Genomic DNA, 56,437 nt, shown 5'->3' with positions numbered 1-56,437 from the left:
CACACGTACCCCCACCAAACCTCCGTTTACCGCCTCCCCGACATCCCCGAACCCGCCGGTGACCTCCGCCGCCTCACCGCGATCGTCATCGACAGCGTGCTGCTCACCGGCCTGCTCGGTGTGCTGTCCCTGGGCGTCCGGGTGGGCGGCGACCGCCCGTTCGGCGCGTTCTGGGCGGTGGCGATCGGGTGCGGGCTCGGGGTGTCGTTCCTCAACCATGTGGTGCTGACGAGGATGCTCGGTGCGAGCGTGGGCAAGTTCCTGGTCAGGACGCGGGTGATCCTGGAGAAGACCGGCACCCGGCCCCGTCTCCCCCGGCTGGTCAAGCGCTGGCTGGCCGGTTACGGATTCCTCGTGCTGTGGCTGATCACGGCGGTCTTCGACGGTGCGGACGACCCGGAGGACCTGTGCGGCGTACGCATGGTGCGCCGCCGCGACCTGCTGTTCGTGTAACCACCCATGGCCGTGCGGCCGGTCACTCCAACCCCGAAACCTCGAAGACCTTCCGGGCCCCGTCCCGGTCGACGCGCTCGCCCAGCACCCGCAGCACCTCGCTCCCCGACCGCAGCAGCCCGCGCTCCCGGGACAGCCGGGCGCCGGTGTCGAGGAGGTGCCAGAGGGCCGGGTCGGCGGTGAGGATCTTGGGATCCAGTTCGACACGGTCACCCACCGCGTCGCGCAGCACGAGCCGGGGCGCCATCCCGTCGCTGCGGTGGACGAGGACCAGCAGGTCGGTACGGACCCGGCGCTCGCGCAGCAGCCCGCGTACGGCGATCCATCCCGCGCCGGCCGTCACCCGTGCCGGGAAGAGCGCCGCGAAGAGCACCACCGTGAGGGCCGTCCAGCAGGCGGCGCGCAACGGGTCGAGGGTGCGGCAGGCGAGGTCGACGCCGAGCATGAGGCACAGGACGCCGGCCGTGCCGCAGGCCGTCGTGCGCAGTTCGGCCGTCCACCGGCGGTCGCGGTACGCCGCCGGGCCGTGCACCGGGGGTGGAAGGGCGTACCTCCTTCGCGTATGCCGTCCATCGCGCGTCACACCGCCTCTCCGTTCCATGGCCGTGACGGTAGGCCCGTGGCGCGTACGCCGCCGGGACATTGACGCGACACTGACGGCGCGTCGCGGCTGCTTGACGCACCGCTGACAACGCGACCCCCGCCGTACACCGCCCGCCTGCCGGTGCCCGCGCCACCCGGTGTCCCGGCCAACCGGTGCCCCGGCCACCCATCCGCATCGGGACACGCCCGCCGGGCATCAAGAAGGCGTGAAGAAGGCCGGATCACCCGCCAAAGCCACGCCAAGAACCGGCGCGCCCGTACGAACCGGCACTCACGCTGGGCTGGCCCCGTCACCGGGGTTCTCTTCCCGCAGCGCACGGAGGTACGGCGAACGATGTCGATGGTGTGGAAATCCACGGGCCGGACCACGGACCGGGTGACCGGCCCGTCCCCTTCCGGTTCCGCCCCCACCCCCGCTCCCGGCCCCGCTGTTCCCGCGCCCGACCCGGACGCCCGGCACCGTCTCACCTCCGTCCAGGGCCTCGCCGCTCTCTCCCTCGACGCGATGGCCTCCGTCGCGTACGGGCCCGAGTCCGTCGTCCTGATCCTGGCCGCCGCCGGGGCGTACGGCCTCGGCTTCACCCTCCCGGTGACCCTCTGCATCGCCGCCCTGCTCGCCGTCCTGGTCGCCTCGTACCGGCAGGTGATCGCGGCCTTCCCGAACGGCGGCGGTTCGTACGCCGTCGCCAAGGCGCACCTCGGCCGCCGTACGGCCCTGGCCGCCGCGGCCTCCCTCCTCCTCGACTACGTGCTGAACGTCGCCGTGTCGGTGACGGCCGGCGTCGCCGCGCTCACCTCCGCCTTCCCCGCCCTCTACGGCCAGCGGCTCTGGCTGTGCCTGGGCGTGCTCCTGCTGGTGACCGCGGTGAACCTGCGCGGCATCGTCGACTCGGCGAAAGCTTTCATCCTGCCCACCGCCGTCTTCGTGGGGTCGATCCTCACCGTCGTCGCGGCCGGCCTGTTCCGGGATGCGCCCGCCTCCACGGCGTCCGCAGCCGGTCACGCCTCCGTCCTGGCGGACAACGCGACCTCGGTCGGCGCGCTGCTCCTGCTCAAGGCGTTCGCCGCCGGGTGTTCGGCCCTGACGGGAGTCGAGGCGGTCGCCAACGCCGTACCGTCCTTCCGCGCGCCCGCCGCCAAGCGCGCGCAGCGCACCGAGGTCGCCCTGGGAGCCCTGCTCGGCGTGATGCTGATCGGCCTCTCGGTGCTCATCGGGCGCTTCCACCTCCAGCCGGTCGAAGGCGTCACCGTCCTCGCGCAGCTCGCGGACGCGTCACTCGGCCACAACTGGGCTTTCTACGTTGTGCAGTTCGCGACGATGGTGCTGCTCGCCCTCGCCGCCAACACCAGCTTCGGCGGGCTGCCGGTCCTGATGGGCCTGCTGGCCCGCGACAACTACCTGCCGCACGTCTTCGGCCTCAAGGCCGACCGGCAGGTGCACCGGCACGGCGTCCTCGCGCTGGCCGCCGTCGCCGCCGTGCTCCTCGGCTTCTCCGGCGGCGACGTGAACACCCTCGTACCGCTCTTCGCCATCGGCGTCTTCGTCGGCTTCACCATCTGCCAGGTCGGCATGGTCCGCCACTGGCGGCAGGAACGTTCTCCCGGCTGGCACGGCAAGGCCGCGCTCAACGGCTTCGGCGCGCTGCTGACCGGTGTCTCGGCCGTCGTCGTCACCGCGACGAAGTTCACCGAGGGCGCCTGGCTCATCGTCGTCGCGCTGCCGCTGCTCGTCCTCGCCTTCGAGGCGGTCCACCGGGCGTACGGCAGGATCGCGGACCGCCTGCACCTGGGCCGTATCCCCGAACCGCCGCACCGCGACCGCTCCCTCGTCGTCGTCCCCGTCTCCCATCTCTCCAAGCTCACCTGCGAGGCCCTGAACGCCGCCGTCTCGCTCGGCGACGAGGTGGTGGCCGTCACCGTCACGTACGCCGCGCCCGAGGACCGGCGTACGGCGGAGTCCCTGCGCCGCGACTGGGAACTGTGGAACCCCGGCGTCGACCTCCTCGAACTTCCCTCCGCCACCCGCACCGTCGGCCGCCCGATCGCCGCGTACGTACGCGAACTCGCCGACCGGCACCCCCGTACCCGGGTCACCGTCCTGATCCCCGAGGTCGAACCGGCCCACCTGTGGCAACGCCTCCTCCAGAACCAGCGCGGCGCGGTCGTCGCCCACGCGGTGCGCCGCACGACGGACGCGACGATTTGCCGACTGCGGTTCCGGGTGACGGCGTAGCCGGCGGGGGCCGGCGGGCGGGGCGAGGCACGGGTGGCGGGCCGGGGTCGCTGTTAGGGTCGCGGGGTCGCAAACCGGTGGGCGTGGGAGCGCAAACCGGTGGGGCACCGCCGAACCCTGCTGTCAGGACCCGTTGTTCATGCTTCTCGGACGCATCCTCGCCATCCTCTCGCTGCTCTGCGCGCTCGCCGTGACGGCCATCGGCCTCTGGCGCGGTGACGGATGGAACATCGGGCTCGGCGCCTTCTCGACGTGCAGCGCGATCGTCACCGTGACCGTGGTGTGGCGGGCCCGGCGCCGGTAGCGCTCCGTCGTCCCCGCCAGGCACCGCGCCTCACTTCCCGGAACCGGGCGGCTGGAGCTCCTGCTCCGTCGGGTCCTCCCGCTCGGGCTGGTCCGGCGCCCGGACGAAGTCGTGCCCGCCGTTGTCCGAGGACTGCCCGCCCCAGTGGGGCAGCGGCCGGTCGCAGCCGGGGCCGGGCCGGTTGCCCATCGGCATCAGCGCCAGGTCCGAGCCGAGGAACGGCACGATGGAATACCCGCCGTTGCACATCGGCAGCACGTAGAACCGCTGCGCCTCCAGCTCCTTGTTGTTCGGGGCCTTGGGGTCCTGGGGGTCCGTGAAGCGCATGCCGTCCCGGAGGTTGCCCGGGTTGACCGCCAGCCGCTTGCCCTCCCGCTTGTTCTCGAAGCTGTAGATCGTGTTGTTCTTGTAGTAGCCCACCAGGTGGACCACCCACAGGTGCCGCTTGTTGTCGATGTTTTCGACGGGGTCGGTCTCGATCTGGAGGTCACCGTTGTGGGTGAGGTATCCGCCGGTGACCCGGTGGATGATCATCAGCTCCCGCTGGTGCTTCACGGAGGCGACGAAGGTGTCCAGGGTGTTGGGGTACATGCTGCGCCTTTCTCCTGGTGGGACGGTCTCTACGGGCATGCCCGCGCCCGAGGCAACGGACGCCCGCATATGCCGACGACCGGAAGTACTCATCGTGTACGCGCGTAGACACAGCTGATATGAACAACGCCCGCCGCACGCCGACGTGTCACGGGGCGCACGCCGGAGCCCCGGACCGCACACCGCGCGCCCGCCTGCTCCCGGGGCCCGTTCCCGCCCTTGCCCACCCCGCCGCCACGTGCGACAACGACCCCATGCCGACCTCACCCACCCCCTACCGGGGTTTCCCCCTACGCCGGCCCACCCGGCCGCCGTTCCTCCTCCCCGCCGACCCGGAGAGCGCCGAGTCGTACGGGCCGGTCTTCGGCCACCGGGACGTGGCGCCCCTGGACAGCGACCTCACCCGCCACCACCTGGGCGCCCCCATCGGCGAACGCATCACCGTCACCGGCCGCCTCCTGGACAACCAGGGTCACCCGATCCCCCACCAACTCCTCGAACTCTGGCAGGCCAACGCCGCCGGCCGCTACGCGCACCAGGGCGACCGGCACGACGCCCCGCTGGACCCCCACTTCACCGGCGCGGGCCGCGCCCTGACCGACACCGAGGGCCGCTACACCTTCACCACGATCAAGCCGGGCCCGTACCCGCTCGGCACCCCCGACCACGCCTGGCGCGCCGCCCACCTGCACTTCTCCCTCTTCGGCCGCGCGTTCACCCAACGCCTGGTCACCCAGATGTACTTCGAGGGCGACCCGCTCCTGGCCCACGACTCGGTACTCCACGCGGCCCCGGACGCGACCGCCCGCCGACGCCTGACCGCCACCTACACCCCAACACCCCTGCTACCGGACCGCCCGGCCTCCCTCACCTACCACTGGAACATCGTCCTCGGCGGCCCCGCACCGATGGTCGCTCCCGCCTGACGTCCAGCTCGCACCACACCGTCTTGCCGACCTGCCGCTCCCGCACCCCCCACCGCACGGCCACCTCCTGCACGAGCACCAGCCCGAGCCCGCCGGGGCTGTCGTCCCCCGGCTCCCGCACGTGCGGCCACGCTTCCCCACGCGCATCACTGACCGCCAGCCGTAGCACTTCCTTCCCCACCGTCAGATGCACGCGCACGAGCCGCCCGGGCACCCGGCCATGCGTGATCGCGTTCGTCAGCAGCTCGGACACCAGCAACTCGGCCTCGTCCACGAGATGCCCGTACCCCCACTCCCACAGCAGCCGGGCCAGCCGGTACCGCGCGAGCCGCACGCTCTTGGGGAACGGCGAGTAGTCGAGCAGGTCCTCGTAGAGGACGGTTCCTGTGGGGTCATGCGGAGAGATCATCGACGGCCACCTCCGGGTTACGAGCAGCGCGCACCCTTGCGCCAACTGATGCGGCCGCGCGAGCAGTTCGTTCGTTACGGAAGGTAGGGGCAGCGAGGCGGGCCGTACAAGTTCCTCTCGGAGGAAATCCTCCGAACGAGTTGCGGGCTCGCCTCAGGCGCCACCAGACTGACCCGGCACCCCTCAGGAGGAGCAATACGTGGCAACCAGCCAGCCGACGCAGGGAAACAGCACGTCAACCGTCTTGGGCCGCAGACTCGGCGGCGAACTGATGCGCCTGCGCACCGCAGCCGGCCTCCGCCAGCCCCACGCCGCCAAGGCCCTCACGGCTTCCACGACCAAAATTGCCAAGATGGAGGGCGGCTGGGTCCCGATGCGCGACCCGGACATCCGTGCGCTGTGCGAGCTGTACGGGGTGCACGACCCCGCCGTGGTGGGCGGCCTGCTGGAACTGGCGAGGTTGGACCGCGAACGGCGAAAGGCCAGGGGGTGGTGGAGTGAGTTTCCGGGCATCGGCGCCATACAGGAGTACGTGGCGCTGGAGTGCGCCGCGACGACCATCAGAACTTGGCAACTGGCCTTCGTACCCGGCTTGCTACAGGCGCCTGAGTACGTACGCGCGCTGAACCCGAACGAAAGCTTCGTGAACGCCAGGATGGCGCGCCAGCAACGCCTCGTGGACGACTCCCCTCTCACACTCCGCGCCGTGGTGTTCGAGGCGGCGCTCAGAACGGTCGTCGGAGGGGCCGAGGTGATGCGCAGACAACTGATGCACCTGACAGTCATGGTTGAGCAGCCCAACATCGACGTGCGAGTTCTCCCGTTCAGCGCTGGTGCTCAGCCCGGCATGGGATGCGCCTTCAACGTCCTCTCATTCGCCGAGCCAGGCGCCATGGACGTGGTCTACATGGAGATCCCTCGTAACGAGCTGTGGCACGAAGGGGGCGAAGAGGCTGGCGTGTACGGCGCCATGTTCGAGACCATCGAACAGAATGCCCTCACCGCCGAAGAGTCCCTGGCTCTCATCACGAGCCTCAGCAAAGAACTGTGAGCTATGCCCGCCTACGACTTCCTCAAGTCCAGCTACAGCAACGAAGAGCGCGAGTGCGTCGAAGTAGCCACCAACCACCCCCACCACATCGCCATACGCGACTCCAAACGCACCGACGGCCCAACCCTCCACGTCACCCCCACCGCCTGGACCGCCTTCCTCGCCACGCTCCACGTCCCCCACTGAGGCACATCCCGTAACCGCCCGACCTCCCCGTTGTTAGGATTTGCCGGACCTTGGGGGGCTCGCACATTTCGTCGGTCGGGAGGCGTGTGACCTCCCCCTGCCCTCCGCCGCATGCGGCGCTCCGTGCCGCACATTGCCAGGAGGGCACTTGAAACGTTCCACCGCGCCAGGGCCGAGACGGTCCCGACTGCCCCGGCGGATACTGGGCGGAGCCGTCGCGCTCGGGCTCACGGTGACCGGCGGGGCGCTCGCGTCTCCCGCTGTGGCCGCGCCCCTGGAGCCGAAGGCTCCCACGTGGGACTACGTGCAGGACGTGGCACTGAAGATCGCGCCGGGGTCCGAGATCGTCAGTGCGGGCCGTACCGGGTTCCTGTCCGTGGACCCGCAGAACAACGTGGCGTGGACGGACTATCAGGGCCGTACGACCAAGCTGGCCCAGGACCACAGCCAGTTCACGCACACGACGGCGCACGGCTCCGTGTCCGACATCGTGGCGCTCGGGAACAGCAGATTCATCGGCACCTCGACCAAGATCAAACTCCGGAACATGGTCACCGGGGCCACCACCCTCGTCGACCTGAAGAAGTACGGATACCGCTACCTCGGCACCGTCGAGGGCCGGGTGCTCGCCGCCGAGAAGACGGCCGGCGGCGGCGAAGCGGTGCACATCCTGGAGTACCAGGGCGAGGAGCTGACCGACCGGACCGTTCCGCTCCTGGGTAGCACGTTCAGTGATTACCGTCTGGCGGCAGGGGCCCCCGGGAAGGCCCTGCTGCGGTACAACGTGGATGTCCCCAGCGCGCCGACCGCCTACACGACAGTCGACCTGGCCACCGCCAAGGTCTTCGGGGGCCGCAACATGCTGGGCCCCAGCACCGAGGCCGCAGCCCTGTCGTCCACCCACATGGCTTCCATCGGAACAGAGACTCACGGAGGCCAGGAGAACTACCTGAAGATCGCCGAGCTGGACGGCGCGCCCTGGAAGCAATGGTCGTCCACGCGCCTGGACGGCGTCCGCCGCCCGACCCTGGGCCTGACCGGCGACTGGGTGCTGTACGGGAACCGGCAGAAGCTCACGGAGGGGGACGAGCCGGACGGCCCGGCCCTCAAGGCGGTCCCGGTCGGCGGTGGCGCCGCCCGCAAGGTGATGGACCACGTCACGTCCACCACTCCCGCCCCGGACGGCACCCTGCTGGCGATGGGCGGCACCGTCGCCCAGGGCGAGGGGCTGTACCGGATCTCCGCGAAGGCCGGCGCCGAGGCACCGACCGCGGAGCTGGTCGCGGGCACCGGGCAGCCCACCAAGGTCACCCTGCTCGGCGCCGACGCACCGGCCACGGCCCAGCTCGACCAGCGGCGCTGGCATCCGCGCTGGCACCTGTCCCGGCGCAACGTCAGCATGACCGTCACCCTGCGCCACGTCGCCTCCGGCAAGCAGAGCGTGTCCTACCTGAACCCGGACCTGCCGGACAACAACGGGGACGGCTGGGTCGACCTGGACTGGGACGGTCTGGTCAACGTCCGGGGCCGGGGCGAGGCAGCGCCCAACGGCGCCTACACCTGGGAACTGACCGCCCAGCCCCGTAACGGCATCGGCCCGGCCCTGCACCAGAACGGCTCCTTCACGGTCGAGCGCAAGCCCGCCCCGCACGACTACACCGACAACGGTTCGCCGGACGTGATCGTGCGCGACCGGGCGGGCAGGCTGTCGCTCGAAGACACCGCCCACGATCCGCTGAAGCCTCAGTTCAACGGCGCCCGACGCATCGTGGTCGGCGGGGGCTGGAACAGCTACGACCAGGTCGTCGCCGTCGGCAACGTGGCCGGTGCCTCCGCCGGTGACGTGGTGGCCCGCGACCGTTCCGGCGTGCTGTGGCTGTACCTCGGCAAGGGCGACGGCACCTTCGACAAGCCGCTGAAGGTCGGCGCCGGCTGGAACGCGTACGACGCGATCACCGGCGGCAGCGACCTCGACGGCGACGGCCGCGGCGACCTGCTGGCCCGCGACCGTTCCGGCGTGCTCTGGCTCTACGAGGGCACCGGCAACTGGCGGGCCCCGTTCGCCCCGCGCAAGAAGATCGGCGCCGGCTGGGGCAGCTACGACCACATCACCGCCGTCGGCGACGTGGCCGGTGGCTCCGCCGGAGACGTGGTGGCCCGCGACCGCTCCGGCGTCCTGTGGCTCTACCTCGGCAAGGGCGACGGCACCTTCGACAAGCCGCTGAAGATCGGCGCCGGCTGGGGCGGCTACCGCCAACTGATCGGCGTCGGCGACTCCAACGCCGACGGCCGCGCCGACCTCCTCGTCACCACGCCGGACGGCAGCTCGTACGTCTACCACGGCACGGGCAACTGGCGGGCACCGTTCGCACCGAGTGAGCTGACCGGCATTTCCGCACTGCCGGACGAGACCCTCGCCTGACGGCCGGACGACGGCGGTCACCCCATTTGCCCCCAGGGCCAGGGGTCAGGGCCGGGACCAGGGCGCTCACTTCGTGAGCACCCGATCCCGGCCCCTTCACGTTCACTTTTCCCGAGCGCCCCCGTACAAGTCCTCGCGAAGCTTCGCGATCACGTCGGGGGCCAGGGCGGGCGCGTAACCGTGAACCCACTGCTCGGCGAGGGCGAGGAAGCCCTTGAGGTCGTCGTGCACGATTTGGAGGAGGGCCGGCAGTTCGGCCATAGGAAGCTCGATGGGGCGGCTCGCCGAAGCCTCCGTGTCGGGCCAGACCCTGACGAGCGGCCCGTCATGCTCGACGTGTGCGACGGTGCCGTGGCCGAGCCAGGGTTCGTCGCCGTTCGAGAGGTCGTACCAGTCACGCCAGTTCTCCAGGCCGAAGCAGCAGCCCGGGGCGATCACGGTGCCGGTCGTGGTGTCCTTCAGACGGATGCCGCCCGGCGCTGTCGCGAGGTCGAGGCTCAGCAGGTGCTCCAAGTGCCGGGCCACGGTCTCCGCGCACGCGCACGTCCCCAGGGCCTCGCGGTCGCCCTCGTAGCCGCTGGTCAAGACCGCCATCGCCGTACCGACTTGCCGAAGTGACATCTCACCGGAGAGCACCAGGAGCCGGTCCTCGCTCGGCGCGGCGACGGGCCACCGGACGAAGCCCACGGCGTCGTAGGTCTCCATGACGGCATCAATGATCAGCACGGATTCATTCTGGGCGACCGTCGGCGTGGGCGCTTCCCCTTTTGCCGGTGCCCGGCGGCGCGGTGCCCTTGCCGATCCTCGCTCCCCACGTCCTGTAAGCCTCTGACCTCCCGGTTGTTAGGATTTGCCGGAACTTGGGGGGCTCGTACATATAGTCGGTCGGAAGCGGAATGACCTCTTCCTGCCCTCCGTCGGATATCGCGGCAAGCGCACGGCCGCACCTTTGCCTGGAGGGCACATGAAACGTTCACCCGCACCGGGGCCGAGACGGTCCCGGCCGTTCCGGCAGGTACTGGGCGGAGCCGTCGCGCTCAGCCTCGCGGTGGGTGGCGGGGCGCTCGCGTCCCCCGCTGCCGCCGCTCCCGCGAAGCCGGTTCTGAAGATCACGCCGGGGTCGGAGATCGTGAGCGCCGGCGCCACCGGCTTCCTCTCCGTCGACCCGGAGAGTCACCTGGAGTGGACGCGTTACGAGGACGGGCGCACGACCGATGTCGGCCGGAGCTGGGGCCAGGACACGTCGCCCGTCGAGCACGGTTCCGTGTCCGACGTGGTGGTGCTGGGTGACGAGCCCATCATCGAAGCAGCCCGCACGCTCATTCTGCGCGACATGTCCACCGGTTCGTCCACCTTCGTGGACCTCGAAAAATTGCACTACATGTACGAGGGCGCGGTCGGGCCCTGGGTGATCGCCAGCGCACACAACGGGAAACGCGCGGAAGTTCACGTCCTCGGCACCGCTGACGGCCAGCTGACCGACCGTAAGGTCACCGGGCTGCCCGACAATGTGTTTCATTTCTATGCGGTCGCTGGGACACCGGGGTCGGCGGTGCTGCGGTTCCCCACGCAGCCGGAGGACCCCGAGCACAAGGCTTACGACTACGCGGTGGTCGACCTGGCCGCCGCGAAGGTCAGCGACAGCCACGTGCTGCAGACCGGTGAGTGGGCCGGAGCAGCCGTGTCGCCCGACTACGTGGCTTCCCTCGGGTCCGCCCTGGGCGGAGGCACGAACGTCAGCACGGCGAGGCGCGGGCCGTTGCGGCAGCCGTGGAAGATGCATCTGCCCGGCATCAGCAGCAAGATGGTCGGTCTGGTCGGCGACTGGGTGGTGTACGGGAACGATCAGACGGCGTCCAGCGGTCATGACGCCTGGCAATCGGCTCTCCGCGCCACTTCCATCGGCAGCTCCATCGCACCCGATCGCAAGGTACTGGACCACGCGACGTCCATGGCGCCAACGCCCGAGGGTGACCTGCTGGTCATGGGCGGCTCCGTCGACCAGGGCGAGGGCCTCTACCGCGTGTCCACCGGGGCCGACCACAGGCCCGTCGTCAAGCTCGTCGCGAGCACCGGGGAGCCCACCAAGCTCACTCTCGTCGGCTCGGACATGCCCGCCGTGGCTCAGCTGGACCAGGGCCGCTGGCGGGCCCGCTGGCAGCTTTCGCGAGGCAGCGACGCAGTGAGCGTCACGCTGCGCCACACCGCTTCCGGCAAGCAGCGGACGTTCGGTCTGCGCGCCTACACCGAAGACGACATGTTGATATGGGCCGAGGTGGCATGGGACGGCCTGCTCGGCTCCGGCAACAACACCGTGGCCGCGCCCAACGGCGCCTACACCTGGAAGCTCGACGCCAAACCCAACAACGGCATCGGCCCTGACCTGCACGCAAACGGCAAGTTCACCGTCCGCCACAAGTCCGCCCCGCACGACTACACCGACAACGGTTCCCCGGACGTGCTCCTCCGTGACTCGGCGGGCAACCTGTCGCTCCAGGACACCTACCACGACTCGCGGAAGACGCCGCACCTCAAGGGCACGGCATCGAAGTCGGCCGGCTGGGGCTGGAACATCTACGACAAGGTCACCGCCGTCGGTAACGTGGCCGGCGCCTCCGCCGGTGACGTGGTGGCGCGGGACTCGGCGGGCGTGTTGTGGCTGTACCTCGGCAAGGGTGACGGGACTTTCGACGGGCGGCTGAAGATCGGCGCCGGCTGGGACGCCTACGACCAGCTCACCGGTGGCAGCGACCTGAACGGCGACGGCCGCGGCGACCTGCTGGCCCGCGACCGTTCCGGCGTGCTCTGGCTCTACGAGGGCACCGGCAACTGGCGGGCCCCGTTCGCCCCGCGCAAGAAGATCGGCGCCGGCTGGGGCAGCTACGACCACATCACCGCCGTCGGCGACGTGGCCGGTGCCTCCGCCGGTGACGTGGTGGCCCGCGACCGTTCCGGCGTCCTGTGGCTGTTCCTGGGCAAGGGGGACGGAACCCTCGACGGGCGCGTGAAGATCGGCGCCGGCTGGAGTGGTTACCGTCAGATGATCGGCATTGGTGACGCGAACGCCGACGGCCGCGCCGACCTCCTCGTCACCACGCCGGACGGCAGCTCGTACGCCTACCACGGCACGGGCAACTGGCGGACACCGTTCGCCCCGCGCGAGCTGACCGGCGTCAGGACGCCGTCGTCCGGGACCATCGCCTGACGAGGAACGGCAGCAACGCCGGGCACACCCGCCCACCGGGGCCGGGACCAGGAGCGCTCACGTTATGAGTGCCTGGTCCCGGCCCTGCTGTCGTTCAGGGGCCCTCGGCGCCGGACACCCGGTACGTGTGCACCTCCGCGTAGAGAATCGCGCCCGCCTCCACCGGACACGGGAACACCCGAGCCCGCCCCGGTGCTCGCTCATACGGCGCGCTCACCGGCCGTTTTCGCGCACGTGCAATGCGTTCTTCACGCCGGTGCGGCAGAGTAGGCGCCCGTGGCGGACGGTGATCGACGATCACCGGAAGCCGCACGACAGCCGTACGACGATCACGTCCGGCGCGCGACGCGCGACGGGCTACGTAGGGGGCGATCGGGCATGACTCGCGACATCGGCAGACGGCGGCTGCTCGGGATGGCCGGCGGGGTGGCCGGAGGGGGCGCCCTCGCGGCGGGCCTGGCGGCCTGTGGGTCCAACACCGGCCGTAACGGCAAGGGTTCGGGGCCTGCCCTCAGCCAGTGGTACCACCAGTACGGGGAGCCGGGCACCGAGCAGGCCGTCAAGCGGTACGCGGCCGCGTACGGCAAGGCGCGGGTCACCGTGCAGTGGCGGCCCGGCGACTACGACCGGCAGACCGCCGCCGCGCTGCTGACGGACTCCGGGCCGGACGTCTTCGAGGTCAACGGGCCGAAGCTGGACCAGATCAAAGGCGGGCAGGTCGTGGACCTGACGGCGGAGATCGCGTCCGTCAGGGACGACTTCAACCAGGCGGTGCTCGCGCCGAAGATCTGGCAGGACAAGGTCTGGGCGGTGCCGCAGACCATAGACACCCAGCTGCTGTTCTACCGGAAGAGCCTGCTGAAGGCGGCGGGCGTCGAGCCGCCGCGCAGCGTCGACGAGCTGGTGGAGGCCGCGAAGATGCTGACCGCCCGGCACCGGAAGGACAAGGTCAAGGGGCTGTTCCTGGGGAACGACGGCGGGGCCGCGGTGCTGGGCGGTACGCCGCTGTTCGCCGCGGGGCTGAGCCTGATCACGGAGGACGGGAAGGTCGGCTTCGACGATCCGGCCGCCGCGCGCGTCCTCGGGAAGGTCCGACAGCTGTACGCCGACGAATCGTTGCTGCTGGGGGCGCCGACGGACTGGTCCGACCCGGCGGCGTTCGTCCAGGGGCTGACCGCCATGCAGTGGTCGGGCCTGTGGGCGCTGCCGCAGGTCAAGAAGGCGCTGGGGGACGACTTCGGGGTGCTGCCGTTCCCGAAGGACGGTGCCGGGAAGCCGGCCGTGCCGGTGGGCGCGTACGGCTCGGCGGTCAGCGCGCGCGGCAAGCACCAGAAGGAGGCCAAGGCGTTCGTGAAGTGGCTGTGGGTCGACGGGACCGACAAGCAGGAAGACTTCGCCCTTTCGTACGGCTTCCACATCCCCGCCCGCACCTCGCTCGCCAAGAAGGCGAAGCAGCTCCAGGAGGGCGCGGCGGCCGACGCGGTCTCGTACGCCACCGAGTACGGCCACGCCGAGCCGCTGCTCTGGACGACGCCGAGCAGCACCGCCTACCAGGACGCGCTCAACCGCATCATCAAGGGCGGCGCCAATCCGGAGAGCGAGCTGAAGGGTGTGGTGCGCAAGGTGGAGGCCGAGTTGCAGCGGGCGAAGAAGTGAGCGGAGCGGGGACCGCCGGTACGAAGGCGGGGAGCGGGAACGGGCGCGGCGCACGCCCCGGAGGCGGGCCCCTCGCCCGCCTCCGGGGGCAGCAGAACCGGAACCTGTGGTTCTGGGCGTTCGTGGGCCCGTTCGCGATCGGCCTGGGGCTGTTCACGTACGTACCGCTGGCCTGGAGCGTCTACCTCAGCTTCTTCGACGCCCACAACACGGTCACGCCGACGGACTTCGTCGGACTCGACAACTACACGGCGATGCTCGGCGACGACGCCTTCGTCAGCAGCCTGGGCACATTCCTGCTGTTCACGGCGTTCATCGTGCCGGCGACGTACGTGCTCTCGCTCGGCCTCGCGCTCATGGTCAACCGGCTGCGCTTCGCCCAGGCGTTCTTCCGCTCGGTCTTCTTCCTGCCGACCGCGTGCTCGTACGTGGTCGCGGCGCTGATCTGGAAGCTGTCGATCTTCAACGGGGTGCGGTTCGGGCTGGCCAACACCGTGCTCGGGTGGTTCGGCGCGGACCAGACCGCGTGGCTGTCCACGACCGACCCGCCCTGGTACTGGCTGGTCATCGTGACCGTACGGCTCTGGTTGCAGGCCGGTTTCTTCATGATCCTGTTCCTGGCGGGGCTGCAACGGATCTCGCCCCGCCTGTACGAGGCCGCCGCGGTGGACGGCGCGCGGCCCGGCTGGCAGACGCTCCGGTACATCACCCTGCCGCAACTGCGCGCGACCTCGGTCGCCGTCGTCCTGCTGCTGGTGATCAACGCTTTCCAGGCGTTCGACGAGTTCTACAACCTGATGTCCGACGCCCGCGGCTACCCGCCGTACGCCCGCCCGCCGCTGGTCTACCTCTACTACACCGCCCTCGGGCAGGAGCAGAACCTCGGGCTGGGCAGCGCGGGCGCGGTGATCCTGGCGCTGATCATCGCCGTGGCGACCGTCGTCCAGGCGCGCTGGTTCGGCCTCGGGCGGAAGGAGGACTGAGCGATGGCCATCAGACGCACAAAGATGACGGCCAGGGTCACGGAAAGGGCGCGCGACCCCCGCGTGCGGGCCGGGCGCGCGCTGCGCGCGGTGATCGTCACCGTCCTCGCCGTCCTCTTCCTCCTCCCGTTCTACCTGCTCGTACGCAACGGCCTGGCCACCGAGCAGGACATCACCGCACCCGACTGGACGTTCTTCCCGCGCGACATCCAGTGGTCCAACCTGACCGAGGTCTTCGCCGACCCGAACCTGCCGATGGCACGGGCGCTCCTGAACTCCACCCTCATCGCGGTCTCCACGACGGTGGGCACGGTCCTGCTGGCCTCGCTGGCCGGATACGGGCTGGCCCGCATCCCGTACCGGCACGCCAACCTCGTCTTCTACGCGATCCTCGGCACGCTGATGGTCCCGGCGGCCGTCACCTTCGTCCCCAGCTTCGTCCTCGTCTCGTCGCTCGGCTGGATCTCGACCCTGCGCGGACTGATCGTCCCCACCCTGTTCAGCGCCTTCGCCTGCTTCATGTTCCGCCAGTACTTCCTCGGCTTCCCCCGGGAACTGGAGGACGCGGCACGGGTGGACGGGCTCGGGTACTGGCGTACGTACTGGCGGATCGTGGTGCCCAACTCGCGGCCCGTCTTCGCGGCCGTCGGCACGATCGTCTTCATCGGCGCCTGGAACGCGTTCCTGTGGCCGCTGGTCATCGGACAGGACCGGGAATCCTGGACGGTGCAGGTCGCGCTCTCCACGTTCACCACGGCGCAGAACCTCAACCTGCACGAACTGTTCATCGCCGCGGCCATCTCGATCGCGCCGCTGGTGGTCGTGTTCGTGCTGCTGCAGCGGTACATCGTGGCCGGGGTGGAGCGGTCGGGGATCGACGACTGAGACGCCTGGGACGACTGGGATGGCTCTCCGGCTGCTCGCGGGGGGGGGACAACCGTGACGACCGCGAACAAGGAAGACGCCCCGTACGGCCCGTCCGCCAAGAGCGGCGGCACGGAAAATCGGTGGCGATGCACGGGGAACGTGTGGGAGAACGCAGGCATGAGCGATGCCACCACCACCCCGGCCCAGGAGACGGCTCTCACGATCGGCGCCCACGACGCCGCCCTGGACAAGCGCCTGGAGGACGAGCTCGATGCCTTCAACGACGCGGCCACGGCCACGGCCGGCGCCGAGCGGGCCGAATTCTCGGTGCGGGTGACGGACACGGAGGGCGAGTTGATCGGTGGGCTGAGTGCCTGGGTGTGGGGCGGGCTGTGCGGTATCCACCTCCTGTGGGTACGGGAGGAGAGCCGGGCGGCCGGCTGGGGCGCGAAGCTGCTGCGCGCCGCGGAGGAGGAGGCGGTACGGCGCGGTTGCGACCGCGCGACGGTGTCCTCGTACACGTTCCAGGCGCCGGGATTCTACGAGCGCCAGGGGTACACCGAGGTCGGGCGGGTGCCGGGGATGCCGGGCGGACACGCGGATGTGTATCTGTACAAGGAGCTGAAGGACTGAGGGGCGAGGGGTGAGGGGCGGGCGGGTTCGTACGGTGTCCCTTCCCCTGGCCATGAGGTACGGTGCGTGCCATGACCACGTACTCGACCTTCCGTGAGGCGGAGCCGCTGCGCTGCGGCCCCCACGGCGAGTGCGCGCCCCGCGGCATGACGTTTCTGCGCCGCCGCGGCCGGGTGGGTTCGCCCCCGGCCGCCGCTTTCTGCTGTCGGTGACCTGCCGGGCGTAACGGCCCTTGCGACGGCACCTTCCGCGCACCGCCGCGGCAGCTCCGCGCCCGTACGGCAGCGGCGCCTGTTCCCGTGATCCCGGCGTTCCCCGGATGCCGGCTGCCGGTGCAGGCTCCGCGCCTTTCTCCGCACCTTTCGCGCCTCTCCCTCCAGGAGGATCTCTTGACGGCCATCGCCGACCACACCGCCCCGACTCCGGCCCCCGCCTCGCCCGCCCCCTCACCCGCCCTCCGCGACCACCGCATCCCCGCCGACGGCCTCTACGAGGGCACCCGCGTCCTGCGGCGCACGCCCGAGGGCTGGGAGGACCGGCCCTACGAGCGTTTCGAGGTCGTCCCGCAGGCCGCGACCATCGGCGCGGAGATCCGCGGCCTCGACCTGTCCCGACCCCTCGACCCGGCGCTGCGCGCGGAGTTGAACCGCGCGCTGCTGGAGTGGAAGGTGCTGTTCTTCCGGGGGCAGCACCTCACCTCGGCCGCGCAGCGCGCGTTCGCCCGCAACTGGGGTGAGCTGGAGACCAATCCGCTGCTGGCCACGGGGGACGCCGAGGACGTCGTACGGTTCGACCGCAGCGCGGTGTCCACCTTCGAGAACGTCTGGCACACGGATGTGACATTCCGCGAACGTCCGGCGCTGGGCGCGGTGTTGCAGCTGCACGAGGTACCGCCGTACGGCGGCGACACCATGTGGGCGGACATGGCGGCCGCGTACGACAATCTGCCGCAGGACGTACGGGACCGTATCGACGGCGCGACCGCTGTGCACGACTTCCTGCCGGGCTTCGCGCGCTTCTACTCCGCCGAGCGGCTGGCGCCGTTCCAGGAGCAGTTCCCGCCGGTCGAGCACCCGGTCGTACGGCGGCACCCGGAGACCGGCCGCCGGATGCTGTTCGTCAACACCTCCTTCACCACCCGCATCGTGGGGTGGGAGCGGGCGGAGAGCGACCGGATGCTGCGGCTGCTGTTCCAGCAGGCGCATGTACCGGAGTTCCAGGTGCGGTTCCGCTGGCAGGCGGGGGACGTCGCCTTCTGGGACAACCGCGCCACGCAGCACTACGCGGTCAACGACTACGGGGCGGGGCGCCGGGTCGCCGAGCGGGTGGCGATCACGGGCAATCGTCCGTACTGACGCGGAAGGGACGGCTCGGGGCTCCCTCGGGGGCGCCGGACGCGAAGCACCCGCGCCCCCGAGACTGCCGGAACGTTACTGCACAGCCCCCGCCCCCGGCACCCGGACGTCCGCCTCCCGCGCCTCCAGCGCCGATATCTCCAGCCCTCGGGTGTCCACCCCCCGGACGTCCACCTCCGGGCCGCCCCGCAGCAGCGCCGCCCCCAGCGGCGTCAGGGTGTGCAGTACGGCGTTGCCGTGGCGCAGTGTCAGCAGCAGCCCCGCGTCGCGCAGCACCGTCGCGTGCTGGCTGGCCGAGGCCAGCGAGACATCGACGCGCCGCGCCAGTTCGCTCGTCGTGCAGCCGCCGCCCACGCCGTGCAGGATCGCCGAGCGGGTCCGTCCGACGAGCTTGCCCAGCGAGTGGCCGGGCGTGACGGTGGGCATGACGCGGGGCGCGGGGTGCTCCAGGGGGTAGACGAGGACGGGGGTGAGCTCGGGGTCGGCGAAGGTGACGGGCGTGTGACGGCAGAAGAACGACGGGAGCAGGAGCAGCCCCCGGCCGTTCAGGAACAGGTCGCGGTCGACCGGGTAGTCCACTTCCAGGACGGGCGGCCGCCAGCGCATCGTGGGCGGGAGCGAGGCGAGCAGATGGTCCGCGCCGCCGTCCAGCAGCGCCCGGCCGCGGGCGGCCCGGTCCGCCTCGATACGGGCCTGGAGCAGCGGCCAGTACGGCGCGACGGCGTTCTCGTAATAGCTCCGCAGCGCACCGGCGAGCCGGCCGAGGGCCGCGGAATCGCCCTCGCTCAGCTCCCGCAGCCATGTCGGGAGCGGCCGGGTGGCGGGCAGCCGCGAAAGTTCGGCGTGCAGTCGCGCGGGCGGGGTCGCGCGGAGCGCCGCCAGCCCTTCGTCGATGCCGAGCAGCCCCTCCGGCGGCGTCAGGAAATCCGGAAAATAGCCGCGCGTGGGAACGAGCGGCGCCAGCAGTCGTGTTTCACCATTCAACCTGCACCGGGCGTCGGAGCGCCATTTGCCGAAGGCCGCGCCGGGCCGCCGGTCGCGCAGTCGGTGAAAACTTAAAACGGTCTCCCACAGCACGTCAGGGCGCGCGGCAATGCGCACCCGGGCCAGATCCGGTCCACTGAAATGGACGCGTAGCACCGAACCCCCACCAATGCTCCCTAGTCGACCCCCGGCCATCTGAGTATGCACGCAGACACAGCCTGTCACCACGCCCTTTTGGCCAGAGTTGAAAGGGGTCGCGCCAACACGCCGCGCAGGGAAAGCTGTAACTCAATTCGACGGCAGTGCGAATGGAACGGATTGCTCGATCCCGTGGGGGGTGACGAGGCAATGACCGACCGCTCAGCATTTGCCGTGGAAGGCCGTCAACCAGGCCGACATGGCTGACGGCAGCTCCCGAGGGGGGAGTCCGGAGAAAAGCGAGGGCGGCACCTCCGCACAGGTGCCGCCCTCGTCGGGTTCCGGAGCCGGTGTCAGGGTGAGGGTCGGTACGGTCTGACACCAACTCCGGTTGGCCTAGCGGGTGTTACGGGTTCAGCGGCTGTCGCTGCCCAGGGACTCCGCCGCCGCGCGGCCCGCTTCGAGGCGGGCGACCGGGATGCGGAACGGGGAGCAGGAGACGTAGTCCAGGCCCACCTCGTGGAAGAAGTGCACCGACTCCGGGTCGCCGCCGTGCTCGCCGCAGACGCCGAGCTTGAGGTCGGGGCGGGTGGCGCGGCCGGCCTCGGCGGCGCTGCGGACCAGGGAGCCGACGCCGTCCTTGTCGATGGTCTCGAACGGGCTGACCCCGAAGATGCCCTTCTCCAGGTAGGCGGTGAAGAAGCTGGCCTCGACGTCGTCGCGGCTGAAGCCCCAGACCGTCTGGGTCAGGTCGTTGGTGCCGAAGGAGAAGAAGTCGGCGGACTCGGCGATCTGGCCGGCGGTCAGCGCCGCGCGGGGCAGTTCGATCATTGTGCCGAGGGTGAGCTTGAGGTCCACGCCGCGGACCTGCTCCACCTCGGCGATGACCTGCTCGGCCTCCTCGCGGACGATCTCCAGCTCCTGGACGGTGCCGACCAGCGGGATCATGATCTCGGCGCGCGGGTCGCCCTTGGCGGCGTTCTTGCGCTCGGCCGCGGCCTCGGCGATGGCCCGTACCTGCATGGCGAACAGGCCGGGGATGACCAGGCCGAGGCGGACACCGCGCAGGCCCAGCATCGGGTTCTGCTCGTGCAGCTTGTGCACGGCCTGGAGCAGGCGCAGATCGTTCTCGTTGGCGTCCTTGCGGGACTCGGCGAGGGCGACCCGTACGGAGAGTTCGGTGATGTCGGGCAGGAACTCGTGCAGCGGCGGGTCCAGGAGGCGCACCGTCACCGGCAGGCCGTCCATCGCCTCGAACAGCTCGACGAAGTCGGCCTTCTGGAGGGGCAGCAGGTCGCCGAGAGCGGCCTCGCGGTCGGCGTCGGTGTCCGCGAGGATCAGGCGCTCGACCATCTCGCGGCGCTCGCCGAGGAACATGTGCTCGGTGCGGCACAGGCCGATGCCCTGGGCGCCGAAGCGGCGGGCGCGGGCGGCGTCCTCGGCGTTGTCGGCGTTGGCCCGTACGCGCAGCCGGCGCACCCGGTCCGCGTACGCCATGATCCGGTGGACGGCCTTGACCAGCTCGTCGGCGTCGTCGGCGCCCGCGTGCATCCGGCCCTCGAAGTACTCGACGACCGGGGACGGCACGACCGGCACCTCGCCGAGGTAGACCTTGCCGGAGGAGCCGTCGATGGAGACGACGTCACCCTCCTCGACCACGATGCCGCCGGGCGCGGTCAGGCACCGGCGCTTGGTGTCGACCTCCAGCTCCTCGGCGCCGCAGACACAGGTCTTGCCCATGCCGCGGGCGACGACGGCGGCGTGCGAGGTCTTGCCGCCGCGCGAGGTGAGGATGCCCTCGGCGGCGATCATGCCGTTGAGGTCGTCGGGGTTGGTCTCGCGGCGGATCAGGATGACCTTCTCGCCGGAGCGGGACCACTTGACCGCGGTGTACGAGTCGAAGACGGCCTTGCCGACGGCGGCGCCCGGCGAGGCGGCGATGGCCCGGCCGATCTGCTGCGTCTTCGCGTTCTCGTCGAAGCGCGGGAACATCAGCTGCGCGAGCTGCGCGCCGTTGACCCGCTGGAGCGCCTCGGCCTCGTCGATCAGGCCCTGGTCGACGAGCTGGGTGGCGATACGGAACGCGGCGCCCGCGGTGCGCTTGCCGACGCGGGTCTGGAGCATCCACAGCTTGCCGCGCTCGATGGTGAACTCGATGTCGCACAGGTCCTTGTAGTGCGTTTCGAGCGTTTCCATGATCTGCATCAGCTCGTCGTAGGACGGCTTGTCGATGCCTTCGAGGTCGGCGAGCGGCACGGTGTTGCGGATGCCCGCGACGACGTCCTCGCCCTGCGCGTTCTGGAGGTAGTCGCCGTAGACGCCCTGCTGGCCGCTGGCGGGGTCGCGGGTGAAGGCGACGCCGGTGCCGGAGTCCGGGCCGAGGTTGCCGAAGACCATGGAGCAGATGTTGACGGCGGTGCCGAGGTCGCCGGGGATGCGCTCCTGGCGGCGGTAGAGCTTGGCGCGGTCGGTGTTCCACGAGTCGAAGACCGCGCGGACGGCGAGGTCCATCTGCTCGCGGGGCTCCTGCGGGAAGTCCCGGCCGGTCTCCTTGGAGACGATGTCCTTGAACTGGCCGACGAGGTTCTTCAGGTCGGCCGCGTCCAGGTCGACGTCGACGCGGACGCCCTTGGCCTGCTTGGCCTCTTCCAGCGCCTCCTCGAAGAGGTCGCCGTCCACGCCGAGCACGGTCTTGCCGAACATCTGGATGAGGCGGCGGTAGGAGTCCCACGCGAAGCGCTCGTCGCCGGCCTGCTGGGCGAGGCCGGAAACCGACGCGTCGGACAGGCCGATGTTCAGCACGGTGTCCATCATGCCGGGCATCGAGAACTTCGCCCCGGAACGCACCGATACGAGAAGGGGGTTGTCGGCCTGGCCGAGCTTCTTGCCCATGGTCGCTTCGAGCGCTTCCAGGTGCTCACTGACCTCGGCACGCAGTGCCGCGGGCTCCTGGCCGCTGTCGAGGTAGACCTTGCACGCCTCGGTGGTGATGGTGAACCCCGGCGGAACGGGAAGCCCCAGGTTGGTCATCTCGGCGAGGTTGGCGCCCTTGCCGCCGAGCAGGTCCTTGAGGTCCTTGTTGCCCTCGGTGAAGTCGTAGACGAACTTCGAAGGCTCGGACGGGGTTACGTGGGGATCTTGTGTTTCCGGCACGGGACTCTCTCCTCGCCGCGGGCTGCCCTGACGGCGAGGAACATACCCAGATCGAAGGCGTCTGGGTACGTCCACTCGGTCGACATACGCCCGTAACCCGTCGTCCGCCAGCAGATCGAAAGTCGCGGCGGACGGAGGGAAGACTTCAAATCCTGAAGGCATGGTGGCGCGGAGCGAGCGCCAGACCGCCCCGCAGCTACGGATTGCGACATTTGCTTGAAGAGACGAACGCATGACGGGTGGCACCCAGTGCCAGCGATTGGAGAGGTGCACTCCTCCGCGAAACGCTCATCTGAGCGCGACCCCTATCAGGGGTGGCGAGAATCACGCCGTCGCACCGGCCCCGGTCCCGGGATGCGGACCCGGAATCGGACCTGCCGAAAGCAGAGAGGCCGGGCTCCCGCCCGGCCTCTCGCGTCGCGTTTGCTCCTCAGCCGCCCGAAGTGTCCAGTTCCGCGTCGGCCGTGACGCCCGTGCGGTCGTACGGGTCGTCCAGCCAGCCGTCCGGCAGGACCACCCGGTTCCGGCCAGATGTGCGGCCACGGGGTCCGTCGGCGCCCACGGGCCAGGGCTGGTCGAGGTCCAGCTCGCTCATCAGAGCGTCCAGTTCGTCCAGCGACGAGGCGATTGCCAGCTTCTTACGGGACTCCGAGCCGATCGAGAAGCCCTTGGTGTACCAGGCGACGTGCTTGCGGAAGTCGATGACACCGCGCGCCTCGTCCCCGATCCACTCCCCCAGCAGCGTGGCGTGCCGCAGCATCACGGCCGCGACCTCCTTGAGCGTCGGCTTGGCGTACGTGCCCGTGCCCTCGAAGGCCGCCACCAGGTCGCCGAAGAGCCACGGCCGCCCCAGGCAGCCGCGCCCCACGACCACCCCGTCACAGCCGGTCTCGCGCACCATCCGCAGCGCGTCGTCCGCCGACCAGATGTCCCCGTTGCCCAGCACCGGGATCTCCGGCACGGCCTCCTTCAGGCGGGCGATGGCGTCCCAGTCGGCCGTGCCGCCGTAGTGCTGGGCCGCGGTCCGGCCGTGCAGCGCGATGGCCGTGACGCCCTCCTGGACCGCGATCCGGCCCGCGTCGAGGAAGGTGATGTGGTCGTCGTCGATGCCCTTGCGCATCTTCATGGTGACCGGCAGGTCGCCCGCGTTGGTCACCGCCTCACGCAGGATGGAGCGCAGCAGGTGCCGCTTGTACGGGAGGGCCGAGCCGCCGCCCTTGCGGGTCACCTTCGGCACCGGGCAGCCGAAGTTCAGGTCGATGTGGTCGGCCAGGTCCTCCTCGGCGATCATGCGGACGGCCTTGCCGACGGTGTCCGGGTCGACGCCGTAGAGCTGGATGGAGCGCGGCTTCTCCGTCTCGTCGAAGTGGATCAGCTGCATGGTCTTCTCGTTGCGCTCGACCAGCGCCCGCGTCGTGATCATTTCGCTGACGAACAGGCCCTTGCCGCCCGAGAACTCCCGGCACAGCGTCCGGAAGGGGGCGTTGGTGATCCCGGCCATCGGCGCGAGGACCACGGGCGGCTGCACCGCGTGCGGGCCGATCTGCAGCTGAGTCATGAGGAGCGGGTTTCCTTCGGCGGTCGACGGGCGGACTGAGCGACCTCCCATTGTCGCGCACTCGCGGGGGTGCCTCGCCAGAGCCGTAGGTCCCCTGGTCGCGGACGCCCGCGACGGCTCGTCGCACCCTTCAGCGGCGGCCGGCCCGCGGACGCTCACGACGGCTCGTCCCATCCCTCGACGGCGGCCGGCCACGGACTCCCGTAGCGGCCCGTCCGGCCCTCCCCCGTCGCTGTCCCAAGAGCCGCCGCCCCCCGTTCGTTGTACCGTTCACCTATGCCCGAGCCGAGCCACCGGCGGCGCCTGCTCGTCCTGGCGATCTGCTGCATGAGCCTGCTGATCGTCAGCCTCGACAACACCGTCCTGAACGTCGCCCTGCCGTCCATGCAGAAGGATCTGGACACCTCGGTCTCCGGCATGCAGTGGACGATCGACGCCTACACCCTGGTCCTCGCCTCGCTGCTGATGCTGGCCGGCTCCACCGCCGACCGGCTCGGCCGCCGCCGGGTCTTCCAGGCGGGCCTGGTGGTCTTCTCGCTCGGCTCGCTGCTGTGCAGCCTGGCGCCGAACCTGGAGTGCCTGGTCGCGTTCCGCATGGTGCAGGCCGTCGGCGGCTCGATGCTCAACCCCGTCGCCATGTCGATCATCACCAACACCTTCACCGAGCCGAGGGAACGGGCCCGCGCGATCGGTGTGTGGGGCGGCGTGGTCGGCATCAGCATGGCGGCCGGGCCGATCGTCGGCGGGCTGCTGGTGCAGACCGTCGACTGGCGCGCGATCTTCTGGATAAACGTCCCCATCGGGGCGCTCGCCCTCTTCCTGACCATGCGGTACGTGCCGGAGTCGCGCGCCCCCAGGCCGCGCCGCGTCGACCCCGTCGGCCAGCTGCTGGTGATCGTGCTGCTCGGCGCGCTCACGTACGCGATCATCGAGGCACCGGCGGCCGGCTGGACCTCGCCGCTGATCCTGGGCTTCGCCGCGACGGCCGTCGCCGCGCTCGCCGGACTGCTGATGTACGAGCGGCGGCGCACCGAGCCACTGATCGACCTGCGGTTCTTCCGCAGCGCGCCGTTCAGCGGCGCCACGGTCGTGGCGGTCTGCGCGTTCGCCGCGCTCAGCGGGTTCCTCTTCGTCAACACGCTCTACCTTCAGGACGTGCGGGGTCTGTCCGCCCTGGACGCGGGGCTCTACATGCTGCCGATGGCGGGCATGACGCTGGTCTTCGCGCCCCTGTCCGGGCGGCTGGTCGGCTCGCTGGGGCCGCGGCTGCCGCTGCTGCTGGCCGGGCTGGCGATGGCGGCCAGCGGGGTGCTGTTCGCGGGCTTCGAGGCGGAGGCGAGCACCCCGCTGCTCTTCACCGGGTACGTGCTCTTCGGCGTCGGCTTCGGGCTGGTCAACGCGCCCATCACCAACACCGCGGTGTCCGGGATGCCCCGTACGCAGGCGGGCGTGGCCGCGGCCATCGCCTCCACCAGCCGGCAGGTGGGGGGCTCGCTGGGGGTCGCGGTGATCGGCGCCGTACTGGCCAGCGGCACCCGCGTCGCGGCCACCGGCAGCCGGTTCGTCGAGGCGAGCCGTCCCGCCTGGTGGATCATCGCCGGGTGCGGTGCGGCCGTGCTGCTGCTGGGCGCGCTGACCACCGGTCGCTGGGCCCAGGGCACTGCGCGCCGCGCTGCGGAGCGTCTGGAGGCCACACGCGACCAGGCTCCGCCGCAGGGGCCCGGCGGTCAGCCCGCCGCGCGCGTCAAAGCCTGAAGCTGTTCCAGCTTCTCGCGCGTCGCCTCGTCGTCGGGCGTGTAGGTGATCATTTTGGGCCCCTGGCTGGGGCCGGTGTACAGGTTGGTGGAGGACAGCCGCAGCAGGCCGACGTCCCGCTGACGGAAAAGCTTGGACTGGCTCACCGGCCGTACGACCTCCTGGCGCGCCCAGATCTCGCGGAACTCCGGCGAGGCCGCCTCCAGCCGCGCCACCATCGCCTTCCAGGGCGGCTCGGCGACATGGCCAGCCATGGAGGCGCGGAACTTGGCGGCCATCACGCGCAGCGTCTTGTCCAGGTCCACCAGGCTCGCCCGCCATTCCTCGTTGGTGAACGCCAGCCACAGGCAGTTGCGGTCCTCCTCGGGCAGCGCGTCCAGGTCGCACAGCAGCCGCCCGTAGGTGCTGTTGTAGGCGAGGAGGTCGAACCGGCTGTTCTGGACGGCGGCGGGGAACGGCGTGAGCCGGTCGAGCATCTGCCGCATCGCCGGTGACACGCCCGTGCACTCGCTGCCCCGCACCGGGTCGGTCACGCCGGCCAGTGCGAAGAGGTGGCCGCGCTCGGCCCGGTCCATCTGGAGCGCGCGGGCCACGGCGTCCAGCACCTGGGGCGAGACCTTGATGTCGCGCGCCTGCTCAAGCCACGTGTACCAGGTGACACCGACCGCCGAGAGGTGGGCGACCTCCTCACGGCGCAGGCCCGGCGTACGGCGGCGGGCGCCGCGCGGCAGACCGACCTGTTCCGGAGTGATCCGCTCGCGGCGGCTGCGCAGGAAGGCGGCCAGCTCGCCGCGCCGGACGTCGCCGTCGGTCCGCGCGGGCCCTGTTCTCTCCGGCGCTCTCTCCGGCATGGTGGCGGTCATGGACCCAGGATGCCGGAGTGCTCAGCGGGTTGCCAGGTAGCGCCGGTACCAGGATAAGGAGACTCTGGTACCCCTCTGGGCGGCGGACGATCGTCTTCCTCGTGAGCGATACCGACGTACGCGACGTACACACCGTCCCGACGCGGGCCCCCGAGTCCGCACCCACCCGTCCCATCCGTCCCACCCACCCCGCGCTGACCCCGCTCGGCCTGGTCACCGTGCTCCTCGGCGCCGCCCTGCCGATGATCGACTTCTTTATCGTCAACGTCGCGCTGCCGACCATCGACCGTGACCTGCGCGCGGGCCCGGCCCTGCTGGAGATGGTCGTCGCGGGCTACGGCGTCGCGTACGCGGTGCTGCTCGTCGTCGGCGGACGGCTCGGTGACATGGTCGGCCGGCGCCGGCTCTACCTGTGGGGGCTGGCGGCCTTCGGGCTCACCTCGCTCGCCTGCGGCCTGGCGCCGGACGCCTGGACGCTGGTGGCGGCGCGCGTCGCCCAGGGCGCGGCGGCCGCGCTGCTGCTGCCGCAGGTACTGGCCACCATCCAGGCCACGACGAGCGGGGCACGCCGTGCCAAGGCGCTCAGCCTGTACGGCGGTACGGCCGGAGTCTCCAGCGCGCTCGGGCAGGTGCTCGGCGGGCTGCTGGTCGCCGTCGACCTGGCCGGGACCGGCTGGCGCGCGGTGTTCCTGGTCAACGTGCCGATCGCCGCGGTGGCGCTGCTGCTCGCACTGCGCACCGTGCCCGAGACCCGCTCGCCGCACCCCAGCCGGGTCGACGTGCCCGGCACCGTGCTGCTGGCCGTCGCGCTGGTCAGCCTCCTGCTGCCGCTGACCGAAGGCCGCGCGGCCGGCTGGCCGGTGTGGTCCTGGCTGCTGCCGGCCGTCTTCCCGTTCGCCGCCGCGGCGTTCGTCGTCGTCGAGCGGCGCGCCGAACGGGCCGGGCGCACCCCGCTCGTGCCGCCGTCCCTGCTGCGCCTGCGCTCCGTACGCAGCGGCCTGAGCGTGATCCTGCCGTTCTCGATCGGCTTCGGCGGGTTCATGTTCGTGGTGGCGGTCGCCCTCCAGGACGGCCTGCGGTATGGGCCGCTGGCGGCCGGGCTCGCCCTCGTCCCGCTGTGCGCGGCGTACTTCGTCGCGTCGCTGGCCGGGCCGCGGCTGGTGGCCCGCTTCGGGCGGCGCGTGGTAGTGGCCGGGTCGCTGATCCAGGGCGCCGGACTGCTCGCGCTGGCGCTCGTCTTCCGTACGCAGTGGGCCGACGTGTCCGCCCCCGCGCTGGCGGCGGCGATGGCGGTGCTCGGCGTGGGCCAGGGCCTGGTCCTGCCGACCTTGCTGCGGATCGTCCTCAGCGAACTGCCGGCGACGCAGGCAGGGGTGGGTGGCGGAGCGATGGTCACCACCCAGCAGGCCGGTCTGGCCCTGGGTGTCGCGACGCTCGGCACGCTCTTCCTCACGCTGCTGCCGTCACTCGGCGTGCAGAACGCCCTCATCGTCGCGCTCCTCGCGCAGCTGGCGACGGTCGGGCTCAATGTGGCGCTCACGTTCCGGTTGCCGCGGGTGGTGCGGTAGGGGGCCGGGGCGGCGGGCGGTGCGGTAGCGGTCCGGGGCGGCGGCAGGGGGCGGGGGCGCCGTGGGGGCGCGGCGCGCCGGCCGGGGCCGGCCACGGAATGCACGAATGACAGATATTGAAATCTGTCACCGGGTATGCCAAGGTTGAGGAGTGCCGCCGTCACGCGTCGTGTTCCCCCGCGACGCGTGGCGGCCGGCCCTCCACCCACCCCTCCCCCGCCCCTGAGGAGCACCCCGTGCAGACCCGCACCCTCGGCACCACAGGCCCGCAGTCCTCGGCCCTCGGCCTCGGCTGCATGGGCATGTCCGCCGCGTACGGCGACCCGGGCGACCGCGCCGAGTCCGTCGCCACCATCCACGCGGCGCTCGAAGCCGGCGTCACCCTGCTGGACACCGGCGACTTCTACGGCATGGGCCACAACGAGCTGCTGATCAACGAGGCGCTGCGCGGCGCGCCCGCCGCCCGCCGCGAACAGGCGCTGACCAGCGTCAAGTTCGGCGCCCAGCGCACCGTCGAGGGTGAGTTCATCGGCTTCGACGGCCGGCCCGCCGCGGTGAAGAGCTTCGCCGCGTACTCGCTCCAGCGCCTGGGCACCGACCACATCGACATCTACCGGCTGGCCCGCGTCGACCCCGACGTGCCGGTCGAGGAGACGGTCGGCGCCATCGCCGAGCTGGTCGAGGCCGGTCACGTACGGCACATCGGCCTGTCCGAAGCCGGCGCGGACACCCTGCGCCGGGCCGCCGCCGTCGCCCCGATCTCCGACCTCCAGATCGAGTACGCGATCATCTCCCGCGGCATCGAGGAGAAGATCCTGCCCACCGCGCGCGAACTGGGCATCGGCATCACCGCGTACGGCGTGCTCTCCCGCGGCCTGCTCAGCGACCACTTCGCGCGCGACCGCAAGCTGGCCGCCGGCGACTTCCGCGCGGCGAGCCCGCGCTTCCAGGGCGAGAACCTGCACCGCAACCTCGATCTGACCGACGCGCTGCGCGCGATCGCCGAGCAGAAGGGCGTCACGGTCGCGCAGATCGCCATCGCCTGGGTCCTCGCTCAGGGCGAGGACATCGTGCCGCTGGTCGGCGCGCGCCGCCGGGACCGGCTGACGGAGGCGCTGGGCGCGCTGGACGTCACACTGGACGCCGGCGACCTCGCGGCCATCGAGCGCGCCGTCCCGGCGGGCTCCGCGTCCGGCGACCGCTACCCGGAAGAGCACATGGCCCTTCTGGACAGCGAGCGCTGACCTCAGGGGCACAGTCGGGGAGCGTACGGGTACGGTCCGTGGAAGGACGCCTCCGCGTCCGTACCAGGACGCCGCGCCCGGTGCCCCCGACCTGAAAGGCCCGTACGCCCGCCATGCCACCAGCCGAGACCTTGACTCCCGAACGCATCCTCGAAGTGACCGAGGACGTGCTGCGCCGCTACGGCCCGGCCAAGGCCACCGTCGTCGACGTGGCGCGCGCGCTCGGCGTCAGCCACGGCAGCGTGTACCGGCACTTCCGCACGAAGACGGCGCTGCGCGAGGCGGTCACGCAGCGCTGGCTGGACCGCACGAGTACGCGACTTCAGGCCGTCGTCACCGAGGACGGCCCGGCGCCGGAGCGGCTGAGCCGCTGGGTGCGCGAGCTGTTCACCGCGAAGCAGCACAAGGCGGGCGACGACCCCGAACTGTTCGCGACCTACATGACGCTGGTCGGCGAGAGCGGCGGCGTCGTGGAACAGCACGTCGCCGACCTGACCGGCCAGCTGGCGGCGATCATCCTCGACGGCATCGAACAGGGCGCTTTCGCACCGGGCGACTCGGCGACCCTGGCCCGCGCGGTCTTCGACGCGACCGGCCGCTTCCACGACCCGTGCTACGCGGCGGAGTGGTCGCGGCCGGGGATCGAGGAGGCGCTGGGGGCGGTGGTGGAGTTGGTGTTGCGGGGGTTGCGGAGTTGACGGACCGGCCGGCGTTGTCAGTGGCACCCCCTACGCTGAGTATCAGTCTGATCACTCAACGGGGGAAGGTGCGTCATGACACTGATGCTCGAACGGCAGACGACCGAACGCGTTCCGCACGACCCGGCCTGGTTCCCGCGCGTGCTCGGTGACCTCCTGAGCATCGATGTACCCGCCGGCCACCGGGCGGAGATCGTCGCCGACAGCATCGTCCTGTCGCCGTGGCCGCCGCCCTACTACACGCTCACGATGCTGGCGATCGAATCGCAGTTGTCGCCGCTCACTCCGGACGGTCACGTCCTCATGGGCGCCCCCTTCCTCTTCACCTTCCCGGTGCAGGAGCGCGCCCTGCAACCGGAGATGTACGCCGTCGCCGAGAGCGCGTTCGACACGGACGAGTACCACCTCGACGGCCAGAATCTCTCGCTGGCCGTCGAACTGACCTGTCCGGTGACGCGTCACCACGACTACGGGGACAAGCTCGCGACGTACGGGAAGGCCGGCGTGCCGGTGTATCTGCTGGTCGACATGGAAGAGCAGCGGACCACCGTGTTCTGGGAGCCCGGTGAGGACGGCTACACCGAGCGGGAGTCGGCCGACTTCGGCGAGGAGTTACGGGTGCCGGCGCTGTTCGCCCGTGAGCCCGGGCGCCGACGGCACCGCTCCCCTCACACCCCCAGGAACCGCAACACCGCCAGCACCCGCCGATGATCCGCGTCGGTCCTCGGCAGGTCCAGCTTCGCCAGGATGTTGTTGATGTGTTTGGCGACCGCCGACTCGCTCACCACGAGCGCTCCCGCGATGCCCGCGTTCGAGCGGCCCTCCGCCATCAGCGCCAGCACCTCCCGTTCGCGTTCGGTCAGCCGCTCCAGCGGGTCACTGCGGCGCCGTACCAGCAGTTGCGCCACGACCTGCGGGTCCAGCGCGGTCCCGCCGTCGGCAACCCGGCGCAGCGCCTCGATGAACTCCTCGACGTCGGCGACGCGCTGCTTGAGCAGATAGCCGATGCCGCTGGTGTTCGAAGCGAGGAGGTTGGCGGCGTAGCGTTCCTCCACGTACTGCGACAGCATCAGTACGGCCGTGTCCGGCCACCGCTCCCGGATCTCCAGCGCCGCGCGCACCCCCTCGTCCGTGAAGCCGGGCGGCATCCGTACGTCCACCACCGCGAGGTCGGGACGGTGCCTCTCCACCGCCGCCACCAGCGCCTGCGCGTCACCGGCCTCGGCGGCCACCTCGAACCCGGCCGTCTCCAGCACCTTCACCAGCCCGACCCGCAGCAGGACGGAGTCCTCGGCGATCACGGCGCGGCGTACGGCGGGGGTCAGGTCAGGCACGGCAACTCCACGGTCATGGTGGTCGGGCCCCCGACGGGGCTGCTCATCCGGAACGCCCCGTCCACGGAGCGCACGCGCTGGGCGAGCCCCTTCAGGCCGCTCCCCCGGGCCTGATCGGCACCGCCCACCCCGTCGTCGGTGACGACCACCCGCAGTATCTCGCCGAGGCGGGTGACGTTCACCTCGGCCCGGGTCGCCTCGGCGTGCTTGGCCACGTTGTTGAGGGCCTCGGAGACGACGAAGTAGGCAACCGCCTCGACGGCGGGCGCGGCCCGGCCGGGCAGGTCCGTCCACAGCCGTACGGGCAGCGGCGCCCGGGCCGCGAGGCCCGACAGGGCGGCGTCCAGGCCGAGTTCGTCCAGCACGGCCGGGTGCAGCCCGCGGACCAGGCTGTTCAGTTCCTCGATGGCTTCCTTGGCGTCCCGGTGCGCCTCCTCGATGACCTGCCGCGCCTCGGGCGGCAGATCCTTGAGCGTGGCCTTGGCGAGCCCCAGGTTCAGCGCGAGCGCGACCAGCCGCTGCTGCGCGCCGTCGTGCAGATCCCGTTCGATACGGCGGCGTTCGGCGTCGGCGGCGTCGACCGCTCCGGCCCGGCTCTCGGTCAGGTCCTCGACGCGCCGTTCCAGTTCCTCGGAGCGGCTGACGTAGAGGACGGCGCGGCCGACGATGTTCTCCAGCCGTACGAGGCCGCCGGCCAGGGCGGGTACGGCGGCCAGGACCAGCAGGCCCGCGACGGTCGCGTACCCGAGCGAGGTGGTGTACCCGCGGTGCTCCACCCGCCACCGCGGCTCCACCGCGAAGATCCACACGAGGCTGGTGGCCGCCACCAGGGCCACTCCCAGCACCGCCAGCAGCAACGCTTCGAGCGCCCCGAAGAGGGGACCGATCAGGCAGTTGTAGGCCCACTGCCGCTTCCCCGCACGCCGGCGCAACCTTGGCAGGTCCACGCCGCACAGCGTCCGGAAGCGCCACCGCTGGGCCTCGGTCAGGCCGTAGGCGGAGATGACGAGCAGCGTCACCGGGATCGGCAGCCCCAGGGTTCCCCAGGTGGTCCCCGGCCCGAGGATGTCGGCGATGTGCAGGCACGCCCAGATGCACAACAGGGGCGGTATGCCGTGCAGCGGCACCCCCGCGCCGATGAAGAGAAGGTCGCGGCGCAGCCGTACGAGAACACGGCGCAGCCGCGGCGGGATGGTCATGAGCAAACGGTATGCGGGGGCCTGACAGGCCGGCCATGAAGCCACTTTCCGCTCCGGGGGTGCAACCAGTGCCACCCCAAGTCGGACACCGGTGTTACTGACCGCGACCGTCCTCGCCGGGAGAGTGGATCACGAGCCCGAAAGCCGGGCCGACCCGGCCCGGAAGAGGCGCACCCATGGCACTCGTCATCGTCAACTGCCCTTACGCAGCCCGTCCGTTCACCCTGGCGGCGACCCGTCGCACCTGGGCGGGCCGCATCCTGACCGGCGCCGGGCTGGCCCTGCTGCCGTGGATGGGCTACCTGGCGGGGACGCTGCCGTCCGCGGAGGCGGCGGCCTGGGTGGCGCTCGACGCGGTCGAGGCGGCGTGCCTGCTGATCGCCGGTACCCGGCTGCTGAACGGGCGCTCCGGCCACCGGGCCGCCGCGGCGGCGGCAGCGGTGCTGCTCGTCACCGACGCGTACGTCGACGTGGCGACGGCCGGGCCGGGCAGCGAGCTGCTGGGCGCCGTAGCCATGGCGGTCGGCGCGGAGCTGCCGCTGGCGATCACCTGCGCGGCACTCGCCGTGCGATCGCCCCGGTGACCCGTGACGGTCTCGCGGCAAACGAACGCCGGCCGGGCTGGACGATTCCAGCCCGGCCGGCGTTCGAGGCCGTCAGTTCGGCGGCGCCCCGCGAAGGGTCAGCAACCGAGCAGACGCGCACCCAGGTACGCCTGGATCTGGTCCAGCGACACCCGCTCCTGCTTCATCGTGTCGCGCTCGCGCACGGTGACCGCGTTGTCGTCCAGGGTGTCGAAGTCGACGGTGACGCAGAACGGCGTGCCGATCTCGTCCTGGCGGCGGTAGCGGCGGCCGATGGCGCCCGCGTCGTCGAAGTCGATGTTCCAGTTCTTGCGCAGGTCGGCGGCGAGACCCTTGGCCTTCGGCGAGAGCTGCGGGTTGCGGGACAGCGGCAGCACGGCGACCTTGACCGGCGACAGGCGCGGGTCGAGGCGCAGCACGGTGCGCTTTTCCATCTTGCCCTTGGCGTTCGGCGCCTCGTCCTCGGTGTACGCGTCGAGCATGAAGGCGAGCATGGCGCGGCCGACACCGGCCGCGGGCTCGATGACGAACGGGGTGTAGCGCTCGCCGGCCTCCTGGTCGAAGTACGACAGGTCCTGGCCGGACGCCTTGGCGTGCGAGGACAGGTCGTAGTCGGTGCGGTTGGCGACGCCCTCCAGCTCGCCCCACTCCGAGCCGCCGAACTGGAAGCGGTACTCGATGTCGGCGGTGCGCTTGGAGTAGTGCGAGAGCTTCTCGGCGGGGTGCTCGTACCAGCGGATGTTCTCCTCGCGCAGGCCGAGGTCGCGGTACCAGTTGTACCGCTGCTCCATCCAGTACTCCTGCCACTGCTCGTCCTCGCCCGGCTTGACGAAGAACTCCATCTCCATCTGCTCGAACTCGCGGGTCCGGAAGATGAAGTTGCCGGGCGTGATCTCGTTGCGGAAGGACTTGCCCATCTGCGCGATGCCGAACGGCGGCTTCTTGCGGGAGGTCTGCTGGACCTGGGCGAAGTTGGTGAAGATGCCCTGCGCGGTCTCGGGACGCAGGTAGGCGACGGAGCCGCTGTCCTGGGTCGGGCCGAGGTGGGTGGAGAGCAGGCCGGAGAACTGCTTGGGCTCGGTGAACTGGCCCTTGTTGCCGCAGTTCGGGCAGTTGACGTCGGTCAGGCCGTTCTCGGGGAGGCGGCCGTGCTTGGCCTCGTACGCCTCTTCGAGGTGGTCGGCGCGGAACCGCTTGTGGCAGGCGGTGCACTCGGTCAGCGGGTCGGTGAAGGTCGCGACGTGGCCGGAGGCCACCCAGACCTCGGGGGCCAGGATCACCGACGAGTCGATACCGACCACGTCGTCGCGCGAGGTGACCATGGAACGCCACCACTGGCGCTTGATGTTCTCCTTGAGCTCGACGCCGAGGGGGCCGTAGTCCCAGGCGGCGCGCTGGCCACCGTAGATCTCACTGCACGGGTATACGAAGCCACGGCGCTTGCTCAGGCTGACGATTGTGTCGATCTTGTCGGCGGCCACGGTGCTCTCTTCATTGCGACGACGAACGATTAATAGGAGCGGCGCCCTGCTGCCTCCGTGGGGGTGATGGCCGGGAGGCGGGCGGGCGAATGACTCAGGTTACCGGCGGCCCTGCCCCCCGGATCAAATCGGTTCCCCGGCAGCCCTCCCCGGAGGCCGTTGTTGACAATCGTTTCCACTTTTGTTGAAAATGAGTGTCATGAACGTACGACGTCACATACCCACCGCCGTCCTGGCCGGAGCCTCCGTACTCGGCATGCTCACCCTCTCCGCGTGCTCCGACTCGGGCGGGGGCAAGGCCGACGGCAAGCTGAACGTGACGGCGTCGTTCTACCCGATGGAGTTCCTCGCCAAGGAGATCGGCAAGGACCACGTCCAGGTCACCGACCTGACCAAGCCGGGCACCGAGCCGCACGACCTGGAGCTCAGCCCCCGCCAGACCGCCGAGCTCGGCGAGTCCGACGCGATCGTCTACCTCAAGGGCGTGCAGCCCGCCGTCGACAAGGCCGTCCAGCAGTCCGGTGTCGAGCACACCGTCGACGCGGCGTCCCTGACCCGGCTGAAGAAGCACGGCTCGGAGGTCGACGGCCACGACCACACCACCGGCGACAACGGCACCGGCCACGACGAGCACGGACACGAGGGCCACGAAGGCCACGATCACGAGGGCGACGGCAACGACCCGCACATCTGGCTCGACCCGGTGAAGCTCGCCCAGGTCGCCAAGGGAGTGGGCAAGACCTTCGCGGACGCCGACCCCGCACACAAGGCGGACTACGCCCGTAACACCGACGACCTGGTCAAGAAGCTGACCGACCTGGACAAGAAGTTCCAGGACGGACTGAAGAACAAGAAGTCGGACACCTTCATCACCACCCACGCCGCCTTCGGCTACCTCGCCGAGCGCTACGGCCTGACCGAGGAAGCCATCAACGGCATCGACCCCGAGTCGGGCGACGTCAGCGGCAGCCGGATGAAGGAGCTGCAGAAGCTGGCGAAGGACCACCACGTCAACACGGTCTTCTTCGAGACGCTGACCAGCCCGGCGCTGGCGCAGACCCTGGCCAAGGACCTCGGCGTGAAGACCGACGTGCTCGACCCCATCGAGGGGATCACCGAGAAGTCCCGGGGCAAGGACTACGTCCAGGTCATGGAGGCCAACCTGGCGGCGCTGCAGAAAGCGCTCGGCGCCAAGTGACCGGCCGCGCGGAACGGCCGGGTACCCGGCGGGACACATACGTACGGCACGACGGGAGGATCCGGCCATGAAGGACCAGGACACGGTCATATCCCTGCGCGGGGCGGGAGCGGCGCTCGGCGCGCGCCCCGTCCTGCGCGGCGTCGACCTGACCGTACGGCGCGGCGAGGTGGTGGCCCTGCTCGGCGCCAACGGCTCCGGCAAGTCCACCGCCGTCCGCGCGGTGGTCGGCCAGGTGCCGCTGACCAGCGGTGAGCTGGAGCTGTTCGGCACCCCGCAGCGCCGGTTCCGGGACTGGGCGCGCATCGGGTACGTCCCGCAGCGCACCACCGCGGCGGGCGGCGTGCCCGCCACCGTCCGCGAGATCGTCGCCTCCGGCCGGCTCTCCCGTACGAAGCTGAAGTGGCCGGGACGGGCCGACCGGGACGCCGTCCACCGGGCGCTGGACCTGGTGGGCATGGCGGACCGCGCCAAGGACAGCGTCGAGGCGCTCTCCGGCGGCCAGCACCAGCGGGTGCTGATCGCCCGCGCGCTGGTCGCCTCCCCCGAACTGCTGATCATGGACGAGCCGATGGCCGGCGTCGACCTGGCCAGCCAGGAGGTGCTGGCCGAGACGCTGCGGGGGCAGGTCGCGGCGGGCGCCACCGTCCTGCTCGTGCTGCACGAGCTGGGCCCGCTGGAGCCGCTGATCGACCGCGCCGTGGTGCTGCGCGACGGCTGTGTGGTGCACGACGGGCCGCCCCCGGAGGCCGTGGGCCAGCATGCCCTGCCCGGCCACGACCACGTCCACCCGCACGCGGACCCGGCCGCCGAGCCGGTCCGCACCGGGCTGCTGACCTGAGACGGACTGACCTGACATGGACCTCCTGAACTACGCCTTCATGCAGCGCGCGCTGCTCGCCGCCCTCCTGGTCGGCGTCACCGCGCCCGCCGTCGGCATCTACCTCGTACAGCGCCGCCAGGCGATCATGGGCGACGGCATCGGCCATGTCGCGCTGACCGGCGTCGCGCTGGGCTTCCTGCTGCGCACCTCGCCCGTGTGGATGGCGGTGCTGGTCGCCGCGCTCGGCGCGATCGCCATGGAGCTGGTGCGCTCCAAGGGCCGTACCCGCGGGGACATCGCGCTGGCGATGCTCTTCTACGGCGGCATGGCCGGCGGTGTGCTGATCGTCAACCTGGCGCCCGGCGGCTCCACCGCCAACCTCACCAGTTACCTCTTCGGGTCGATCACCAGCGTCTCCGCCGAGGACGTCACGGTCACCTGTCTGCTGGCCGCCTTCGTGATGGCCGTCACCCTCGGACTGCGGCGGCAGCTGTTCGCCGTCTGCCAGGACGAGGAGTTCGCCCGGGTCATGGGCCTGCCCGTGCGGTGGCTGAACCTGCTGCTCGCGGTGACCGCCGCGCTGACCGTCACGGTCGCCATGCGCGCCGTCGGCCTGCTGCTGGTCAGCGCGCTGCTGGTGGTGCCGGTGGCCGCCGCGCAGCAGGCCACCCGCGGCTTCGCGATGACCCTCGCGCTGGCCGTCGCCATCGGCGTCGTCGTCACCCTCTCCGGTACGGTCTTCTCCTTCTACGTGGACGTGCCGCCCGGCGCGAGCATCGTGCTGCTGGCCATCGCGGTCTTCGCGCTGATGGCGGCGATGGCCGCCCCGCTGGCCAGAAAGCGCGCGCGGGCCGCCGCCGCGGCCGCCGAACAGTGCACTCTGGATCTGCCCGGCAGCCGCTCCCCCGGCGACGATGTCAGCGTGCAAGGGGCCAAGAGGTAGGCATCTGCGTAAGCGTTGCACCCGGGCTCCGGTCATCACCTGGCACAATGGCCGGACTGATGTGCAGGGGGACGTCCCGAGACCTAGGGAGGCAACGGTGGCGAGCGCTGGATCTCCGGTGCGCGGCCGGTCGACGCGGCAGCGGGCCGCCGTGGCAGCGGCACTGGACGAGGTGGACGAGTTCCGCAGCGCGCAGGAACTGCACGACATGCTCAAGCACCGGGGGGACTCGGTCGGGCTGACCACGGTCTACCGGACGTTGCAGTCCCTGGCCGACGCGGGCGAGGTCGACGTGCTGCGGACCAACGACGGCGAGGCCGTCTACCGGCGATGCAGCACCGACGACCACCACCATCACCTGGTGTGCCGCAACTGCGGCAAGGCCGTCGAGGTGGAGGGCCCGGCCGTCGAGAAGTGGGCGGACCAGATCGCCGCCGAGCACGGCTTCCAGGACGTCGGGCACACCATCGAGATCTTCGGTACGTGCGGCGAGTGCGCGGCCAAGGCGGCCGCCGGCTCCGCCTGACGCGGAGCACACCGGCATACGGAAGCGGCCGGCCCCCTGGCTCAGGGGACCGGCCGCTTTCGCGTACGGACTTACCGCCTCACTGCTGCGGCGCGGGCTCCGCCTCCGGGGCGGCGCCGAACCGGCGGTCCCGCTTGGCGTATTCGAGGCAGGCGTCCCACAGGTTCCGCCGGTCGAAATCCGGCCAGAGAATGTCCTGGAACACCATCTCGGCGTAGGCGCTCTGCCAGATCAGGTAGTTGGAGGTGCGCTGCTCGCCGGACGGCCGGACGAACAGGTCCACGTCCGGCATGTCCGGGTAGTACATGTACTTGGCGACGGTCTTCTCGGTGACCTTCGACGGGTCCAGCTTCCCGGCCCGTACGTCCGCCGCGATGGCCGCCGCCGCGTCCGCGATCTCCGCCCGGCCGCCGTAGTTGACGCAGAAGTACAGCGTCATCGCGTCGTTGTCCTTGGTCTGCTCCTGGGCGACCTGGAGCTCCTGCACCACGGACTTCCACAGCTTCGGCATCCGGCCGACCCAGCGGATGCGGATGCCCAGCGCGTCCATCTCGTCCCGGCGGCGGCGGATGACGTCCCGGTTGAAGTTCATCAGGAAGCGGACCTCGTCGGGCGAGCGCTTCCAGTTCTCGGTGGAGAAGGCGTACAGCGACAGGTTCTTGACGCCCATCTCGATGCAGCCCTTGAGCACGTCGAGGACGACGCCCTCGCCGACCTTGTGGCCCTCGGTGCGGGGCAGGCCGCGCTCCTTGGCCCAGCGGCCGTTGCCGTCCATGACGACCGCCACGTGGTTCGGGACGAGCTCGCCGGGGATCTTCGGCGGACGCGCACCGGACGGGTGCGGCTCGGGCGTCTCGTACTCGCGTCGGCCGCGCCCCAGGAATCCGCGTCGTGCCATCCGGTCCACATCTCCTATGCCGTAGTGCCTGATGCGTGGTGCCCCGTGTCCGGGCCGCCGTCCGTCGCCGGCCGGCGGTCGCCCCCGAACTGCTGAGCCTATCTATTTCTCTACGTACCGCAGCGAGCGCAGGCCGCGCTCCAGATGCCAGTGCAGGTAGGCCGCGACGAGTCCGCTGCCCTCCCGGACGTGCCGGGGTTCGCAGGCGTCCGCCGTCGCCCAGTCGCCGGACAGCAGCGCCGCCAGCAGCCCGATGGCCTCGGAGGAGGGTACGACGCTGCCGGGCACCCGGCAGTCGCCGCACACCACACCGCCCGACCCCACGGAGAAGAACCGGTTCGGGCCGGGCAGCCCGCACTTGGCGCAGCCGTCGAAGCTGGGGGCGTAGCCGTTGACCGCGAGCGAGCGCAGCAGGAAGGCGTCCAGCACCAGGTGCGGTTCGTGCTCGCCGCGCGCAAGCGTGCGCAGTCCGCCGACCAGCAGCAGGTACTGCTGCACGGCCGGCTCGCCCTCGTGGTCGGTGAACCGCTCGGCGGTCTCCAGCATGGCCGTACCGGCGGTGTAGCGGGCGTAGTCCGTGACGATGCCGCCCCCGTAGGCGGCGATGGTCTCGCTCTGGGTGCACATCGGCAGGCCGCGCCCGACCAGCTCGCTGCCGCGGGCGTAGAACTGCACGTCGACGTGGGAGAACGGCTCCAGCCGGGCGCCGAACTTGGACTTCGTACGGCGTACGCCCCGGGCCACGGCGCGTACCCGGCCGTGACCGCGGGTGAGGAACGTGATGATCCGGTCCGCCTCGCCCAGCTTCTGGGTGCGCAGCACAATGCCGTCGTCGCGGAACAGACTCATGCGGTCCATTCTCGCGCACCCGGCGGGGACGGCCGCACACGGGCGGGTCCGGGCGTACGGCTCCGTGCGGGCCTCTCAGGGCGCTCGGGGCACTCGGGAACCGCGGGGCGCCCGGCCCCGCTCAGGACGGCGTACGGGCCGCCGCCAGCAGCCGGGCGGTGTCGTCCGGGCAGAGCAGCAGGGCGGCGCCCACGGTGGTCAGGACCTCACGCTCGGACGGCAGGTACGGGCCGTCGGCCAGGGCGATCCGCGCGCCCTGGAGGAGCAGCGACTCCCGGCCCGCCGGGGCCAGGTGCGGAGCCAGCGGCTCCAGCGCCTCGTGCAGCTCTATGGCCAGCGCCGTGCCGCACGGGTCGAGGCCGCCGCCGGGACGGCCGGCGCTGCCGGAGGCCGCGCGCGACAGGGCGCCGTCGTGCGCGCCGGGCAGCCGGCCGGTGTCCGCCGCGAGCGCGGCGAGCAGGGTCAGCAGCTGGTCCTCCGTACAGTCCGCGAAGCCCGCCGCGCGCACCGTGCCCACCGCGGTGCCGCGCACCCCGGGCGAGGCCGTGCCGCCGGCCGCCAGCACGGCCAGCGTGACGGTGTGCACGGCGTCCCGGAGCATCGCCGAGAAGCGCGTGGTGGTGGGATGGTCCAGCGCGTCCAGCGCGAAGTGGCCGCGGCAGGCGGAGCACTCGACGACCGGGCCCGCGGTGCCGCGCGGCAGCAGCGGCACACCGAGGACGGTGAGCCGTCGGCGGCCGGTCCGCCGGAGGTAGTTGCGGTCCCCGCCGCACTCGGGGCAGAAGAACTCGCCGTCGGCGACGGTGCGCCAGGACGTCCGCACACCCATCACAGCCAGCTTGTGCATCACGTCGACCCTCCGTAACGCTCCGGCATCTTTGCCGCGTTGACGTGATGTTAGCCACATCCGTGATGCGGCGTCAGTAGCGCGGACCGGACAAGACGGCCGTTTAAACCGGTTGAACGCCCAAGCGCCCCCCGGCGCTCGTGGCGAGAATCGGGGGACGCTCGGTGCACCGCAGGTCACAGGCGGTGCGCGGCCCGGATGCCGGTCCGGCCCGGGGGCCGGGGGCGCGGGCCGCACGACGGCCCGGTGATCAGCGGCTCGCGCGGTTGACCGCGGAGACGGCCGCCTTGATCGAGGCGCGCACGATGTTCGCGTCGATGCCGACGCCCCACAGCACCTTGTCGCCGATCGCGCACTCGATGTACGCGGCGGCCTGGGCGCCGACGCCCTCGCTCATCGTGTGCTCGACGTAGTCCAGCAGCCGTACGTCCACGTCGATCGCGTGCAGCGCGTCGAAGAACGCCGCCAGCGGACCGTTGCCGGTGCCGGTCAGGACCGTGTCGGCGCCGTCCACGACCGCCTCGACGGTCAGCGCGTCGGTGCCCTCGGTCGTCGTGGAGGTCTGCGCGCTGCGCAGCGCGATCCGGCCCCAGGCGTTCTCGGGGGTCGGCAGGTACTCGTCCTGGAAGACGGACCAGATCGCGTCCGGCGTGACCTCGCCGCCCTCGGCGTCGGTCTTGCCCTGGATGGTCTTGGAGAACTCGATCTGCATCCGGCGCGGCAGGTCCAGCTTGTGGTCGTTCTTCAGGACGTACGCGATGCCGCCCTTGCCGGACTGCGAGTTGACGCGGATCACGGCCTCGTAGGAGCGGCCGACGTCCTTGGGGTCGATGGGCAGGTACGGAACGGCCCACTCCAGGTCGTCCACGCTCTTGCCCTGCTCCGCGGCCTGGGCCTCCATGGCCTCGAAGCCCTTCTTGATGGCGTCCTGGTGGGAGCCGGAGAAGGCGGTGTAGACCAGGTCGCCCGCGTACGGGTGGCGCGGGTGGACCTCCATCTGGTTGCAGTACTCGGCGGTCCGGCGGACCTCGTCGATCTGCGAGAAGTCGATCTGCGGGTCCACGCCCTGGCTGAACAGGTTCATGCCCAGGGTGACCAGGTCCACGTTGCCGGTGCGCTCGCCCTGCCCGAACAGGCAGCCCTCGATCCGGTCCGCACCGGCCATGATCGCCAGCTCGGCGGCGGCCACCGCGGTACCGCGGTCGTTGTGCGGGTGCACGGACAGGCAGATGTGCTCACGGCGGGACAGGTTGCGCGACATCCACTCGAAGCGGTCGGCGTGCGTGGAGGGGGTGGAGCGCTCGACGGTGGCCGGCAGGTTCAGGATGATCTCGCGGCCCGCCTCGGGCTGCCAGACGTCCATCACGCCCTCGCAGACCTCCAGCGCGAAGTCCAGCTCGGTGTCGGTGAAGATCTCCGGGCTGTACTGGTAGCCGAACGCCGTCTCCGGGCCCAGGATCTTCTCCGCGTACTCCACGACCAGCCGCGTGCCGTCCACCGCGATCTGCTTGACCTGCTCGCGCGAGCCGCGGAAGACCACCCGGCGGAAGACCGGCGCGGTGGCGTTGTACAGGTGGACGGTGGCCTTGTGGGCGCCGCGCAGCGACTCCACGGTCCGCTCGATCAGCTCCTCGCGGGCCTGCGTCAGGACGGAGATCGTCACGTCCTCGGGGATGGCGCCCTCTTCGATGATCGACCGTACGAAGTCGAAGTCGGTGGCCCCGGACGAGGGGAAGCCGACCTCGATCTCCTTGTAGCCCATCTTCACCAGCAGGTCGAACATCTCGCGCTTGCGGGCCGGCGACATGGGGTCGATCAGCGCCTGGTTGCCGTCGCGCAGGTCCGTGGACAGCCAGCGGGGGGCCTGGGTGATGCGGTTGCCGGGCCAGGTGCGGTCGGCGATGTCGACGGCCTCGTAGCCGCGGTAGCGGTGCACCGGCAGGCCGGAGGGCTTCTGGGGGCGCGTCGCGTGGGTGATCGGGGTGGGGCGGCCGACGGAGTTCTCAGCGTTCTGGGCGGCGATCGACGGATTCGTCATGGTGGCGCGGGGCTCCTCGTGTGTCCGCGGGGGGAGAGGCCGACGGGGCGAAAATCGCAACACCGAATCCCGCGGGGAGGGGGTCGGCCTACGACAACAGACCCTCGCCGCGGCAGCTAAGGAGAAGCAGCCCGTAACGCATGATGCACAGCACCCTAGCCGAGGCGACGCGGAATCCGCGGCCCCGTATCAGTATGCGGGACCGGGCCCGCGTAACCCCTGAACAGCGATCTACCACACGTTTTCGGGAATCATGGCGCCAGGGAGTGACATGCCGATGACCCAGTGCCACATTGCCGTGCATGAACCCTGAAGCCACTGAGAGCCACCCGGTCTTCTGCACGATCGTGCCGCCGCACGTCCTCGACACGCTGTCCCAGCTGGAGGACGAGAACCGCTCCCAGCGCGCCCTGCGCACCCTGGAGCACGACGCCCTGCAGCGCACCCGCCGCCGCATCACCACCGTCCGCGGCCTCGGCGCGCCCACCGGCACCGCGTCGGACAAGCCGAACCGCACCATCTACGACGCGAAGCACCAGGAGACGCTGCCGGGCAAGAAGGTGCACTCCGAGGACGACAAGCCGTCGAAGGACGCCTCCGTCAACCGCGCGCACGCGGGCCTCGGCGCCACCTTCGAGCTGTACCTGAAGGTCTACGGCCGGCACTCGATCGACGACGCCGGGCTGCCGCTGAACGCCACCGTCCACTACGGCGAGAACTACGACAACGCCTTCTGGGACGGCCAGCGGATGGTCTTCGGCGACGGCGACAACGACCTGTTCCTCGACTTCACCATCCCGGTCGACGTCATCGGCCACGAGCTGACCCACGGCGTCACCCAGCACACCGCCAACCTGGACTACTTCGGCCAGTCCGGCGCGCTCAACGAGTCCATGTCGGACGTCTTCGGCGCCCTGATCAAGCAGTACGCGCTGGGCCAGAACGCCGCCCAGGCCGACTGGCTGATCGGCGCCGGGCTGCTCGGCCCCAACGTCACCGGCGAGGCACTGCGCTCGATGAAGGCCCCGGGCACCGCGTACGACGACGACGTCCTGGGCAAGGACCCGCAGCCCGCGACGATGGACGACTACGTCAAGACGTCCCGCGACAACGGCGGCGTGCACATCAACTCCGGCATCCCCAACCACGCCTTCTACCTGCTCGCCACGGCCCTCGGCGGCAACGCGTGGGAGCGGGCCGGCCAGATCTGGTACGCCACGCTGACCGGCGGCGAACTCGACAAGGACGCCCAGTTCGACGACTTCGCACGCCTGACGGTCGCCACCGCGCGCACCAAGTACGGTGAGGGCGATGTGCTGCAGGCCCTTTTGAAGGCATGGTCGCAGGTGGGCGTGCCCGCCACCTGATCCGCCACCATCTGGCCCGTTCTGTCCGTTTCCCCGAGCCCCACTGGGTAGGAAGCCCGTCATGCGGATTCAAGTACGACGCACCGGCGGCTTCGCCGGTATCGAGCGCCACGCCGAGGTCGACACCTCCGGCCGCCCCGATGCCGCGGAATGGCACGCCCTGGCCGAGCAGGCAGCCGCCGCCGGCCGGGGTACGCCCCCGGTAGGCGTCCCCGACGGTTTCAGCTACCAGATCACCATCGACGGCGACACGGTCTACGCCTCCGACCCCCGCCTCACCACAGAACAGCGCAAGCTGATCAGCAGAGTCCTGAAGGAGGGCTGCTGACCGGCCGCCGGGCTCGGCTCTCCTGCAACCGACCCGTCGCCCCGTCCGTCATGATCAGATGACGGGCCACGACCGGGCCCGGCGAGCAGGGGGAAGAAACCGTGCCCAACGAAGGCATCTCGGTCACACCCGAGACGCTGCGAGCGTCGGCGGCGGCCGCCGACAGCATCAGCCACGACCTGGAACAGCCCATCGCCACGGCAAAGCGCGACATCGAGGCAGCAGGCACAGCGCTCAAGACCTGGCACGTCGGCCCGGACATGGAGCGGGTCGGCCACGACTGGGGCATGGCCCTGGACGAGCTGCGCAAACGGATCGGTGGCGACGCCGAGAGTTCGGCGACACGCCTGCGCCGCACCGCCGACGGCCACCAATACAACGAAGACGTCACCGCCCAGTCGTTCCGGGGGCGGTGAGCGGTGCCGGAGAACTTCCATGAACTGCTCAAGCAGGACTTCTCCGACCTGCAAGCCGCGGTCAAGACCTGGCAGAAACTGGCCCAGGAACTGGAGGAGGCCCAGGTCCAGCACCGGCACAAGGTGACCGGGCCGCTGCACGCCGGCAAGTGGGAGGGCGCCGACGCACGCACCGCGTTCAGGAAGATGGAGGCGAGCGAGACCCAACTGGGCGTCGCCCAGTCCGACGTCTCCTCCATCGCGACGGTGCTGGACACCGTGCACGTCAGGATGAAGCTGGCCCAGGACAAACTCCGTCAAGGGGTGCGGGACGCGGAAGCCGACGGGTACACCGTCGACGACCACGGCACGGTGACGGACAGCCGGTCCGGCACCACCGACGCGGACGACGCCGAGGCCCAGGCGGCAGAGAAGCAGCGCGTCGCCGTGATGGGCGTCTACCAGGGCATCGTCCAGGACTCGATCGACAACGCGACATCGGCCTCCTGGGAGGGGATGCAGCTCCTCCAGTCGATCGACGCCTTCACACTGGACAAGGACTACGGAGCGTCGAAGGCACGGGAAGGCGCCCGCAAGGTCGCCGACTCACTGTTCCAGATCGGTGACGAGTTCATCCCTTCGGACAAGGACCCGAAGGAGAACGCCAAGTGGTGGGCCGGTCTCACCCCGCAGGAACGGCAGTTGTACATCGACGCCTGTCCCGAGAAGATCGGCTGGCTCGACGGAATCCCCACCACCGACCGGGACGAGGCGAACCGCAAGTACCTGGACAACTCCCTGTCCGAATATGATCTCAAGAAGCAGAACGGCGATCTAGGCATTCACGACGAGCGGCAGTACGGGGGACTGCGCAAGTTGCAGAATGCGCTGGACGAGAGCGACGGCGACAGCGACGAGAACAAGCGGCTTTTCGTGCTGGGGATCGACACGAAGAGTGACGGGCGAGCCATTGTGGCGAAGGGCAATCCGGACACCGCCGACAACGTCGCCATTCAAGTGCCGGGCACCGGCAACGATCTGTCAAACGTCGATGAACAGATCGATCGGGCTGGCATCCTTCAGAAGTCGGCCAACGACAACGACGGTACGCAGAAAACCGCAGTCGTCTCATGGCTCGGGTACAACGCCCCGGAGGCGGACGCCAGTGTCGCCACCCCGGCAAGGGCCAGAGAGGGCGAAGCTGACTTGCGCGCATTCACCCATGGGCTGCGAGAGTCCCATCATGGGGATCGCGCTCACATGAGTGTCCTCGGCCACAGTTATGGCTCGACCATGGTCGGCGCCGCCGCCTCCGGCGGGAAGGGCATCGACGCGGACGACATCATCGTGGTCGGCAGTCCTGGTATGACGGTGGACCACGCCAAGGACCTGCACATGGATCCCGGCCACGTCTGGGCCGGGTACGCGAAGGACGACCCGGTCTCCTTGATCACCTCGGACAAGACCCTCGGCGGGAACCCCGCCGACAAGGAATTCGGCGGCAAAGTCTTCGGTGTGGACACCGAGGGACACTCGGGGTATTGGGACGAGGACAGTGCGAGCCTGCAGAACCAGGGCCGCATCATCGTGGGTCAGGCCCCGTCGGAAGAGGACTATCACGTACCCCCGAAGTACGTCCCGCCAGGAACGGTAGGCCCGAAGTGGTAACCACCCGACGCCAGAGGAAGCTGGCCCGTACCGGCCTCGTCGTACTCGCCCTGCTCGCATCGGGAGGATGCATGAATGACGGCGGAAAGAATGACCCGTTGCCCGTGAAGAGCCAGGAGCAGGCCGAGCAGGCGGCACGCGGCCTTATCGACTCGCTGGCCGCAGAATACGGCGTGAAAGCCGATGGCAAGACCGTCAACAAAGAGTTCCGCGACTGCCACGGAAAGGACGGCGAGTCCTCCGATGACGGGCGATTCATTCTCTCCTATGCCGTGAGAGCTCCGGTGCCGGAGGCCGAGCACGGCAAAGCCGTGCGTGCCATGCGCCGGAAGCTCGAAGCGGACGGCTACAAGGTCAGCGGATACCGGGAGGACAAGACCAAGAAGCCGTGGGCGCTGCTGGACGCCAAGGGCGGGAGGGACAGGCTGTTCATCTCGGTCCAGTCCTACGTTCCGCCGGACCAGCTCACGTTTTCGGTCACCACCCCCTGCTTCCTGCCCCCCGGCGTCAAACAGGAGCAGGTCTCGGCACCGGCTCCGGCCACAGCGTCGGCGGCCGTGCCGACAACGTCTGTGCTCGCTGCCGGGCCGGGCGGCTCGCCGAACCGCTTCCCCGACAACCCCTTCGGCTGACGACGCCGGCCGTCACCTCCCGCTCCGCACGGCCCTCTTGACACCTGTTCCCGGCGGTAACCACCATCCGGAGCATGGACGCTTCACGTGCGCCGGGTGGGTCCGCGTCGGGTGCGCTGCCGCGTTTTCCCGCGGGGTTCGTGTGGGGCGTGTCGACGTCCGCCTACCAGATCGAGGGGGCGGTGGACGAGGACGGGCGCGGGCGGTCGGTGTGGGACGCCTTCGTGGAGCGGGCCGGGCGGGTCAAGGACGGCTCGGACGGCCGGGTCGCCACCGGGCACTACCACCGCTACCGCGAGGACGTCGCGCTGATCAAGGAGCTGGGGGCCGGCGCGTACCGGTTCTCGGTGGCCTGGCCCCGGGTGATGCCGGACGGCGGCCCGCGGGTCAACGCGGCGGGGCTGGACTTCTACGACCGGCTGGTCGACGAGCTGTGCGCGGCGGGGGTCCGGCCGGTGCCGACGCTCTTCCACTGGGACACGCCGGAGGCCGTCGAGGCGGCGGGCGGGTGGCTGGAGCGGGACACGGCGCGGCGGTTCGCGGCGTACGCGGACGCCGTGGCGGCGCGCCTCGGGGACCGGGTGGACCGGTGGATCACGCTCAACGAGCCCGCCGAGCTGACGCTGCTCGGGTACGGGCTGGGTCAGCACGCGCCGGGCCGGGAGCTGGGCTTCGAGGCACTGCCCGTGGCGCATCACCTGCTGCTGGGCCACGGGCTGGCCGTGCAGGCGCTGCGGGCGCAAGGGGCTGACAATATCGGGATTGCCAATTCCCACGGGCCCACGTGGGCCGCCTCGGAGTCGGCCGCCGATCAGAAGGCGGCCGGGCTGTACGACCTGCTGCTGAACCGTCTCTTCGCGGAGCCGGTACTGCTGGGTCGCTACCCGGAGGAGGAACTGACGGCGCCGCTGCTGTCCGGGGCCGGTCCGGTGGACGAGGACCTGCGGGTCATCGGTGAGCCGCTGGACTGGTACGGGGTGAACTACTACCAGCCGGCGAAGGTGGCCGCGCCCGCGCCGGAGGACGCCGGAGCGGTCGATTTCGCGGGGATCGAGCTGCCGCCCGGGCTGCCGTTCGCGCCACGCAGGATCGAGGGATGTCCGCTGACGGACTTCGGGTGGCCGGTGGTGCCCGCGGCGCTGACCGAGTTGCTGACCGGCTTCCGCGACCGGTACGGCGACCGCCTGCCGCCCGTCGTCATCACCGAGAACGGCTGCTCGTACGAGGGCGTCGAGGACCGGGAGCGGATCGCCTTCCTGGACGGGCACCTGCGGGCCCTGCACGACGCGATCACCGCCGGGGTCGACGTCCGCGGCTACTTCGTCTGGTCGCTGCTGGACAACTTCGAGTGGGCCGAGGGGTACGCCCGGCGCTTCGGGCTGGTGCACGTCGACTACGCCACGCTGGAACGGACGCCGAAGGCTTCGTACCACTGGCTGCGGGACGCGCTGCGGGCCCAGCGGTGACCGGCGCGGGGGCCGCGGGCACGCCCGGGGGTCCCGCAGACACACCGGGGGCCCCGGCCAGGACACCGGGGACTCCGGCCGGGACACCCGGGACTCCCGCCGGGACACCCGGGGCCTTCGCCGAGCCGGCCGAGCGGGTGGGCCGCGGCTGGACCGCGGCGCTGGCGCTGGCCAACGGGGCCGTCTGGGCCGGCTGGTACGGCCCGATCCAGATCCTGCTGGCCCTCCAGGCGGCCGAGCTGGCGCCGCCGGGCACGTCGAAGGAGTCGGTGCTGGCCTGGGTCACGGGCCTGGGCGCCGCGGTCTCCCTCGTCGCCAATCCGTTCTTCGGCGCGCTGTCGGACCGTACGGTGTCGCGCTTCGGCCGCCGTACGCCGTGGATCGTGGCCGGAGTGCTCGGCGGCGCGGCGGCCCTGTGCCTGCTGGCGACGGCCCAAAGCGTCGCCGTGATGGCGGCCGGCTGGTGCCTGGTGCAGCTCGCGCTGAACGCCGCGTTCGCGGCGGTGACCGCGGCCGTGCCGGACCGGGTGCCGCACCTTCAGCGCGGCGCGGTGGGCGGCTGGCTGGGCGCGGCGCAGATCCTGGGCGTGGTGGCCGGTACGGGGCTGGCGACCGTAGCGGGCGGTGTCGCGGCAGGGTACGCGGCCTGCGCCGGCTTCACGGTGCTGGCCACGCTGCCGTACGTGCTGCGGTACCGGGATCTACGGATCGGGCCCGGCGACCGGCCGCCGTTCGCGTGGCGGTCCTTCGTCCGCGGGTTCTGGATCGGCCCGCGCCGCCACCCCGACCTCGCCTGGGCCTGGCTGACCCGCTTCCTGGTCAATCTCGGCAACGCGATCGCGCTGCTGTACCTGCTCTACTACCTGCGGGACGCGCTGCACCGGCCCCGCCCCGAGGACGGCGTGCTGATCCTGACCGCCGTCAACGGGGTGCTGCTGCTCGCCACCGTCGTGGCCGGCGGAGTCTGGTCGGACCGTACGGGCCGCCGCAAGCCGTTCGTGCTCTGGTCCGGCGTGATCATGGCGGCGGCCACCGCGCTGCTCGCCGGGTGGCAGACCTGGACCGGCGCGCTGGTCGCCGCCGCGCTGCTGGGCGTCGGCTTCGGCGTCTTCACATCGGTGGACTTCGCCCTGATGACGGACGTGCTGCCGGCCGCCGCCCACCGGGGCCGGGACCTCGGCGTCGTCAACGTCGCCAATTCGCTGCCGCAGGTGGCCGCGCCCGCGCTGGCCGCGCCGGTCGTGACGTACCTGGGCGGCTACCGGGTGCTGTACCTGGTCGCGGCGGGCATCGGACTGGCCGGGGCGCTGCTGGTGCGGCGGATCCGCGGGGTGGAGTGAGCGGCCGCCGCGGCCCCCGGCCGTCCGGTCTCAGAAGCCGAGCTTGCGGAGCTGCTTGGGGTCGCGCTGCCAGTCCTTGGCGACCTTCACGTGCAGGTCGAGGAAGACCGGCGTGCCGAGCAGCGCCTCGATGTGCTTGCGGGACTTCACGCCGACCTCCTTGAGGCGCTTGCCCTTGGGGCCGATGATGATGCCCTTCTGGCTGGGCCGCTCGATGTAGACGTTGGCGTGGATGTCCAGCAGCGGCTTGTCCGCCGGGCGGTCCTCGCGCGGCAGCATCTCCTCGACGACGACCGCGATGGAGTGCGGCAGCTCGTCCCGTACGCCTTCGAGCGCCGCCTCGCGGATCAGCTCGGCGACCATGACCTGCTCGGGCTCGTCGGTGAGGTCGCCCTCGGGGTAGAGCGGGGGGCTCTCCGGGAGCATCGGGACGAGCAGGTCCGCGACGAGCTGCACCTGCTGGTCGCCGACGGCCGACACCGGAATGATCTCCGCCCACTCGATGCCCAGCTCCCGGCCCAGCTGATCGACCGCGAGAAGCTGCTCGGCGAGCTGCTTGGAGTCCACCAGGTCGGTCTTGGTGACGATGGCGATCTTCGGGGTCTTCTTGATGCCGGCCAGCTCACCCGCGATGAAGCGGTCGCCGGGGCCCAGCTTCTGGTCGGCGGGCAGGCAGAAGCCGATCACGTCGACCTCGGCCCAGGTGGTCCGTACGACGTCGTTGAGCCGCTCGCCGAGCAGGGTGCGCGGCTTGTGCAGGCCCGGGGTGTCGACCAGGACGAGCTGGGCGTCCGGGCGGTGCACGATGCCGCGCACGGTGTGCCGGGTGGTCTGCGGGCGGTTGGAGGTGATCGCCACCTTCGTGCCGACCAGAGCGTTCGTGAGGGTCGACTTGCCCGCGTTCGGGCGGCCGACGAAGCACGCGAAGCCGGCGCGGTGCTGGGCGGAGGACTCTGTACGAACGCTCATGGCGCCCATTGTCCCCGATCGGCGGGGCGGCGCCGACCACCAGGCCCGGGGTCAGGGCGCGGCACCGACCCGTTCGGCCCGCGGCCGGTCCGGCGCCCGGCGGGCGTCGATGCGGTCCCACAGGGTCAGCATCGGGGACGCCATCACCGTCGTCACCAGCGCGACCACGACCAGCACCGCGAACATCGACGGGGTGACGATGCCGGCCGCCAGCCCGATGTTGATCGCGATGAGCTGCATCAGGCCCCGCGCGTTCATCAGCGTGCCGATGCGCAGCGCCACCCCGCCCTCCTCGCCGGCCAGCCGTGCGGCCAGCCAGCAGGCGCCCAGCTTGCCGAGGACGGCCAGGGCGACACAGCCCGCGGTGAACAGCAGCAGGCCGGGCGAGGCCAGCAGCGCGAAGTCGGTGTTCAGGCCGGAGTAGGTGAAGAACAGGGGCAGGAAGACGATCCGGCTGATCGGCGCGATCGTCTCGACGGCCCGGTCCACCGGTGCGGAGCGCGGGAAGACCACGCCCAGGCTGAACGCGCCGAAGACGGCGTACAGGCCGATGCGGTCGGTGTACCAGGCGGCGATGAACAGCGCGACGACGGTGATCAGCAGCAGCTCGTCGGGGCCGCGGCGGTTCACCAGGTCCGTGAGCCGGGGCCCGGAGCGCGCGATCAGGGCCAGCACGACCACCAGGCCGGCGCTCCCGGCGAGGGCGAGGACCAGCGGCCCGGTACCGGTGCCGGTCAGGCTCAGCACCCCGGCGAGCAGCACCCACGCCAGCGCGTCGTCCACCGCTCCGGACGCCAGCGACAGCGAGCCGAAGCGGGTGCCGGTCAGGCCCCGCTCGGTGATGATGCGGGCCAGCATGGGGAACGCGGTGATGGCCAGGGTCACGCCGACGAAGAGGGCGGAGACGGTGACGGACACGTCCTTCGGGAAGACGTCGACCCGGCCGTGCACGGCGTAGGTCAGTCCCACGCCCAGCGCGAGCGGTACGAAGATCCCGGCGCCCGAGATCATCGCGGCCGGCCTGGCCACCGCCCGGATTCCGGCGGAGCGGAACTCGTACCCGGTCTGGAACATGAAGACGACCAGGCCGATCTGCCCGGCGACGTACAGCGCGGGCCGCAGCTCCGGCGGGAAGAGGGCCGTCTCCAGGCCGGGCGCCAGCAGGCCCAGCACGGACGGTCCGAGCACCACACCGGCGACCATCTCCCCCACCACGGGCGGCTGGCCCAGCGCGCGCAGGGCGCGCCCCACGAGCCGGCAGACGAGCAGGATGACGACGACGGCCAGGAAGAAGACCGGCCCTAACTCCGTGACGGTCATGGCGGAGGATCCTTCGGCTCGCGGGGGAGGGAGGAGGTGCGGATCAGGCGTACGGACCGGGCGTCCGGACGTACGGACCAGGCGTGGGGATCAGGCGTGGGGATCAGGCGTGCGGATACGGACAGCGCGCCGGTCCGCCGGTGCCGGCCGGCAGCGGGGCGCCCTGGGCGTCGTGGGCGGCGAAGTACCGCTCGGCCGGACGCAGGCGGCGGGCGTCCAGCACCATCCACGTACCGAGGACGAGCTGGACGCAGCTGCGCCACACGTCCTCCCACCGGTCGCGCACCCGCAGGAAGGCGCGGGCGGCGAACAGCCGGTGCGGCGGCAGCGGGCGGCCGCGCCGGACCAGCAGGCAGGGGGCGCGGTGCGGGATGGAGCGGGTGTGCGCGACGTCGGAGTGGAGGGTGAAGCGGCTCAGCACCTCGCGGGTCGCGGCGCGCATGACCAGCGGGGCCAGCCGCCAGGCCGGGCAGGGCCGGTTGGCGGCGACGCCGAACGGGATGTGGTGCTGGTTCTTGGCGACCAGGCGGTCCCAGCGGGCGGGATCGAAGACGTCCGGGTCGGCGTAGCCGGTGGCGTGGTAGTCGGGGTAGTTGAAGCACAGGACGGAGCCGGCGGGGATGACGGCGTCCGGGCCGAGCGGGATGTCGTCCGTGCTGATGCGGTGGGCGACGCCGAAGAGGGGGTAGAGGCGCAGCGTCTCGTCGAGGACGTTGGCGAAGTACCGCTCGTCGTCGGGTGCCGCGGCCAGCTTCCGCTGTACGTCCGGGTGCTGGGCCAGGACGAGCAGCAGGTGGGCCATGGCCTCGGAGAGCTGGACGACGGCCGTGTTGAAGAAGGTGCCCTGGAGGTAGTACGCCTGCTCGTCGGGGGTGAGGGAGCCCGGCAGGTGGTGCGGCGGCACGTGCCCGGCGGCGATGCGCTGCCGCAGGTGGCGGGTGAGGCGGGCCCGGCGGGCCAGATGGCGCGGCCGGGTGCACTTCAGGGAGTTGACCACGTCCTCGGCGTTGTCGACGATCAGGCGCCGGACGGCGGCCGGGCACGGTTCGCGGAAGACCCGGCCGTAGAAGAATTCCGCCCAGACCGGCATCATCAGGTCGCACAGCCGCACGAACGTGGCGCGGCCGATGCCCCGTTCGTCGAGCACGGCGGCGGTACGGCGGGCCGCCGCCGCGGACAGGTCCCGGCTGGGGCCGGCGAGCACGGTGAGGGTGGTGCGGGCGACGTCGTCGTAGCGCGGGCCGTCCTCCAGGTGTTCCTGGTGGACCTCGGGGCCGGGCGCGAGCCAGTACCAGAAGAGGTCCGAGAGGGCGGCGCCGCGGCTGCGGCCGTTGGCGGCCGGGTGGGAGTAGACCTCCTGGAAACGCTCGGCGGGGACGGCGGCATTCGGGAAGGCGATGCCCTCGTCGCCGTTGATCCGGGCGAAGAGCGCTACGCGGGCGGCGACGACGGAGCGCGGCAGCCAGTACGGGACGGAGAGGGCGGCGGCCGTGGCGGCGAGCAGCCGGAGGGTCCGCGTTCGGCCGGCGGGCCGGGGGCGGCCGGTGGCCCGGAGGCGGCCGGTGGCCCGGAGGCGGTTCACCGGGCCTCACCGCCCCGTACGCTCCCCCGCGCGACGACGAGGTCCGGTCCGAGGTCGGCCGGGCTGCCGCCGCCGCACAGCGCCAGTACGTGGTCGAACTCCGCGCGCAGCAGCTCCAGTACGTGCCGTACGCCTTTCTCGCCGTCCGCGGCCAGGCCCCACAGCACCGGACGGCCGACGCCGACGGCGGACGCGCCCAGCGCGAGGGCCACAGCGGCGTCGGAGCCCCGGCGGACGCCGCCGTCCAGGAGGACCGGTATGCGGCCCGCGACCGCCTCGGCCACGGCGGGCAGCGCCTCGATGCTCGCCGGTGCGGCGTCGAGCTGCCGGCCGCCGTGGTTGGAGACCAGCAGCCCGTCCACGCCCTCGGCGACCGCGATCCGCGCGTCCCCGGGGTGCAGGATGCCCTTGAGCAGCACCGGCAGCCGGGTCTGTGCCCGCAGTCTGCGCAGGTCGTCCCAGGAGAGTCCGGGGGACATGGCGATGTCGCGGGGGCGGTCGTCGGTGGCACCGGGCAAGCCGCGCATGTTCTCTGCGGCCAGGCCGGCGGGCAGGTCGTCGAAGCCGTGCCGGGCGTCCCGCTCGCGGCGGCCGAAGACGGGTGAGTCGACCGTGACGACCAGCGCCGTGCAGCCGGCCCGTTCGGCCCTGCGGACGAGGGCGAGGGTGACCTCCGGTTCGGGCTGGAGGTAGAGCTGGAACCAGACGGCCGCGTCGGCCTGTACGGCGCGGGCGGCGGCGGTGACCTCGGCCACCGGCACGGTCGCCGCCATGCCGGTGACCAGGACCGTGCCGGCGGCCGCCGTCGCGCGGGCGGTGGCCGGCTCGCCCTCGGGGTGCGCGAGGCGGTGGAAGGCGGTGGGCGAGACCAGGACGGGCATCGCCAGGCGGTCGCCGCACAGCGTCACGGACAGGTCGCGGGTGGCCGCCCCGCGCAGGACGCGCGGCAGCAGGGCGAGTCTGCGGAAGGCCGCCTCGTTCTCGTGGAGCGCCGTCTCGCCTCCGGCACCCCCTTCGAAGAAGTCGTACACCCGCGGGTCCAGCCGCTTCCGGGCCCGCTCGCGCAGGTCGGTGAGGGTGGGGATCACGGCCGGGCCGCCGGTGCCGGTGCCGGGCCGGTGAGCCGGGGGCGCAGGAAGGTCCGCAGGGGTGCGCGGTGGACCTCCTCGCTGTCCCACTCGTTCTCCAGGTTCTCGGTCAGGTGGTGTTCGGCGGTCGCCTTGCCGGGGGCGGCGCCGTCGAAGGCGCGCACGACCGGGTGCAGGTAGCGGCCGTCCAGGCCGGTGGTGTCCTGCTGGGAGACCCGGCCCGCGCTGATGTCGAAGGGGTTGACCTTGTCGTGGCCCTCGCCGTATTCGAGGGTGACGGTGAAGTAGGAGCCCACCTCGCCGAAGCCGCCGTCGGCGACGGCGGTGTGCAGGTGGTCGACCGGGACTTCCTCGCAGTAGCGGACCGTGCCGTCCCGGTCGACGAGCACCGCGTCACCGAGGAAGCCGAACACCTGGAAGAGCGCCGAGCTGCGGTTGACGCGGGCGATCATGGCGTCGGTGACCGCCTCGGCGGTGGCGGGCAGGGCGCGGGCGGGCCAGGGGCGGTCGTGGTGGCGGGCTTCGAGGATGCGGTGCAAGGCCCGTACGCCGTACCGGAAGCCATGGATGAAACCACTGGTGGATTTCTTGAAGTCGCGTACCTGGGTGATGGTGCCGGCGAAGTACAGACCGGGGACGTTCGGGGATTCCCAGGCGTCGGTCTGGGCCGGGAAACGGTCGTTGACGGCGAGTTCGGGACGGCACTCCGGGGCGAATATCGACGGGTCGAAGCGGAATCCGGTGGCGAGGATGACCCGGTCGTAAGCGATGTCCTTGACGACCTCGTTGACCCGGGAAAAGGACACGGACACCACGTAGGAGCCGTCCGGCTGCTGCCGGATACGCTCGATGTTTCCGTCCAGCACCGCGTTCTGCAATTTCAGCTGATAGGTGTCGAGGAAGTTGTTGTTGACGGCCCTCAGGTGTCCCACGAAATGGGTCTGCCAGGCGAGCTTCAGCGAGCCGGGCCCGGCGACGTGGATGACGGCGGCGGTCTCGATGAGGTTGTCGGCGGTCTCGAACGCGGAGTTGGCGCGGCCGATGATCAGCACCCGCTGCCCGGTGAAGCCGGCCGGGTCGACGGAGACCTCGTCGTAGCGCTCGACCGTCTCGACGCCCTCGATGGCGGGGACGTACGGGCGGGTGACGCCGGTCGCCACGATGACCCGCCGCGCGCGGTACGTGGTGCCGTCGGCGGCGCGGGCGAGGAAGTCACCGGGTCCGGACGGGCCGGTGTCCGGCCTCGATATCTCGGTGATCCGGGTGCCGTAGCGGATGCGGAGGCGGTGGGCGGCGGCGAAGTCGGCCAGATAGCCGACCATCTCGTCGGCGTCCGGGAAATAACGCGCGGTGCGGGCGGTGAACAGCGGACGGTGCTCGTCGGAGAGCAGCGAGTTCCAGTCGGTGCGCATGTTCAGCTCGGGGTCGTCCCAGCCGGTGTGCACCTTGTTGATCGAGATGAGGGTGCGGTGCCGGGGGAAGCGGGTGAAGAATTCACCGGGAGCCGCGCCCGACTCCACGATGAGATGACTGCGTCCGGCCTGTTGCAGGAAATATCCGGCTTGTAATCCCGCGGGGCCGGCGCCGACCACCAGATAGTCCATCGTTTCGTCGTGGCTCACGCAATTCTCCTGTCACCTGCGGGGGTATGGAGATGGAGCGGAAACCGAGAGTACTTGAGCATTAAAGAACGACACCAGAGCGCATATAAGTGATCTGCGTCA

The 56,437-nt window shown here is 71.0% G+C and carries 51 protein-coding genes (1 of these 51 only partly in view); 31 read left to right on the top strand and 20 right to left on the bottom strand.

What is annotated here, in order from left to right; all coding sequences use genetic code 11:
- Positions 1-453, top strand: the 3' portion of a protein-coding gene (locus tag OEIGOIKO_RS28470; RefSeq protein WP_125056386.1) for an RDD family protein. Its footprint begins 57 nt before the window's first position; 453 of the gene's 510 nt are visible here — the last part of the coding sequence; its start codon lies beyond the left edge, outside the window; the stop codon is at positions 451-453.
- Between the two features lie 22 nt (positions 454-475).
- Here OEIGOIKO_RS28470 and OEIGOIKO_RS28465 read toward each other — a convergent pair whose 3' ends face one another.
- Entirely contained in the window at positions 476-1,036 is a 561-nt protein-coding gene (locus OEIGOIKO_RS28465; RefSeq protein ID WP_246177568.1) for a hypothetical protein, read from the bottom strand.
- Between the two features lie 354 nt (positions 1,037-1,390).
- Between OEIGOIKO_RS28465 and OEIGOIKO_RS28460 the strand changes: the two genes are divergently transcribed.
- The gene (locus tag OEIGOIKO_RS28460; protein ID WP_125056384.1) at positions 1,391-3,289 is read left to right on the top strand and encodes an APC family permease; all 1,899 of its coding nucleotides are present in this window, start codon (positions 1,391-1,393) and stop codon (positions 3,287-3,289) included.
- A gap of 139 nt (positions 3,290-3,428) precedes the next feature.
- The gene (locus OEIGOIKO_RS41855; protein ID WP_170251887.1) at positions 3,429-3,593 is read left to right on the top strand and encodes a hypothetical protein; all 165 of its coding nucleotides are present in this window, start codon (positions 3,429-3,431) and stop codon (positions 3,591-3,593) included.
- A 30-nt stretch (positions 3,594-3,623) separates the two neighbouring features.
- On the opposite strand, the gene OEIGOIKO_RS28455 is transcribed toward OEIGOIKO_RS41855, so the two are convergent.
- A complete protein-coding gene (locus OEIGOIKO_RS28455) occupies positions 3,624-4,184 on the bottom strand; it encodes an RICIN domain-containing protein (RefSeq protein ID WP_125056382.1) in 561 nt (186 codons plus the stop codon).
- Between the two features lie 254 nt (positions 4,185-4,438).
- On the opposite strand from OEIGOIKO_RS28455, the gene OEIGOIKO_RS28450 reads away from it, so the two are divergent.
- Positions 4,439-5,110: a dioxygenase family protein gene (locus OEIGOIKO_RS28450; RefSeq protein ID WP_125056380.1), complete on the top strand. Its 672-nt coding sequence runs from the start codon at positions 4,439-4,441 to the stop codon at positions 5,108-5,110.
- Here the strand turns inward: OEIGOIKO_RS28450 and OEIGOIKO_RS28445 are convergent.
- A complete protein-coding gene (locus OEIGOIKO_RS28445; protein ID WP_125056378.1) occupies positions 5,052-5,519 on the bottom strand; it encodes an ATP-binding protein in 468 nt (155 codons plus the stop codon). The two genes, OEIGOIKO_RS28450 and OEIGOIKO_RS28445, sit on opposite strands and share 59 nt — an antisense overlap.
- Before the next feature lie 199 nt (positions 5,520-5,718).
- Here OEIGOIKO_RS28445 and OEIGOIKO_RS28440 point away from each other — a divergent pair, with 199 nt between their 5' ends.
- The 3 genes from OEIGOIKO_RS28440 to OEIGOIKO_RS28430 all read left to right on the top strand — a co-directional run bounded on the left by OEIGOIKO_RS28440 (position 5,719) and on the right by OEIGOIKO_RS28430 (position 9,178).
- Positions 5,719-6,570, top strand: a complete 852-nt coding sequence (locus OEIGOIKO_RS28440) for a helix-turn-helix domain-containing protein (RefSeq protein WP_125056377.1) — start codon at positions 5,719-5,721, stop codon at positions 6,568-6,570.
- 3 nt (positions 6,571-6,573) lie between these two features.
- Complete coding sequence (locus OEIGOIKO_RS28435) at positions 6,574-6,756, top strand: DUF397 domain-containing protein (RefSeq protein ID WP_125056375.1); 183 nt, start codon at positions 6,574-6,576, stop codon at positions 6,754-6,756.
- A gap of 148 nt (positions 6,757-6,904) precedes the next feature.
- Entirely contained in the window at positions 6,905-9,178 is a 2,274-nt protein-coding gene (locus OEIGOIKO_RS28430; protein ID WP_125056373.1) for an FG-GAP repeat domain-containing protein, read from the top strand.
- A 102-nt stretch (positions 9,179-9,280) separates the two neighbouring features.
- Here the strand turns inward: OEIGOIKO_RS28430 and OEIGOIKO_RS28425 are convergent, their stop codons facing one another.
- Positions 9,281-9,904 carry a hypothetical protein gene (locus OEIGOIKO_RS28425; protein WP_125056372.1) on the bottom strand — a complete coding sequence of 208 codons (624 nt, stop codon included), beginning with the start codon at positions 9,902-9,904 and terminating at the stop codon, positions 9,281-9,283.
- A gap of 238 nt (positions 9,905-10,142) precedes the next feature.
- On the opposite strand from OEIGOIKO_RS28425, the gene OEIGOIKO_RS28420 reads away from it, so the two are divergent.
- The 7 genes from OEIGOIKO_RS28420 to OEIGOIKO_RS28395 all read left to right on the top strand — a co-directional run bounded on the left by OEIGOIKO_RS28420 (position 10,143) and on the right by OEIGOIKO_RS28395 (position 17,877).
- A complete protein-coding gene (locus tag OEIGOIKO_RS28420) occupies positions 10,143-12,383 on the top strand; it encodes an FG-GAP repeat domain-containing protein (RefSeq protein ID WP_125056371.1) in 2,241 nt (746 codons plus the stop codon).
- A 378-nt stretch (positions 12,384-12,761) separates the two neighbouring features.
- Complete coding sequence (locus OEIGOIKO_RS28415) at positions 12,762-14,039, top strand: ABC transporter substrate-binding protein (RefSeq protein ID WP_125056370.1); 1,278 nt, start codon at positions 12,762-12,764, stop codon at positions 14,037-14,039.
- 104 nt (positions 14,040-14,143) lie between these two features.
- Entirely contained in the window at positions 14,144-15,022 is an 879-nt protein-coding gene (locus OEIGOIKO_RS28410) for a carbohydrate ABC transporter permease (protein ID WP_125049633.1), read from the top strand.
- A 3-nt stretch (positions 15,023-15,025) separates the two neighbouring features.
- Complete coding sequence (locus tag OEIGOIKO_RS28405; RefSeq protein ID WP_371858979.1) at positions 15,026-15,907, top strand: carbohydrate ABC transporter permease; 882 nt, start codon at positions 15,026-15,028, stop codon at positions 15,905-15,907.
- Positions 15,908-16,066: 159 nt separating this feature from the next.
- Complete coding sequence (locus tag OEIGOIKO_RS28400; RefSeq protein WP_125056369.1) at positions 16,067-16,522, top strand: GNAT family N-acetyltransferase; 456 nt, start codon at positions 16,067-16,069, stop codon at positions 16,520-16,522.
- Positions 16,523-16,593: 71 nt separating this feature from the next.
- Entirely contained in the window at positions 16,594-16,734 is a 141-nt protein-coding gene (locus OEIGOIKO_RS41850; RefSeq protein WP_170251885.1) for a hypothetical protein, read from the top strand.
- A 177-nt stretch (positions 16,735-16,911) separates the two neighbouring features.
- The gene (locus OEIGOIKO_RS28395; RefSeq protein WP_371858978.1) at positions 16,912-17,877 is read left to right on the top strand and encodes a TauD/TfdA dioxygenase family protein; all 966 of its coding nucleotides are present in this window, start codon (positions 16,912-16,914) and stop codon (positions 17,875-17,877) included.
- 75 nt (positions 17,878-17,952) lie between these two features.
- On the opposite strand, the gene OEIGOIKO_RS28390 is transcribed toward OEIGOIKO_RS28395, so the two are convergent.
- From OEIGOIKO_RS28390 to dusB, 3 genes are all read right to left on the bottom strand, one after another.
- Positions 17,953-18,861, bottom strand: coding sequence for an ArsR/SmtB family transcription factor (locus tag OEIGOIKO_RS28390; RefSeq protein WP_125059062.1), 909 nt, complete (start codon positions 18,859-18,861; stop codon positions 17,953-17,955).
- 552 nt (positions 18,862-19,413) lie between these two features.
- On the bottom strand, positions 19,414-22,152 hold the full coding sequence (gene ppdK, locus OEIGOIKO_RS28385; protein WP_125056368.1) for a pyruvate, phosphate dikinase: 2,739 nt from the start codon (positions 22,150-22,152) through the stop codon (positions 19,414-19,416).
- Between the two features lie 430 nt (positions 22,153-22,582).
- On the bottom strand, positions 22,583-23,710 hold the full coding sequence (gene dusB, locus OEIGOIKO_RS28380; protein ID WP_125056367.1) for a tRNA dihydrouridine synthase DusB: 1,128 nt from the start codon (positions 23,708-23,710) through the stop codon (positions 22,583-22,585).
- A 276-nt stretch (positions 23,711-23,986) separates the two neighbouring features.
- Between dusB and OEIGOIKO_RS28375 the strand changes: the two genes are divergently transcribed.
- On the top strand, positions 23,987-25,465 hold the full coding sequence (locus tag OEIGOIKO_RS28375; protein ID WP_125056366.1) for an MFS transporter: 1,479 nt from the start codon (positions 23,987-23,989) through the stop codon (positions 25,463-25,465).
- On the opposite strand, the gene OEIGOIKO_RS28370 is transcribed toward OEIGOIKO_RS28375, so the two are convergent.
- A complete protein-coding gene (locus tag OEIGOIKO_RS28370; RefSeq protein WP_371858977.1) occupies positions 25,438-26,328 on the bottom strand; it encodes a helix-turn-helix transcriptional regulator in 891 nt (296 codons plus the stop codon). The two genes, OEIGOIKO_RS28375 and OEIGOIKO_RS28370, sit on opposite strands and share 28 nt — an antisense overlap.
- Positions 26,329-26,429: 101 nt before the next feature.
- Here OEIGOIKO_RS28370 and OEIGOIKO_RS28365 point away from each other — a divergent pair, with 101 nt between their 5' ends.
- The 4 genes from OEIGOIKO_RS28365 to OEIGOIKO_RS28350 all read left to right on the top strand — a co-directional run bounded on the left by OEIGOIKO_RS28365 (position 26,430) and on the right by OEIGOIKO_RS28350 (position 30,549).
- Positions 26,430-27,896, top strand: coding sequence for an MFS transporter (locus OEIGOIKO_RS28365; protein WP_125056365.1), 1,467 nt, complete (start codon positions 26,430-26,432; stop codon positions 27,894-27,896).
- Between the two features lie 236 nt (positions 27,897-28,132).
- Entirely contained in the window at positions 28,133-29,140 is a 1,008-nt protein-coding gene (locus OEIGOIKO_RS28360) for an aldo/keto reductase (RefSeq protein WP_125056364.1), read from the top strand.
- A 113-nt stretch (positions 29,141-29,253) separates the two neighbouring features.
- Positions 29,254-29,838 carry a TetR family transcriptional regulator gene (locus tag OEIGOIKO_RS28355; RefSeq protein ID WP_125056363.1) on the top strand — a complete coding sequence of 195 codons (585 nt, stop codon included), beginning with the start codon at positions 29,254-29,256 and terminating at the stop codon, positions 29,836-29,838.
- A gap of 75 nt (positions 29,839-29,913) precedes the next feature.
- Positions 29,914-30,549, top strand: coding sequence for a Uma2 family endonuclease (locus tag OEIGOIKO_RS28350; protein ID WP_125056362.1), 636 nt, complete (start codon positions 29,914-29,916; stop codon positions 30,547-30,549).
- Here the strand turns inward: OEIGOIKO_RS28350 and OEIGOIKO_RS28345 are convergent.
- Together OEIGOIKO_RS28345 and OEIGOIKO_RS28340 are read right to left on the bottom strand one after the other, a co-directional pair.
- On the bottom strand, positions 30,507-31,139 hold the full coding sequence (locus tag OEIGOIKO_RS28345) for a response regulator (RefSeq protein WP_125059058.1): 633 nt from the start codon (positions 31,137-31,139) through the stop codon (positions 30,507-30,509). The two genes, OEIGOIKO_RS28350 and OEIGOIKO_RS28345, sit on opposite strands and share 43 nt — an antisense overlap.
- 20 nt (positions 31,140-31,159) lie before the next feature.
- Positions 31,160-32,371 carry a sensor histidine kinase gene (locus OEIGOIKO_RS28340; protein WP_125056361.1) on the bottom strand — a complete coding sequence of 404 codons (1,212 nt, stop codon included), beginning with the start codon at positions 32,369-32,371 and terminating at the stop codon, positions 31,160-31,162.
- A 176-nt stretch (positions 32,372-32,547) separates the two neighbouring features.
- On the opposite strand from OEIGOIKO_RS28340, the gene OEIGOIKO_RS28335 reads away from it, so the two are divergent.
- Positions 32,548-32,955: a hypothetical protein gene (locus OEIGOIKO_RS28335; RefSeq protein ID WP_125056360.1), complete on the top strand. Its 408-nt coding sequence runs from the start codon at positions 32,548-32,550 to the stop codon at positions 32,953-32,955.
- Positions 32,956-33,053: 98 nt separating this feature from the next.
- On the opposite strand, the gene OEIGOIKO_RS28330 is transcribed toward OEIGOIKO_RS28335, so the two are convergent.
- Positions 33,054-34,436, bottom strand: coding sequence for a glycine--tRNA ligase (locus OEIGOIKO_RS28330; RefSeq protein ID WP_125056359.1), 1,383 nt, complete (start codon positions 34,434-34,436; stop codon positions 33,054-33,056).
- Between the two features lie 199 nt (positions 34,437-34,635).
- Between OEIGOIKO_RS28330 and OEIGOIKO_RS28325 the strand changes: the two genes are divergently transcribed.
- From OEIGOIKO_RS28325 to OEIGOIKO_RS28310, 4 genes are all read left to right on the top strand, one after another.
- A complete protein-coding gene (locus OEIGOIKO_RS28325; RefSeq protein WP_125056358.1) occupies positions 34,636-35,634 on the top strand; it encodes a metal ABC transporter substrate-binding protein in 999 nt (332 codons plus the stop codon).
- 67 nt (positions 35,635-35,701) lie between these two features.
- Positions 35,702-36,475, top strand: coding sequence for a metal ABC transporter ATP-binding protein (locus tag OEIGOIKO_RS28320; RefSeq protein ID WP_125056357.1), 774 nt, complete (start codon positions 35,702-35,704; stop codon positions 36,473-36,475).
- Between the two features lie 16 nt (positions 36,476-36,491).
- Positions 36,492-37,400: a metal ABC transporter permease gene (locus OEIGOIKO_RS28315; protein ID WP_125056356.1), complete on the top strand. Its 909-nt coding sequence runs from the start codon at positions 36,492-36,494 to the stop codon at positions 37,398-37,400.
- Between the two features lie 97 nt (positions 37,401-37,497).
- Positions 37,498-37,926, top strand: a complete 429-nt coding sequence (locus OEIGOIKO_RS28310; protein WP_031001961.1) for a Fur family transcriptional regulator — start codon at positions 37,498-37,500, stop codon at positions 37,924-37,926.
- Between the two features lie 79 nt (positions 37,927-38,005).
- On the opposite strand, the gene OEIGOIKO_RS28305 is transcribed toward OEIGOIKO_RS28310, so the two are convergent.
- The 4 genes from OEIGOIKO_RS28305 to leuA all read right to left on the bottom strand — a co-directional run bounded on the left by OEIGOIKO_RS28305 (position 38,006) and on the right by leuA (position 42,558).
- On the bottom strand, positions 38,006-38,824 hold the full coding sequence (locus OEIGOIKO_RS28305) for an isoprenyl transferase (RefSeq protein ID WP_031001960.1): 819 nt from the start codon (positions 38,822-38,824) through the stop codon (positions 38,006-38,008).
- Positions 38,825-38,926: 102 nt separating this feature from the next.
- Entirely contained in the window at positions 38,927-39,673 is a 747-nt protein-coding gene (recO, locus tag OEIGOIKO_RS28300) for a DNA repair protein RecO (protein ID WP_125047120.1), read from the bottom strand.
- 121 nt (positions 39,674-39,794) lie between these two features.
- The gene (locus OEIGOIKO_RS28295; protein WP_125056355.1) at positions 39,795-40,520 is read right to left on the bottom strand and encodes a TerB family tellurite resistance protein; all 726 of its coding nucleotides are present in this window, start codon (positions 40,518-40,520) and stop codon (positions 39,795-39,797) included.
- Positions 40,521-40,770: 250 nt separating this feature from the next.
- Complete coding sequence (gene leuA / locus OEIGOIKO_RS28290) at positions 40,771-42,558, bottom strand: 2-isopropylmalate synthase (RefSeq protein WP_125056354.1); 1,788 nt, start codon at positions 42,556-42,558, stop codon at positions 40,771-40,773.
- Positions 42,559-42,860: 302 nt separating this feature from the next.
- On the opposite strand from leuA, the gene OEIGOIKO_RS28280 reads away from it, so the two are divergent.
- The 7 genes from OEIGOIKO_RS28280 (at position 42,861) to OEIGOIKO_RS28250 (ending at position 49,754) form a co-directional block, all read left to right on the top strand.
- Positions 42,861-43,925: a M4 family metallopeptidase gene (locus tag OEIGOIKO_RS28280; protein ID WP_125056352.1), complete on the top strand. Its 1,065-nt coding sequence runs from the start codon at positions 42,861-42,863 to the stop codon at positions 43,923-43,925.
- Positions 43,926-43,986: 61 nt separating this feature from the next.
- Complete coding sequence (locus tag OEIGOIKO_RS28275; RefSeq protein ID WP_125056351.1) at positions 43,987-44,253, top strand: protealysin inhibitor emfourin; 267 nt, start codon at positions 43,987-43,989, stop codon at positions 44,251-44,253.
- A 101-nt stretch (positions 44,254-44,354) separates the two neighbouring features.
- Positions 44,355-44,669, top strand: a complete 315-nt coding sequence (locus OEIGOIKO_RS28270; RefSeq protein ID WP_125056350.1) for a hypothetical protein — start codon at positions 44,355-44,357, stop codon at positions 44,667-44,669.
- Between the two features lie 3 nt (positions 44,670-44,672).
- Entirely contained in the window at positions 44,673-46,316 is a 1,644-nt protein-coding gene (locus tag OEIGOIKO_RS28265; RefSeq protein WP_125056349.1) for an alpha/beta hydrolase, read from the top strand.
- 71 nt (positions 46,317-46,387) lie between these two features.
- Positions 46,388-46,948: a hypothetical protein gene (locus tag OEIGOIKO_RS28260; protein ID WP_125056348.1), complete on the top strand. Its 561-nt coding sequence runs from the start codon at positions 46,388-46,390 to the stop codon at positions 46,946-46,948.
- 74 nt (positions 46,949-47,022) lie between these two features.
- Complete coding sequence (locus OEIGOIKO_RS28255) at positions 47,023-48,414, top strand: GH1 family beta-glucosidase (protein ID WP_125056347.1); 1,392 nt, start codon at positions 47,023-47,025, stop codon at positions 48,412-48,414.
- Between the two features lie 137 nt (positions 48,415-48,551).
- Positions 48,552-49,754, top strand: coding sequence for an MFS transporter (locus tag OEIGOIKO_RS28250; RefSeq protein WP_125056346.1), 1,203 nt, complete (start codon positions 48,552-48,554; stop codon positions 49,752-49,754).
- Positions 49,755-49,784: 30 nt separating this feature from the next.
- Here OEIGOIKO_RS28250 and era read toward each other — a convergent pair whose 3' ends face one another.
- The 5 genes from era to OEIGOIKO_RS28225 form a co-directional block, all read right to left on the bottom strand.
- Complete coding sequence (gene era, locus OEIGOIKO_RS28245) at positions 49,785-50,732, bottom strand: GTPase Era (RefSeq protein WP_371858976.1); 948 nt, start codon at positions 50,730-50,732, stop codon at positions 49,785-49,787.
- Between the two features lie 42 nt (positions 50,733-50,774).
- Positions 50,775-52,043, bottom strand: coding sequence for a cation:proton antiporter (locus tag OEIGOIKO_RS28240; protein WP_125056345.1), 1,269 nt, complete (start codon positions 52,041-52,043; stop codon positions 50,775-50,777).
- 103 nt (positions 52,044-52,146) lie between these two features.
- Positions 52,147-53,547 (bottom strand): cytochrome P450, encoded by a 1,401-nt coding sequence (locus OEIGOIKO_RS28235; RefSeq protein ID WP_125059056.1) that lies wholly within the window; start codon positions 53,545-53,547, stop codon positions 52,147-52,149.
- Positions 53,548-53,621: 74 nt separating this feature from the next.
- A complete protein-coding gene (locus OEIGOIKO_RS28230) occupies positions 53,622-54,713 on the bottom strand; it encodes an alpha-hydroxy acid oxidase (protein ID WP_125056344.1) in 1,092 nt (363 codons plus the stop codon).
- Positions 54,710-56,317, bottom strand: a complete 1,608-nt coding sequence (locus OEIGOIKO_RS28225) for an NAD(P)-binding domain-containing protein (RefSeq protein WP_125059054.1) — start codon at positions 56,315-56,317, stop codon at positions 54,710-54,712. Before OEIGOIKO_RS28225 ends, OEIGOIKO_RS28230 begins: the two co-directional genes overlap by 4 nt.
- Positions 56,318-56,437 lie beyond the last annotated feature (120 nt).

It is taken from the genome of Streptomyces paromomycinus, from assembly GCF_003865155.1.
GTDB classification, from domain to species: domain Bacteria; phylum Actinomycetota; class Actinomycetes; order Streptomycetales; family Streptomycetaceae; genus Streptomyces; species Streptomyces chrestomyceticus.
Note: the sequence above shows the minus strand (reverse complement) of the source record. Positions and strands in the feature narration are given on the sequence as shown.

What these genes read in the sequence shown, in the direction of transcription:
- OEIGOIKO_RS28460 (WP_125056384.1), top strand. Translation starts at nt 1,391, where the DNA reads ATGTCGATGGTGTGGAAATCCACGGGCCGGACCACGGACCGGGTGACC.
- OEIGOIKO_RS41855 (WP_170251887.1), top strand. Translation starts at nt 3,429, where the DNA reads ATGCTTCTCGGACGCATCCTCGCCATCCTCTCGCTGCTCTGCGCGCTC.
- OEIGOIKO_RS28455 (WP_125056382.1), bottom strand. Translation starts at nt 4,184, where the DNA reads ATGTACCCCAACACCCTGGACACCTTCGTCGCCTCCGTGAAGCACCAG.
- OEIGOIKO_RS28450 (WP_125056380.1), top strand. Translation starts at nt 4,439, where the DNA reads ATGCCGACCTCACCCACCCCCTACCGGGGTTTCCCCCTACGCCGGCCC.
- OEIGOIKO_RS28445 (WP_125056378.1), bottom strand. Translation starts at nt 5,519, where the DNA reads ATGATCTCTCCGCATGACCCCACAGGAACCGTCCTCTACGAGGACCTG.
- OEIGOIKO_RS28435 (WP_125056375.1), top strand. Translation starts at nt 6,574, where the DNA reads ATGCCCGCCTACGACTTCCTCAAGTCCAGCTACAGCAACGAAGAGCGC.
- OEIGOIKO_RS28420 (WP_125056371.1), top strand. Translation starts at nt 10,143, where the DNA reads ATGAAACGTTCACCCGCACCGGGGCCGAGACGGTCCCGGCCGTTCCGG.
- OEIGOIKO_RS28415 (WP_125056370.1), top strand. Translation starts at nt 12,762, where the DNA reads ATGACTCGCGACATCGGCAGACGGCGGCTGCTCGGGATGGCCGGCGGG.
- OEIGOIKO_RS28405 (WP_371858979.1), top strand. Translation starts at nt 15,026, where the DNA reads ATGGCCATCAGACGCACAAAGATGACGGCCAGGGTCACGGAAAGGGCG.
- OEIGOIKO_RS28400 (WP_125056369.1), top strand. Translation starts at nt 16,067, where the DNA reads ATGAGCGATGCCACCACCACCCCGGCCCAGGAGACGGCTCTCACGATC.
- OEIGOIKO_RS41850 (WP_170251885.1), top strand. Translation starts at nt 16,594, where the DNA reads ATGACCACGTACTCGACCTTCCGTGAGGCGGAGCCGCTGCGCTGCGGC.
- dusB (WP_125056367.1), bottom strand. Translation starts at nt 23,710, where the DNA reads ATGACTCAGCTGCAGATCGGCCCGCACGCGGTGCAGCCGCCCGTGGTC.
- OEIGOIKO_RS28375 (WP_125056366.1), top strand. Translation starts at nt 23,987, where the DNA reads ATGCCCGAGCCGAGCCACCGGCGGCGCCTGCTCGTCCTGGCGATCTGC.
- OEIGOIKO_RS28370 (WP_371858977.1), bottom strand. Translation starts at nt 26,328, where the DNA reads ATGACCGCCACCATGCCGGAGAGAGCGCCGGAGAGAACAGGGCCCGCG.
- OEIGOIKO_RS28355 (WP_125056363.1), top strand. Translation starts at nt 29,254, where the DNA reads ATGCCACCAGCCGAGACCTTGACTCCCGAACGCATCCTCGAAGTGACC.
- OEIGOIKO_RS28350 (WP_125056362.1), top strand. Translation starts at nt 29,914, where the DNA reads ATGACACTGATGCTCGAACGGCAGACGACCGAACGCGTTCCGCACGAC.
- OEIGOIKO_RS28340 (WP_125056361.1), bottom strand. Translation starts at nt 32,371, where the DNA reads ATGACCATCCCGCCGCGGCTGCGCCGTGTTCTCGTACGGCTGCGCCGC.
- OEIGOIKO_RS28335 (WP_125056360.1), top strand. Translation starts at nt 32,548, where the DNA reads ATGGCACTCGTCATCGTCAACTGCCCTTACGCAGCCCGTCCGTTCACC.
- OEIGOIKO_RS28325 (WP_125056358.1), top strand. Translation starts at nt 34,636, where the DNA reads ATGAACGTACGACGTCACATACCCACCGCCGTCCTGGCCGGAGCCTCC.
- OEIGOIKO_RS28320 (WP_125056357.1), top strand. Translation starts at nt 35,702, where the DNA reads ATGAAGGACCAGGACACGGTCATATCCCTGCGCGGGGCGGGAGCGGCG.
- OEIGOIKO_RS28315 (WP_125056356.1), top strand. Translation starts at nt 36,492, where the DNA reads ATGGACCTCCTGAACTACGCCTTCATGCAGCGCGCGCTGCTCGCCGCC.
- OEIGOIKO_RS28305 (WP_031001960.1), bottom strand. Translation starts at nt 38,824, where the DNA reads ATGGCACGACGCGGATTCCTGGGGCGCGGCCGACGCGAGTACGAGACG.
- recO (WP_125047120.1), bottom strand. Translation starts at nt 39,673, where the DNA reads ATGAGTCTGTTCCGCGACGACGGCATTGTGCTGCGCACCCAGAAGCTG.
- OEIGOIKO_RS28295 (WP_125056355.1), bottom strand. Translation starts at nt 40,520, where the DNA reads ATGCACAAGCTGGCTGTGATGGGTGTGCGGACGTCCTGGCGCACCGTC.
- leuA (WP_125056354.1), bottom strand. Translation starts at nt 42,558, where the DNA reads ATGACGAATCCGTCGATCGCCGCCCAGAACGCTGAGAACTCCGTCGGC.
- OEIGOIKO_RS28280 (WP_125056352.1), top strand. Translation starts at nt 42,861, where the DNA reads ATGAACCCTGAAGCCACTGAGAGCCACCCGGTCTTCTGCACGATCGTG.
- OEIGOIKO_RS28275 (WP_125056351.1), top strand. Translation starts at nt 43,987, where the DNA reads ATGCGGATTCAAGTACGACGCACCGGCGGCTTCGCCGGTATCGAGCGC.
- OEIGOIKO_RS28260 (WP_125056348.1), top strand. Translation starts at nt 46,388, where the DNA reads ATGAATGACGGCGGAAAGAATGACCCGTTGCCCGTGAAGAGCCAGGAG.
- OEIGOIKO_RS28255 (WP_125056347.1), top strand. Translation starts at nt 47,023, where the DNA reads ATGGACGCTTCACGTGCGCCGGGTGGGTCCGCGTCGGGTGCGCTGCCG.
- era (WP_371858976.1), bottom strand. Translation starts at nt 50,732, where the DNA reads ATGGGCGCCATGAGCGTTCGTACAGAGTCCTCCGCCCAGCACCGCGCC.
- OEIGOIKO_RS28240 (WP_125056345.1), bottom strand. Translation starts at nt 52,043, where the DNA reads ATGACCGTCACGGAGTTAGGGCCGGTCTTCTTCCTGGCCGTCGTCGTC.
- OEIGOIKO_RS28225 (WP_125059054.1), bottom strand. Translation starts at nt 56,317, where the DNA reads ATGGACTATCTGGTGGTCGGCGCCGGCCCCGCGGGATTACAAGCCGGA.